This is a genomic window from Klebsiella quasipneumoniae subsp. quasipneumoniae, from assembly GCF_020525925.1.
Classification (GTDB): domain Bacteria; phylum Pseudomonadota; class Gammaproteobacteria; order Enterobacterales; family Enterobacteriaceae; genus Klebsiella; species Klebsiella quasipneumoniae.
Map to the genome: position 1 here is coordinate 5,118,825 of NZ_CP084876.1, position 57,506 is coordinate 5,176,330.

At 57.8% G+C, this 57,506-nt stretch carries 53 protein-coding genes and 4 tRNA genes (2 of these 57 cut by a window edge); 15 read left to right on the forward strand and 42 right to left on the reverse strand.

Annotation, left to right across the window (positions count from 1 at the left end):
- Together yigL and pldB are read right to left on the reverse strand one after the other, a co-directional pair.
- Positions 1 to 686, reverse strand: partial view of a sugar/pyridoxal phosphate phosphatase YigL gene (yigL, locus tag LGM20_RS24485; RefSeq protein ID WP_044521765.1) — the 5' portion only. 115 nt of this gene lie to the left of the window's left edge; only the first 686 of its 801 coding nucleotides appear in the window; its start codon is at positions 684 to 686; its stop codon lies beyond the left edge, outside the window.
- Positions 687 to 730: 44 nt separating this feature from the next.
- Positions 731 to 1,723, reverse strand: coding sequence for a lysophospholipase L2 (pldB, locus tag LGM20_RS24490; protein WP_008807942.1), 993 nt, complete (start codon positions 1,721 to 1,723; stop codon positions 731 to 733).
- A gap of 109 nt (positions 1,724 to 1,832) precedes the next feature.
- Between pldB and rhtB the strand changes: the two genes are divergently transcribed.
- Positions 1,833 to 2,453, forward strand: coding sequence for a homoserine/homoserine lactone efflux protein (gene rhtB, locus LGM20_RS24495; RefSeq protein ID WP_002883411.1), 621 nt, complete (start codon positions 1,833 to 1,835; stop codon positions 2,451 to 2,453).
- A 162-nt stretch (positions 2,454 to 2,615) separates the two neighbouring features.
- Entirely contained in the window at positions 2,616 to 3,548 is a 933-nt protein-coding gene (locus LGM20_RS24500; protein ID WP_023291573.1) for an Rpn family recombination-promoting nuclease/putative transposase, read from the forward strand.
- 44 nt (positions 3,549 to 3,592) lie between these two features.
- Here the strand turns inward: LGM20_RS24500 and rhtC are convergent, their stop codons facing one another.
- The 3 genes from rhtC to pldA form a co-directional block, all read right to left on the reverse strand.
- Positions 3,593 to 4,213 (reverse strand): threonine export protein RhtC, encoded by a 621-nt coding sequence (gene rhtC, locus LGM20_RS24505; RefSeq protein WP_023291572.1) that lies wholly within the window; start codon positions 4,211 to 4,213, stop codon positions 3,593 to 3,595.
- Between the two features lie 61 nt (positions 4,214 to 4,274).
- The gene (gene recQ / locus LGM20_RS24510) at positions 4,275 to 6,101 is read right to left on the reverse strand and encodes an ATP-dependent DNA helicase RecQ (protein ID WP_044521762.1); all 1,827 of its coding nucleotides are present in this window, start codon (positions 6,099 to 6,101) and stop codon (positions 4,275 to 4,277) included.
- A gap of 67 nt (positions 6,102 to 6,168) precedes the next feature.
- Positions 6,169 to 7,029 (reverse strand): phospholipase A, encoded by an 861-nt coding sequence (pldA, locus tag LGM20_RS24515; protein ID WP_044521760.1) that lies wholly within the window; start codon positions 7,027 to 7,029, stop codon positions 6,169 to 6,171.
- A 152-nt stretch (positions 7,030 to 7,181) separates the two neighbouring features.
- Between pldA and yigI the strand changes: the two genes are divergently transcribed.
- Together yigI and rarD are read left to right on the forward strand one after the other, a co-directional pair.
- Complete coding sequence (yigI, locus tag LGM20_RS24520; RefSeq protein WP_002883404.1) at positions 7,182 to 7,646, forward strand: acyl-CoA thioesterase YigI; 465 nt, start codon at positions 7,182 to 7,184, stop codon at positions 7,644 to 7,646.
- A 48-nt stretch (positions 7,647 to 7,694) separates the two neighbouring features.
- Positions 7,695 to 8,591 carry an EamA family transporter RarD gene (rarD, locus tag LGM20_RS24525; protein ID WP_023291570.1) on the forward strand — a complete coding sequence of 299 codons (897 nt, stop codon included), beginning with the start codon at positions 7,695 to 7,697 and terminating at the stop codon, positions 8,589 to 8,591.
- Between the two features lie 84 nt (positions 8,592 to 8,675).
- On the opposite strand, the gene corA is transcribed toward rarD, so the two are convergent.
- From corA to lptM, 8 genes are all read right to left on the reverse strand, one after another.
- Positions 8,676 to 9,626, reverse strand: a complete 951-nt coding sequence (gene corA, locus LGM20_RS24530; RefSeq protein WP_002883400.1) for a magnesium/cobalt transporter CorA — start codon at positions 9,624 to 9,626, stop codon at positions 8,676 to 8,678.
- A gap of 150 nt (positions 9,627 to 9,776) precedes the next feature.
- Complete coding sequence (gene ysgD / locus LGM20_RS26665; RefSeq protein WP_349815745.1) at positions 9,777 to 9,833, reverse strand: YsgD/CorL family protein; 57 nt, start codon at positions 9,831 to 9,833, stop codon at positions 9,777 to 9,779.
- A 148-nt stretch (positions 9,834 to 9,981) separates the two neighbouring features.
- The gene (gene uvrD / locus LGM20_RS24535) at positions 9,982 to 12,144 is read right to left on the reverse strand and encodes a DNA helicase II (protein WP_004886784.1); all 2,163 of its coding nucleotides are present in this window, start codon (positions 12,142 to 12,144) and stop codon (positions 9,982 to 9,984) included.
- A gap of 63 nt (positions 12,145 to 12,207) precedes the next feature.
- Positions 12,208 to 12,924 carry a 5-amino-6-(5-phospho-D-ribitylamino)uracil phosphatase YigB gene (gene yigB / locus LGM20_RS24540; RefSeq protein WP_023291569.1) on the reverse strand — a complete coding sequence of 239 codons (717 nt, stop codon included), beginning with the start codon at positions 12,922 to 12,924 and terminating at the stop codon, positions 12,208 to 12,210.
- Complete coding sequence (gene xerC, locus LGM20_RS24545; RefSeq protein ID WP_044521758.1) at positions 12,924 to 13,826, reverse strand: tyrosine recombinase XerC; 903 nt, start codon at positions 13,824 to 13,826, stop codon at positions 12,924 to 12,926. Before xerC ends, yigB begins: the two co-directional genes overlap by 1 nt.
- Complete coding sequence (locus LGM20_RS24550; RefSeq protein WP_044521756.1) at positions 13,823 to 14,530, reverse strand: DUF484 domain-containing protein; 708 nt, start codon at positions 14,528 to 14,530, stop codon at positions 13,823 to 13,825. Before LGM20_RS24550 ends, xerC begins: the two co-directional genes overlap by 4 nt.
- Entirely contained in the window at positions 14,527 to 15,351 is an 825-nt protein-coding gene (dapF, locus tag LGM20_RS24555) for a diaminopimelate epimerase (RefSeq protein WP_002883394.1), read from the reverse strand. The genes LGM20_RS24550 and dapF overlap by 4 nt, the downstream gene beginning before the upstream one ends.
- Positions 15,352 to 15,386: 35 nt before the next feature.
- Positions 15,387 to 15,590: an LPS translocon maturation chaperone LptM gene (gene lptM, locus LGM20_RS24560; protein WP_004886794.1), complete on the reverse strand. Its 204-nt coding sequence runs from the start codon at positions 15,588 to 15,590 to the stop codon at positions 15,387 to 15,389.
- A gap of 138 nt (positions 15,591 to 15,728) precedes the next feature.
- Here lptM and cyaY point away from each other — a divergent pair, with 138 nt between their 5' ends.
- A complete protein-coding gene (cyaY, locus tag LGM20_RS24565) occupies positions 15,729 to 16,049 on the forward strand; it encodes an iron donor protein CyaY (protein ID WP_004886799.1) in 321 nt (106 codons plus the stop codon).
- 148 nt (positions 16,050 to 16,197) lie between these two features.
- Here the strand turns inward: cyaY and cyaA are convergent, their stop codons facing one another.
- A complete protein-coding gene (gene cyaA / locus LGM20_RS24570; RefSeq protein ID WP_002883383.1) occupies positions 16,198 to 18,750 on the reverse strand; it encodes a class I adenylate cyclase in 2,553 nt (850 codons plus the stop codon).
- 357 nt (positions 18,751 to 19,107) lie between these two features.
- Here cyaA and hemC point away from each other — a divergent pair, with 357 nt between their 5' ends.
- The 4 genes from hemC to hemY are packed head-to-tail and all read left to right on the forward strand — an operon-like array spanning position 19,108 to position 23,189.
- Entirely contained in the window at positions 19,108 to 20,049 is a 942-nt protein-coding gene (gene hemC, locus LGM20_RS24575; protein ID WP_032454513.1) for a hydroxymethylbilane synthase, read from the forward strand.
- Entirely contained in the window at positions 20,046 to 20,786 is a 741-nt protein-coding gene (gene hemD, locus LGM20_RS24580) for a uroporphyrinogen-III synthase (protein ID WP_023291564.1), read from the forward strand. Before hemC ends, hemD begins: the two co-directional genes overlap by 4 nt.
- Positions 20,787 to 20,807: 21 nt before the next feature.
- On the forward strand, positions 20,808 to 21,989 hold the full coding sequence (hemX, locus tag LGM20_RS24585) for a uroporphyrinogen-III C-methyltransferase (protein ID WP_023291563.1): 1,182 nt from the start codon (positions 20,808 to 20,810) through the stop codon (positions 21,987 to 21,989).
- Positions 21,990 to 21,992: 3 nt separating this feature from the next.
- Complete coding sequence (gene hemY, locus LGM20_RS24590) at positions 21,993 to 23,189, forward strand: protoheme IX biogenesis protein HemY (RefSeq protein WP_023291562.1); 1,197 nt, start codon at positions 21,993 to 21,995, stop codon at positions 23,187 to 23,189.
- A 462-nt stretch (positions 23,190 to 23,651) separates the two neighbouring features.
- Here the strand turns inward: hemY and LGM20_RS24595 are convergent.
- From LGM20_RS24595 to trxA, 19 genes are all read right to left on the reverse strand, one after another.
- Positions 23,652 to 23,728 (reverse strand) — tRNA-Pro (locus LGM20_RS24595).
- 42 nt (positions 23,729 to 23,770) lie between these two features.
- Positions 23,771 to 23,857, reverse strand: a tRNA-Leu gene (locus LGM20_RS24600).
- Positions 23,858 to 23,880: 23 nt separating this feature from the next.
- A tRNA-His gene (locus LGM20_RS24605) sits at positions 23,881 to 23,956 on the reverse strand.
- Positions 23,957 to 24,011: 55 nt separating this feature from the next.
- Positions 24,012 to 24,088: transfer RNA gene (locus LGM20_RS24610), tRNA-Arg, on the reverse strand.
- Between the two features lie 102 nt (positions 24,089 to 24,190).
- Positions 24,191 to 25,576: a bifunctional threonine/serine APC transporter ThrP gene (gene thrP, locus LGM20_RS24615; protein WP_044521754.1), complete on the reverse strand. Its 1,386-nt coding sequence runs from the start codon at positions 25,574 to 25,576 to the stop codon at positions 24,191 to 24,193.
- Between the two features lie 206 nt (positions 25,577 to 25,782).
- Positions 25,783 to 26,523, reverse strand: coding sequence for a lipopolysaccharide N-acetylmannosaminouronosyltransferase (gene wecG / locus LGM20_RS24620; protein ID WP_023291561.1), 741 nt, complete (start codon positions 26,521 to 26,523; stop codon positions 25,783 to 25,785).
- Between the two features lie 11 nt (positions 26,524 to 26,534).
- The gene (gene wzyE / locus LGM20_RS24625) at positions 26,535 to 27,881 is read right to left on the reverse strand and encodes an ECA oligosaccharide polymerase (protein WP_044521753.1); all 1,347 of its coding nucleotides are present in this window, start codon (positions 27,879 to 27,881) and stop codon (positions 26,535 to 26,537) included.
- Positions 27,878 to 28,954, reverse strand: coding sequence for a TDP-N-acetylfucosamine:lipid II N-acetylfucosaminyltransferase (locus LGM20_RS24630; RefSeq protein ID WP_044521752.1), 1,077 nt, complete (start codon positions 28,952 to 28,954; stop codon positions 27,878 to 27,880). Before LGM20_RS24630 ends, wzyE begins: the two co-directional genes overlap by 4 nt.
- Complete coding sequence (gene wzxE / locus LGM20_RS24635) at positions 28,951 to 30,201, reverse strand: lipid III flippase WzxE (protein ID WP_032454508.1); 1,251 nt, start codon at positions 30,199 to 30,201, stop codon at positions 28,951 to 28,953. Before wzxE ends, LGM20_RS24630 begins: the two co-directional genes overlap by 4 nt.
- A 1-nt stretch (position 30,202) precedes the next feature.
- The gene (gene rffA, locus LGM20_RS24640; protein ID WP_044521751.1) at positions 30,203 to 31,333 is read right to left on the reverse strand and encodes a dTDP-4-amino-4,6-dideoxygalactose transaminase; all 1,131 of its coding nucleotides are present in this window, start codon (positions 31,331 to 31,333) and stop codon (positions 30,203 to 30,205) included.
- Between the two features lie 4 nt (positions 31,334 to 31,337).
- Positions 31,338 to 32,012: a dTDP-4-amino-4,6-dideoxy-D-galactose acyltransferase gene (gene rffC / locus LGM20_RS24645; protein ID WP_023291556.1), complete on the reverse strand. Its 675-nt coding sequence runs from the start codon at positions 32,010 to 32,012 to the stop codon at positions 31,338 to 31,340.
- Positions 31,990 to 32,871, reverse strand: a complete 882-nt coding sequence (gene rfbA, locus LGM20_RS24650) for a glucose-1-phosphate thymidylyltransferase RfbA (RefSeq protein WP_023291555.1) — start codon at positions 32,869 to 32,871, stop codon at positions 31,990 to 31,992. The genes rffC and rfbA overlap by 23 nt, the downstream gene beginning before the upstream one ends.
- An 18-nt stretch (positions 32,872 to 32,889) precedes the next feature.
- Positions 32,890 to 33,957, reverse strand: a complete 1,068-nt coding sequence (gene rffG, locus LGM20_RS24655) for a dTDP-glucose 4,6-dehydratase (RefSeq protein WP_044521750.1) — start codon at positions 33,955 to 33,957, stop codon at positions 32,890 to 32,892.
- Complete coding sequence (gene wecC, locus LGM20_RS24660) at positions 33,954 to 35,216, reverse strand: UDP-N-acetyl-D-mannosamine dehydrogenase (protein WP_023291553.1); 1,263 nt, start codon at positions 35,214 to 35,216, stop codon at positions 33,954 to 33,956. Before wecC ends, rffG begins: the two co-directional genes overlap by 4 nt.
- Positions 35,213 to 36,343 carry a non-hydrolyzing UDP-N-acetylglucosamine 2-epimerase gene (gene wecB, locus LGM20_RS24665; protein ID WP_072013405.1) on the reverse strand — a complete coding sequence of 377 codons (1,131 nt, stop codon included), beginning with the start codon at positions 36,341 to 36,343 and terminating at the stop codon, positions 35,213 to 35,215. The genes wecC and wecB overlap by 4 nt, the downstream gene beginning before the upstream one ends.
- A 56-nt stretch (positions 36,344 to 36,399) precedes the next feature.
- Positions 36,400 to 37,446 (reverse strand): ECA polysaccharide chain length modulation protein, encoded by a 1,047-nt coding sequence (wzzE, locus tag LGM20_RS24670; RefSeq protein ID WP_032429045.1) that lies wholly within the window; start codon positions 37,444 to 37,446, stop codon positions 36,400 to 36,402.
- A 13-nt stretch (positions 37,447 to 37,459) separates the two neighbouring features.
- Complete coding sequence (wecA, locus tag LGM20_RS24675) at positions 37,460 to 38,563, reverse strand: UDP-N-acetylglucosamine--undecaprenyl-phosphate N-acetylglucosaminephosphotransferase (protein ID WP_004886849.1); 1,104 nt, start codon at positions 38,561 to 38,563, stop codon at positions 37,460 to 37,462.
- A 240-nt stretch (positions 38,564 to 38,803) separates the two neighbouring features.
- Positions 38,804 to 40,063 (reverse strand): transcription termination factor Rho, encoded by a 1,260-nt coding sequence (rho, locus tag LGM20_RS24680; protein WP_002883293.1) that lies wholly within the window; start codon positions 40,061 to 40,063, stop codon positions 38,804 to 38,806.
- Positions 40,064 to 40,394: 331 nt separating this feature from the next.
- Positions 40,395 to 40,724, reverse strand: a complete 330-nt coding sequence (gene trxA, locus LGM20_RS24685; RefSeq protein ID WP_002883224.1) for a thioredoxin TrxA — start codon at positions 40,722 to 40,724, stop codon at positions 40,395 to 40,397.
- Positions 40,725 to 41,066: 342 nt separating this feature from the next.
- Here trxA and rhlB point away from each other — a divergent pair, with 342 nt between their 5' ends.
- Positions 41,067 to 42,332, forward strand: a complete 1,266-nt coding sequence (gene rhlB / locus LGM20_RS24690; protein WP_023291550.1) for an ATP-dependent RNA helicase RhlB — start codon at positions 41,067 to 41,069, stop codon at positions 42,330 to 42,332.
- Between the two features lie 117 nt (positions 42,333 to 42,449).
- A complete protein-coding gene (gene gppA / locus LGM20_RS24695) occupies positions 42,450 to 43,940 on the forward strand; it encodes a guanosine-5'-triphosphate,3'-diphosphate diphosphatase (protein ID WP_023291549.1) in 1,491 nt (496 codons plus the stop codon).
- 51 nt (positions 43,941 to 43,991) lie between these two features.
- Here the strand turns inward: gppA and rep are convergent, their stop codons facing one another.
- On the reverse strand, positions 43,992 to 46,016 hold the full coding sequence (gene rep, locus LGM20_RS24700) for a DNA helicase Rep (protein WP_044521744.1): 2,025 nt from the start codon (positions 46,014 to 46,016) through the stop codon (positions 43,992 to 43,994).
- Between the two features lie 112 nt (positions 46,017 to 46,128).
- Between rep and ppiC (LGM20_RS24705) the strand changes: the two genes are divergently transcribed.
- Both ppiC (LGM20_RS24705) and ppiC (LGM20_RS24710) read left to right on the forward strand, forming a co-directional pair.
- The gene (ppiC, locus tag LGM20_RS24705; RefSeq protein ID WP_032454495.1) at positions 46,129 to 46,410 is read left to right on the forward strand and encodes a peptidylprolyl isomerase PpiC; all 282 of its coding nucleotides are present in this window, start codon (positions 46,129 to 46,131) and stop codon (positions 46,408 to 46,410) included.
- Positions 46,411 to 46,460: 50 nt separating this feature from the next.
- Positions 46,461 to 46,742 (forward strand): peptidylprolyl isomerase PpiC, encoded by a 282-nt coding sequence (gene ppiC / locus LGM20_RS24710; protein ID WP_004886861.1) that lies wholly within the window; start codon positions 46,461 to 46,463, stop codon positions 46,740 to 46,742.
- Between the two features lie 203 nt (positions 46,743 to 46,945).
- Here ppiC (LGM20_RS24710) and ilvC read toward each other — a convergent pair whose 3' ends face one another.
- Positions 46,946 to 48,421 carry a ketol-acid reductoisomerase gene (gene ilvC, locus LGM20_RS24715; RefSeq protein ID WP_023291546.1) on the reverse strand — a complete coding sequence of 492 codons (1,476 nt, stop codon included), beginning with the start codon at positions 48,419 to 48,421 and terminating at the stop codon, positions 46,946 to 46,948.
- A 152-nt stretch (positions 48,422 to 48,573) separates the two neighbouring features.
- On the opposite strand from ilvC, the gene ilvY reads away from it, so the two are divergent.
- Positions 48,574 to 49,464: an HTH-type transcriptional activator IlvY gene (gene ilvY, locus LGM20_RS24720; RefSeq protein WP_012543253.1), complete on the forward strand. Its 891-nt coding sequence runs from the start codon at positions 48,574 to 48,576 to the stop codon at positions 49,462 to 49,464.
- On the opposite strand, the gene ilvA is transcribed toward ilvY, so the two are convergent.
- The 7 genes from ilvA to ilvL form a co-directional block, all read right to left on the reverse strand.
- Complete coding sequence (gene ilvA, locus LGM20_RS24725; RefSeq protein WP_017899412.1) at positions 49,461 to 51,005, reverse strand: threonine ammonia-lyase, biosynthetic; 1,545 nt, start codon at positions 51,003 to 51,005, stop codon at positions 49,461 to 49,463. The two genes, ilvY and ilvA, sit on opposite strands and share 4 nt — an antisense overlap.
- A 2-nt stretch (positions 51,006 to 51,007) precedes the next feature.
- A complete protein-coding gene (gene ilvD / locus LGM20_RS24730) occupies positions 51,008 to 52,858 on the reverse strand; it encodes a dihydroxy-acid dehydratase (protein WP_044521741.1) in 1,851 nt (616 codons plus the stop codon).
- A gap of 60 nt (positions 52,859 to 52,918) precedes the next feature.
- Positions 52,919 to 53,848, reverse strand: a complete 930-nt coding sequence (gene ilvE, locus LGM20_RS24735) for a branched-chain-amino-acid transaminase (RefSeq protein WP_002883171.1) — start codon at positions 53,846 to 53,848, stop codon at positions 52,919 to 52,921.
- 16 nt (positions 53,849 to 53,864) lie between these two features.
- The gene (gene ilvM, locus LGM20_RS24740) at positions 53,865 to 54,122 is read right to left on the reverse strand and encodes an acetolactate synthase 2 small subunit (RefSeq protein WP_004886870.1); all 258 of its coding nucleotides are present in this window, start codon (positions 54,120 to 54,122) and stop codon (positions 53,865 to 53,867) included.
- Positions 54,119 to 55,765: an acetolactate synthase 2 catalytic subunit gene (ilvG, locus tag LGM20_RS24745; RefSeq protein ID WP_023291544.1), complete on the reverse strand. Its 1,647-nt coding sequence runs from the start codon at positions 55,763 to 55,765 to the stop codon at positions 54,119 to 54,121. The genes ilvM and ilvG overlap by 4 nt, the downstream gene beginning before the upstream one ends.
- A gap of 2 nt (positions 55,766 to 55,767) precedes the next feature.
- A complete protein-coding gene (gene ilvX / locus LGM20_RS26670) occupies positions 55,768 to 55,821 on the reverse strand; it encodes a peptide IlvX (protein ID WP_201281575.1) in 54 nt (17 codons plus the stop codon).
- A gap of 84 nt (positions 55,822 to 55,905) precedes the next feature.
- A complete protein-coding gene (gene ilvL / locus LGM20_RS24755) occupies positions 55,906 to 56,004 on the reverse strand; it encodes an ilv operon leader peptide (RefSeq protein ID WP_001311244.1) in 99 nt (32 codons plus the stop codon).
- 354 nt (positions 56,005 to 56,358) lie between these two features.
- Here ilvL and LGM20_RS24760 point away from each other — a divergent pair, with 354 nt between their 5' ends.
- Positions 56,359 to 57,506: the 5' portion of a YifB family Mg chelatase-like AAA ATPase gene (locus tag LGM20_RS24760; RefSeq protein WP_023319436.1), read on the forward strand. The gene runs 373 nt beyond the window's last position; only the first 1,148 of its 1,521 coding nucleotides appear in the window; the start codon lies at positions 56,359 to 56,361; its stop codon lies beyond the right edge, outside the window.

Consider the following 57,506-nt stretch of genomic DNA (forward strand, 5'->3'; position numbering starts at 1 on the left):
CAGCCTTTACCGGCCATCGACAGCATCTCGGCGTCGTTCATGCCGTCGCCGAAAGCGATGCAATCGGACAGACTGTAGCCGAGCATTTTCGCCACCGCCTCCAGCGCATGCCCCTTCGATACCCCGCCCGCCATCACCTCCAGGCAGGTTAAGGTGGAGAAGCTGACGTTCACGCGATCGCCCCAGCGGGCGTTCATCGCCTGCTCAAGCGGCAGTAGATGTTCGTGATCCTCACAGGTAAAGAACACCTTGCTGATCCCCTGCGGATCCAGTACGCCCGGCTCATACAGCTTGTAGTTAAACACCGCCTCTTTGAAAAAGCGCATCTCTTCCGGGCGATGGCGGTTCATATACCACTCATCTTCCCGATAGACGTTAGTGACAATTTTCGGGTCGTTGCGCACGATTTCAAACAGGTCGGCGGCAATATCGCGGTCGAGGTTATGGGCGAAAATTTGCTGGCCATCGCTATCGTGAACGCGGGCGCCATTAGAGGTGATCATGTACGACCGGATGCCGAGATTATCGCGGATCTGCCCGACGTCGATGTAGTGTCGGCCAGTGGCGAAGACGAAATTGATCCCACGAGCGGTAAGCAGCTTCAGCGTCTCTTTGGCATACGGGGTCAGGAAATGATCGGGGGAAAGCAGCGTGCCGTCTAAATCAGACGCAACAACCTGGTACATAAAAAAGTTAACCTCTAAGCAGGGCGACGAGCGTTATCGTCGGATTAAGTATGTCGATTGAAAAACTCGACGATGGCATTGAGCGCGACTGAGCGCATAGCGTCCTTTTCAAAAAGGATCTCATGGTATGCCCCTTCAATGACGAGCGGCTTTCCGCCCTCACAGGGATGGCCGGCGGCGGCCCGTAATTCACAATAGCGGTCGTGCATCAGATTATCGACCACCCGCTCCTCTTCCGCCTGCAGCAGCAGCGTCGGGGCCGTATCTTTCTCCACATTCGCCAGCACTTCATCACCGGCCAGCATGCCTTCGCGCACCCAGTGCCAGGTCGGGCCGCCGACCTGCAGTCGCGGCTCGTCGGCATAGAAGCGCAGGTTACGACGATAGCGTTGTCGACTGTGCGTCAGCACGTTAACGGCAAAAGGCAGCGCCCGCCAGCGTCCGGTGCCGATGGCATACTCTTCGCGAATGCGCTGATGGCCCTCAGCCCAGTCGAGAATATGCCGCACCATCCAGTCCGGCAGCCGAATGATAATCCCGAACATCGGCGCGCAGAGCGCAATGGCATCGCAATGCGCCTGGTAGCGTTGCAGAAAAAGCGTGGCAATCGCCCCGCCCATAGAGTGAGCGAGGATAAACCGTTTTCGCCAGTGGCCCGGGACCACCTGCTGCTGCCAGAGCGCAGCCAGGTCATCAACATAATCGCTGAAGTTAACCACGTGCCCGCGGTGGGTATCAGAGAGCAGACGACCCGAGCGTCCCTGGCCGCGATGATCAATGATCATTACGTCAAAGCCGCTGTGAAAGAGATCGTAGGCCACTTCAGCATACTTCACGTAGCTTTCAATGCGCCCGGGGCAAATCAGCACCAGCCGATCGTTATTTTGCGCGCAAAAGCGAACAAAGCGTACCGGTACATCATCGACGCCTTTAAATTCAGCCTCTTCGCGCTGTCGCCAGAAATCCGTCAGCGGCCCCATGCTAAAGGCCGCAAACGCGTTTTCTCGTGTTTCCCAGTCCTTTTTCTGCCCAAACATCGGGTTTACACCCCTGTTAACCGCTGAAAATCGTTTTTTTGCCGTGTATCACACAATGCTGACACAATAGCGTATTGTGGCATAAAAACAGACAATCAGGGAGTTTCTCATGACCATTGAGTGGTGGTTCGCCTACCTGCTGACATCAATCATTCTCAGCCTGTCCCCGGGTTCCGGAGCGATTAATACCATGACCACCTCCATTAACCACGGTTACCGCGGCGCGGCGGCGTCGATTGCCGGTTTGCAGACCGGGCTGGCCATTCATATCGTGCTGGTCGGCGTCGGCCTCGGCACTCTCTTCTCCCGCTCGGTGCTGGCCTTTGAGGTGCTGAAATGGGCCGGCGCAGCCTACCTAATCTGGCTGGGTATCCAGCAATGGCGCGCGGCAGGGGCCATCGACCTGAATACGCTGGCGAAGGCGCAGACCCGCGGCAAACTGTTCCAGCGGGCGGTGTTCGTGAATCTCACCAATCCTAAAAGCATCGTTTTTCTGGCCGCCCTGTTTCCACAGTTTATCCTGCCCCACCAGCCCCAGGTGATGCAGTATCTCGTTCTGGGCGTCACCACCATCGTCGTCGATATCATTGTGATGATTGGCTATGCAACCCTCGCACAGCGCATTTCAGCATGGATTAAGGGGCCAAAGCAGATGAAGGCGCTGAACAAAGTCTTTGGTTCACTGTTTATGCTGGTTGGGGCGCTGCTTGCCTCCGCCCGTCACGCCTGAATGATGGAATCTCGCTCGCAAAGAGAGGTTCGCCTGGCTGGCGAAGCCATCTCTCTGCGCGAGCCGGCGCGCAAAGCGGGAAATTAATCTTTTTGCCCGCTGTCGACGCTGAGCCCGCCGTGCCAGGATGCCGTCAGAGACGTGATTCACGGATGAACGGCGATGGCAGAAACGGCGACCCCACATGATGCGGTATTTAAAACTTTTCTGTCGCGGGCAGAGACAGCGCGCGATTTTATCGAGATCCACCTGCCACCGTCGTTAACAGCGATCTGCAAACTGGATACCCTGCGTCTGGAATCCGGCAGCTTTCTTGAAGACGATCTCAGGCCCTACTACAGCGATATTCTCTATTCGCTGGAAACCACCCGCGGTAAAGGGTATGTCCATGTTCTGATCGAGCACCAGAGCGCCCCCGATAAACTGATGGCCTTTCGCTTAATGCGCTATGCCGTCGCCGCCATGCAGCGCCATCTGGAGAGCGGCCATAAAACGCTGCCTCTGGTTATTCCGGTCCTCTTCTATCAGGGACGACGCAGCCCCTATCCCTGGTCTATGAGCTGGCTGGATAATTTCGCCGATCCCGAGACCGCCCGCCAGCTCTATAGCGGGGCGTTTCCGCTGGTCGATATCACGGTGATCCCCGACGACGACATTATGCAGCACCGCAGCATGGCGGCCCTGACGCTGGTGCAAAAACACATCCGCCAGCGCGATATGGCGCAATTGCTGGATAAGTTGACCCAACTCTTAATGCTGGAGCAGATGAGCGGACAACAAATCACCGTATTGGTAAACTATATGGCTCAGGCAGGGGATGCCGAGGATACTCGGGCACTCTTATACGGGCTGGCACAGCGCGTGCCGCAGCATGGAGGATTACTGATGACGCTGGCGGAAACATGGCTCGCAGAAGGTATGGAAAAAGGCATCAGGAAAGGCGTACAGCAAGGCATAAAGGAAGGTATAAAGGAAGGCAAACATCAGGCCTTGCTGCAGGTTGCCGAAGCGATGCGCAAACGCGGGATCGATGACGAAGCGATTATGGAAATGACCGGTCTGTCTGAAGACGAGCTGCAGCGGCTTCGCTATTGACACTTTCTCCACCCGGATATAGCCGGGTGGAGCATCGCGCCAGGTTAACGCGAGATAATCAGATGGATGCCGAAGCCCGCAAACAGCGTGCCGGCGATACCGTCGATCCACTTCGCCATCCGCTGATAGCCGCGGCGCATCCCCGGCAGGGCGAACAGGCTGGCAACCACCAAAAACCAGGCCAGCGTCTCCATGATAATCAGCAGAAAAATGCCCCAGCGCGCGCCGGCGCCAACGCTGTCACCGACGAACAGCGAGAACACCGAGCCGAAGTAGATAATCGCTTTCGGGTTCGCCAGATTGGTCAGCAATCCCTTCAGGAAGCTGCGTCCGCTGCGGGCCAGTTCAACCTGCGGTTCTGCCGGGGACACCGCCTCTTTTTTCAACGCGCCGCGCAACATCTGATAGCCCATCCAGCACAGGTACAAGCCACCGCCGATCATAATGATGTTGTGCAACCATGCCATTCTGGCGAGGATCAGGTTCAGGCCGAGCAGCGCAACCCCCGCCCAGATCATCACGCCGCAGGTGATCCCCAGTACGCCCATCACCGCCTCTCTGCGCGAGCGGCTGATGGCCGTTTGTGAGACAAAGAAAAAATCCGGCCCCGGGCTCATTAGCGCAATGATATGCACCAGCGCCACGGTGAGGAAAAGCATCAGCATAGTTAACTCGCAGGAAAATAATGAAGAGGATAACTATTCTGGCACTTTTATAGCCAGCTGACTACTCATCGTCGCCATCGACATGCGACCGGATCAGCGCCATAAACGGCTTGCCGAAACGCTCGAGTTTACGTGTCCCTACGCCGTTGACGCTGAGCATTTCGCCAGCGGTTAGCGGCGACTGCTCCGCCATCTCAATCAGCGTCGCGTCGTTGAAGACCACGTACGGGGGAATGTTTTCTTCATCGGCAATCGCTTTACGTAACTTGCGCAGCTTGGCAAACAGCTTACGATCGTAATTACCGCCGAAGGATTTCTGCATCGCCTTCGGCTTCAGCGCCACGATACGCGGTACGGCAAGCTGCAGCGGAACGTCGCCGCGCAGCACCGGGCGTGCGGCTTCGGTCAGCTGCAGCGCGGAGTGCTGGGCGATATTCTGCGTCACCAGCCCAAGGTGAATCAGTTGGCGGATCACGCTCACCCAGTGCTCGTGACTCTGTTCCCGGCCGATGCCGTATACCGGGAGCTTATCGTGGCCCATCTCGCGGATGCGCTGATTGTTGGCGCCACGCAGGACTTCCACCACGTAACCCATCCCGAAGCGCTGGTTAACCCGATAAATAGTGGAGAGCGCCTTGCGGGCGTCCATTAAGCCATCGTACTGCTTCGGCGGATCAAGACAGATATCGCAGTTACCGCACGGCTCCTGGCGTCCTTCGCCAAAGTAGTTCAGCAGCACCAGACGACGACAGGTCTGGGCTTCAGCAAACGCCCCCATCGCGTTCAGCTTATGCCGTTCGATATCCTGCAGCGGTCCGGCGGGCTTCTCTTCCAGACAGCGGCGCAGCCACGCCATGTCCGCCGGATCGTAAAACAGCATCGCTTCCGCCGGCAGGCCGTCACGCCCGGCGCGGCCGGTCTCCTGATAGTAGGATTCAATATTGCGCGGGATATCAAAATGCACCACAAAGCGGACGTTCGGCTTGTTGATGCCCATCCCAAAGGCCACTGTCGCCACCACAATCTGCAGATCGTCGCGCTGGAATTTCTCCTGCACGTCGGCGCGCACGTCGTTTTCCAGGCCGGCATGGTAAGCCGCCGCGCTGATGCCGCGGCTCTGCAGGCGCGCGGCGGTATCTTCCACTTTCGAACGGCTGTTGCAGTAGATAATGCCCGATTTGCCTCGCTGATCCTGGACGTAGCGCATCAGCTGGTCGAGCGGCTTGAATTTCTCCATCAGCATATAGCGGATGTTCGGCCGGTCGAAGCTGCTGACCTGAATCAGCGGATCGTTAAGTCCCAGCAGACGGACGATATCGCGGCGGGTGGTGTCATCGGCGGTGGCGGTCAACGCCATAAACGGGATCTGCGGCATCCGCTGACGCAGCTGGCCCAGCGCGGCATATTCCGGGCGGAAGTCATGGCCCCACTGAGAGATGCAGTGCGCTTCGTCCACCGCCAGCATCGCCAGATTCCAGTTCGCCAGATGCTCAAGGAAGTTGTCGAGCATCAACCGTTCCGGGGCGATATACAGCAGACGAACCTGCCCGTTGCGGCAGCCGGCCATCACGTCCTGCTGCTGTTCGCGGCTCTGCGTCGAGTTCAGACAGGCCGCCGCCACGCCGTTGGCCAGCAGCTGATCGACCTGATCTTTCATCAGCGAGATCAGCGGCGAGACCACGACCGTCAGGCCGCCCATGACCAGCGCCGGTACCTGATAACACAGCGACTTGCCGCCACCGGTCGGCATAACCACCAGGCAGTCACGGCCCTCGAGCGCCGTCTCGATAATCGTCTCCTGGCCAGGACGGAACTGCTGGTAGCCGAAGGTCTCTTGTAAAACCTGCTTAGCCAGCGATTCCTGATTTAATACTTCCGCCTGTGCCACGTTGACCCCATTTGCCTGAAAAGAAAACAGGCGCTATTTTCAGCGCCTGCGAGCCAGAGTGCAACGATTAAAACAGATCGTTAAGCATTAGCCCGACGCCGACGCGCGTTTGATTAAAGTTGTAGTCGATAAGCGATTCGCCGTAGCCGCTGTAGATCTGGGTGTAAGCGCGAACATGTTTGGTGATGGGATAGCTCACCCCAAGTTCCGCCCCGCCGTAGCCAGTATTCCAGTTGTATTGCCCCTGCGCGCTGAGGATCGCCTCGCCCAGCTGGTAACCCACCTTCAGGCGGTAATAGCCCATATATTTGGTGATATCCGGGTTATCATCGGTGCTGCCCACCACATACCAGGGTTTCACTTCCACCAGCCAGTTGCCATTTTGCGCCATCAGGCGGGCATAAAGCCGGTTCCAGCTGCGTGAGGTGGGATCGGAACGGCCATTCGAGTCGTGGTTATATCCCATTTCGATATCGCGCAACGTCCAGCCGGCAAACTGATAGTCGGTCGCAAAGCCAAGAAACAGCTGGGGTTCGTAGTTGGTTTCGCGAAACGGCGCCGACTCTTTGCTGTTGGAGAGCTGCCACCAGGATTTCTGGGTATAGGACGCGCCGAGCAGCGAATTATCCCCCAGGATGCCGCGCCACAGCGGGAAGGCGAGGCTCAGCTGAAACTTCACTTCATCTTTACGGGCATTTTCGGCCCAGTCATAGCTGCGAATCGCCTCTTTATTGAGATCGCTGGTCCACGTGTAGAGCAGATAGTTGCTTTCATAAGGGTAGAGCAGAAAAGGATTATCATGATCCTGTAGCAGGTTGGCGATAATACTGCCGCGCACTGCTGGTTTGTCGTGTACCGACGCATCCTGCGCCATAGCACCAGCCGGTAGCGCGCACAGCGCCGCCAGGCAGGCCAAAGAGATACGCATGCTGGTCTCCTGATAAATAGTTTTTATTTTTGTTTAACCTGAAGACATTCTACCTGTTTATTAATCCCCTGCCCCCTAATCCACTCCGAAAGTGGAAATCAATATTTTAGAAGCATAAAATCAACATTTTATTAACGAATGGAACCGGTGTTATGTCCGAACTTACTGCCGAAGCAGCTCTGAAACTGGTGGGGGAGATTTTCGTCTATCACATGCCGTTTAACCGCGCCCTCGGCCTCGAACTGGAGCGCTATGAAAAAGCGTTTGCCCAGCTCAGCTTTAATAATCAGCCGATGATGGTCGGCAACTGGGCGCAAAGCATTCTGCATGGCGGAGTGATCGCCTCCGCGCTGGACGTCGCCGCAGGGCTGGTCTGCGTTGGCAGCACCCTTACCCGCCATGACACTATCAACGAAGAAGAGCTGCGCCAGCGGCTTTCCCGCATGGGAACCATCGACCTGCGCGTGGACTACCTGCGTCCGGGCCGCGGCGAACGTTTTACCGCGACCAGCACCCTGCTGCGCGCCGGCAATAAAGTGGCGGTAGCCCGTGTGGAACTGCATAACGAAGCGCAGGTATATATTGCCAGCGCAACAGCGACCTATATGGTGGGTTGATTGGCCAAAATCGAGTAACATCACTCTCTTTGGCAATGGATTTTACCGATGGATGCGAAACAGACGCGGTTGGGGATTATTCTGGCCCTCGCCGCCTACTTTATCTGGGGTATCGCGCCGGCGTACTTCAAACTTATCTACTATGTTCCCGCCGATGAAATTCTGACCCATCGCGTGATCTGGTCTTTCTTCTTCATGGTGGCGCTCATCAGCGTCAGCCGCCAATGGCCGCAGGTGAAAAAGCTGCTGAAGACGCCGCGCAAGATCTTCCTGCTGGCGCTCTCTGCGGTGCTGGTCGGCGGCAACTGGCTGCTGTTCATCTGGGCGGTGAATAACCACCATATGCTGGAAGCCAGTCTCGGCTACTTTATCAACCCGCTGGTGAACATTCTGTTAGGGATGATTTTCCTTGGCGAACGTTTCCGTCGCCTGCAGTGGCTGGCGATGATCCTCGCCTTTTGCGGCGTGCTGGTGCAGCTCTGGACCTTTGGTTCGCTGCCGATTATCGGCCTTGGGCTGGCCTTCAGCTTTGCCTTTTATGGTCTGGTGCGCAAGAAAATCGCTGTCGATGCGCAGACCGGCATGCTGGTGGAAACGCTGTGGCTGTTGCCGGTGGCGGCGATTTGGCTGTTCGGCATCACCGACAGCCCCACCAGCCATATGGGGCAGAACCCCTGGTCGCTCAATCTGCTGCTGATGGCGGCGGGCGTGGTGACCACCATCCCTCTGCTGTGCTTCACCGGGGCGGCAACGCGTCTGCGGCTCTCCACGCTGGGCTTTTTCCAGTACATCGGCCCAACGCTGATGTTCCTGCTGGCGGTGACGTTCTACGGCGAAGTGCCGGGCAAGGATAAAATGGTCACCTTTGGCTTTATCTGGGTGGCGCTGGCGATATTCGTGATGGATGCGGTGTATACGCAAAGACGGGGGCGTCGGAGCCAGTAAATTGCCGGATAGCGTCTATGCCCTATCCGGCTTACAAAAGTCCAGCACCCAGGCCGGATAAGCGAAGCGCATCCGGCACAACAACTACAGCCAGTTTTTACGCTTGAAGTAGAGATACGGCGCCAGGCCGGCCAGCATCATAAAGACGATCGCCCCCGGGTAGCCGAAGCTCCAGTGCAGCTCCGGCATAAATTCAAAGTTCATTCCGTAGCTGGAGGCCACCAGAGTTGGCGGCAGGAACACCACCGACACCACCGAGAAGATCTTAATGATGCGGTTCTGTTCGATATTGATAAAGCCCATCGCCGCCTGCATCAGGAAGTTCACCTTCTGGAACAGCGATTCGTTGTGCGGCAGCAGGGATTCGATATCGCGCAGGATCTCCCGCGCCTGCTCCAGCTGGCCCGCCGGCAGGCGCGCCTTACGCACGAGGAAGTTCAGCGCGCGCTGGGTATCCATCAAACAGAGGCGGACCTTCCAGCCGATATCTTCCAGTTCCGCCAGCGTCGACAGCGCTTCGTCGTACTCATCGCCCTGGTGGCCTTCCATAATCACGCGGCTCAGCTTTTCCAGGTCGCTGTAGATGTTTTCTATCTCATCCGCCAGCTGTTCGATTTTGGTCTCGAACAGATCTAACAACAGCTCGTAAGCGTTGCCGTCCACCAGCGTCTGGTTACGCACGCGCATGCGGTAGAGGCGAAAAGCCGGCAGTTCACGCTCGCGCAGCGTAAACAGGCGCCCTTCGCGGATAGTAAACGCCACGGTAGAGTTACCCGCGTGATCGTCGGCATCTTCGAAAAAGAAGAAGGAGTGGATATGTAACCCGTCTTCATCTTCAAAGAAACGTGCGGAGGCTTCGATATCTTCCAGTTCCGGGCGCGTCGCCAGGTTCTGACCCAGTTCCGTCTGCACGCGGCTTCGCTCGTCATCGTCAGGCTCGACCAGATCGACCCACACCGAGCTGGCGAGGTGCTTGATCTCATCGGCTTCCAGGCGCGTTAAACGATTGTTTTCCAGTTGAAATGCGCTCAGCATGACCGGGACTCCCAATGCAAAAAAATTATCGGACAGTTCGGTGGGCACACAGAAACAAATTGGGTTTCAGACCATTAAGCCTGACTCAGCGCGACGGGAATGGGGCAGGTCGCTGACAACCGCTAAGGCTATCAGCATAAGAGGATAGCCTTAGGAGTTGTTCCTGAATGACAGGAAGTTGAGCCAGCATCTACTGGGTGTGTCCAAGGCGAATGTCCTCTTAGCGTAATCGTGCGCGCATGTTACGCCAGCGCAAAATCGGCGTCAACACGCAACGGAACGCGAAAGCGCAAATCAGGCGCCTTAACGTATAAAGGTAGCAGAATATTACAAAATAATGATATTTTTCTTAAAGTTACACTTCCTCGAGCCGGGCGTAAGCCGCTACCAGCCATTTGATCCCCTGACCCTGAAAAGCCACCTGCAGCCGGCTGTGCTCGCCGCTGCCTTCGAGGTTGACGATGGTGCCTTCGCCAAACTTCGGATGTCGTACGCGCTGGCCTAATTTGTAGCCGGTATCGCTCTCGGCAATCGGCGCGCCCAGTCGCTGATGGTTTACCGGGCGGCTTACCGTGGCCCGCAGACGCACCTCTTCTACGCACTCCTGCGGCAGTTCTCCAATAAAGCGCGACGGGCGATGGTAAACCTCTTTGCCGTACAGACGGCGGGTTTCCGCGTAGGTCAGCGTCAGCTTCTGCATGGCGCGCGTCACGCCAACGTAGGCCAGACGACGCTCTTCTTCCAGGCGGCCGCCTTCATCAAGGGCCATCTGGCTCGGGAACATCCCCTCTTCGACGCCGACGATGAACACCTGCGGGAACTCCAGCCCTTTCGCCGAGTGCAGGGTCATCAACTGAACCGCGTCCTGCCAGGTGTCCGCCTGCCCTTCGCCCGCTTCCAGCGCGGCGTGGGAGAGGAACGCCTGCAGCGGCATCAGATCTTCATCTTCTTCGTTGTAGCTGAACTGGCGCGTCGCCGTCACCAGCTCCTCTAAGTTTTCAATACGGGTCTGGCCCTTCTCGCCTTTCTCCTGCTCGTACATCGCGCGCAGCCCGGAGTCTTTAATCACCCGATCGGTCTGGACGTGCAGCGGCATATCGGTGGTCTCCTGCGCCAGCGCGTCAATCAGCTCCATAAAGCGCTGCAAGGCGCTGGCGGCGCGACCGGCCAGCGCTTTATCTTTCAGCAGCTCGCGGCTGGCCTGCCACAGCGTCAGCTGACGATCGCGCGACGTCTGGCGCACCACGTCCAGCGTGCGGTCGCCGATGCCGCGGGTCGGCGTATTGACTACGCGCTCAAACGCCGCATCGTCGTTACGGTTGGCGATCAGACGCAGGTACGAGAGCGCATCTTTGATTTCCTGGCGCTCGAAGAAGCGCATGCCGCCATAGATGCGGTACGGCATGCTGGCCTGCAGAAGCGCCTCTTCCAGCACGCGCGACTGGGCGTTGCTGCGATAGAGGATGGCGCACTGCTCCAGCGCCCCGCCGTTCTCCTGCCAGGTTTTTATCCGGTTCACCACGAAGCGTGCTTCGTCGAGATCGTTGAAAGCGCAGTACAGCGAGATCGGCTCGCCGTCGGCGCCGTCGGTCCAAAGCTTCTTGCCCAGGCGACCGTTGTTGTTTTCAATCAGGGCGTTGGCGGCGCTGAGGATGTTGCTGGTCGAGCGATAGTTCTGCTCAAGGCGGATGGTTTCCGCACCGGGAAAATCGTTAAGGAAGCGCTGAATGTTCTCGACCTGCGCGCCGCGCCAGCCGTAAATCGACTGATCGTCATCGCCGACGATCATCACCTTGCCGGTATCGCCCGCCAGCAGGCGGATCCAGGCGTATTGAATGTTGTTGGTATCCTGGAATTCGTCGACGAGGATATTGGTGAAACGCTCGCGGTAGTGCTGGAGGATATGCGGCTTATTCAGCCACAGCTCGTGGGCGCGCAGCAGCAGTTCGGCGAAGTCCACCAGCCCGGCGCGATCGCAGGCTTCCTGATAGGCCTGATAGACCTTCTGCCAGGTCTGCTCGACCGGGTTGCCGTAGCTCTGAATATGATGCGGACGCAGCCCTTCATCTTTCTGGCTGTTGATGTACCACATCGCCTGACGCGGCGGCCACTGCTTCTCATCGAGGTTCATCGCCTTAATCAGACGCTTCAGCAGGCGCAACTGGTCTTCGCTATCAAGGATTTGGAAATCCTGCGGCAGGTTGGCGTCCAGATGGTGCGCGCGCAGCAGGCGGTGGGCCAGGCCGTGGAAGGTGCCCACCCACATGCCGCCCTGGGTGGTGCCCATCAGCTGGCCGATACGATGGCGCATCTCTGCCGCCGCTTTGTTGGTAAAGGTCACCGCCATAATAGAATACGGCGAGCAGTTCTCTACGCTCAGCAGCCAGGCGATACGGTGCACCAGAACGCGCGTCTTACCACTGCCCGCCCCTGCCAGCACCAGCATGTTGGTGCGCGAGGCCGCTACGGCTTCACGCTGTTTGTCATTGAGGCTGTCGAGCAGGTAAGAAACGTCCATTGGCACCGCCGGAAGAGAAGGGGTTCCACGAACCCCTGTTAATATATACAGAGTGACTGGTGATTATATCAGCGAGGTCAGAGATGCCAACCGTGAAATTTCAATATGCGGCAGCAGGCGGCTGTCCGCGGTGTGCATCAGGTCCGCGCCTTGCGGTTTGATCCAGCATGCCTGCATGCCACAGCGCAGCGATCCGGCGACGTCAGTGGTCAGGTCATCGCCGACGTGCAGAATATGCCCGAGCGGTAAGTTCAGGCGCTCCGCCGCCAGATGGTACATGTCGGCAAACGGCTTGGAGCGGCCATCCGGCCCGGCGCGCAGCACAAAGCGGAAATAGTCGCTCAGGCCGAACAGCTCTGGTCGGGCGTTGCCGTTGGTAATCGCCACCAGAGGCCACTTCTCCGCCAGCTTCGCCAGCGTATCGTGGGTCTCCTGCGGGACATCGACGCGGCTGCGCCAGTGGGCGAAGTGTTCCATCGCCGCATCGGCCCCCGCTTTCGCCGCGTCGGCGGAGAGGCCGGCGTTACGCATGCCTAACTCCAGCGCACGGTGGCGCCAGACGGTCACGTCGTGATAGATCTCAGGCTCGGATGCCAGCAGCGTCTGGCGCAGCTGATTAAGCTCATGGGCGTCGAACTGGCTGAGCGACGGATGGTAGCTGCGCACAAAAGCCAGCGACTCGTGCATCGTCCGGTCAATTACCGGGCGGTTATCATAAAGGGTATCGTCCAGGTCAAACGTCAGCGCGGAAATCTGGCCCAGAGGTCGGTAAAAACGCATTATTTCCCCCGTTTTGCGCGCGGATGCGCGGCATCGTACACCGAGGCAAGGTGTTGAAAGTCGAGATGGGTATAAATTTGGGTGGTGGAGAGGTTAGCATGACCCAACAGCTCCTGCACACCGCGCAGATCGCCGCTGGACTCCAGCATATGAGTGGCAAAGGAGTGGCGAAGCTTGTGCGGATGCACATGGCTGTTCAGCCCCTGCTTAATGCCCCACTCGGCGAACCGCTTCTGTACGTTGCGCGCCGAAATGCGCTTGCCCAGTTTCGACAAAAACAGCGCGTCGTCGTCGGTACCGAACAGGCCGCGTAAATCCAGCCAGTGCTCAATCCACATCACGGCGTTGCGACCGATCGGCAAACGGCGCTCTTTGCTGCCTTTGCCCATCACCCAGACCTCGCCGCTTTCGAGATCGAGATGTTTGATATCAAGGTTGACCAGCTCGGATAAACGCAGCCCCGCGCCGTACATCACCTCCAGCATCGCCCGGTCGCGCACCGCCAGCGGATCGTTGAGATCGATATCCAGCAGCCGATTGACGTCATCGACATCGATATTTTTCGGCAGGTGACGGGGAATTTTCGGCGCGGCGATCCCTTTCGCCGGGTTGGCGCTGAGCTCGCCCTGGCCGACCAGCCAGTCGAAGAAACTGCGCAGCGCCGACAGGCGAAGCGCCAGGCTCGCCGGGCCTAACCCCGCGCGGCGACTGCGCACCGCAAAGCTTCGCACCTGAGCGGCATCGCACTGTGACCAGCTTTTCAGACCCGCCTCATCCGCCAGGGCGATCAGCGCGTCCAGCTGTCGCTGGTAATTCAGTAACGTGATCGGGCTGAGCTGGCGTTCAACGCCCAGGTGGCGCAGAAAGCGGGAGACGGCGGAGAAGAGAGGAGAATCGGTCATGCGCGTTCAATCCAGCGCTCCAGCAGGCCGGGCAGCATCTGGGCAATCTCCTGCAGCAGCTGCGTCCCCTGTCCTGGCTGATAATGCTGCGCATCGCGGCTGCTAAAGAGCATCACGCCGGGGGCATTATCGCCGCCCAGCAGCGACATCGCCACTGACCCAATGGCTTTCGCCTCCGGCAGCACCACCAACAGCTCCGGACCGTTGAGCGGCCCAAGGTAGTGGCGCGCCTGGCCCAGACGTTGAATACGGATCGGCTCAAACGCCTGCCGGCTTAACGCCAGATGGGTAAACTTCGAAGGCGCGCCGAGGCGCCAGCTGTCAGGGAACAGGCGCACCGTGGCGCCCGCCAGCCCCAGCTCGCGCGCCCAGCGGTGAAGGCGGTTGAGCATATCGTCGAGGCTCTCCGCCGCCGCCAGCCGCGTTTGCAGCTGCAGCAGGCGCTGGAACAGGCTTTCATTGGCGACCGCCTGCTCCATCAGCAGCGACATATTCTCTTCCAGCACATGAATATGGTTACGCGCCCGCATCATATGCCACTCCACCAGCGAAATCGTACCGCGTACCGGATGCGGGACGCGGAGGTGTTCGACCTGGGCGGCATTACGAATAAAAAATTCAGGATGTTGCAACAGATAGTCCACCACGGCGCGATCGTTCAATGCGCTGGCGACCTCCTGTTGTTCTTCCCCGATTGGTTTCATAAATGAATAAATCCATCATAGACATGGGCCGCCGGGCCGGTCATAAACAGCGGCTGGCCCGGGCCTTTCCAGGCGATATCAAGACGACCGCCGGGTAATTCCACACGTACCGTTTCAGCGAGCAGCCCCTGCTGGATCCCCACCGCCACCGCGGCGCAGGCGCCGCTGCCGCAGGCCTGAGTTTCCCCGGCGCCGCGTTCGTAGACGCGCAGACGGATATGGGACCGGCCGACCACCTGCATAAAGCCGATATTGGCGCGCTCCGGAAAACGCTCATGGCTTTCCATTACCGGGCCGAGGGTTTCCACCGCCGCCGTATCCACATCATCCACCTGGATAACGCAGTGCGGGTTCCCCATGGATACCACGCCGCACAATACTGTCTGCTCGGCGGCACGCATGATATAGGTCTTTTCCGCTTTGTTGGCGCGGAACGGCACCTGGGAGGGCTCGAAGTTGGGCTCGCCCATGTTCACCCGCACCAGATCGTCTTCCGTTACGCTTAATACCATACGGCCGTTGGCCGTACTCACGCGGATGTCACGTTTATTGGTCAGGCCTTTCAGCCGGACGAAGCGTGCGAAACAGCGCGCACCGTTGCCGCACTGCGACACTTCGCTGCCGTCGGCATTAAAGATCCGGTAATGGAAATCCAGATCCGGATCGTAGGGCGGCTCCACCACTAACAGCTGATCGAACCCGACGCCAAGGTGGCGATCCGCCAGGCGGCGAATCAGCTCCGGCGAGAAAAAAACATTCTGCGTTACCGCGTCAACGACCATAAAATCGTTGCCAAGGCCATGCATTTTAGAGAACTGCATCATCTACTCCAGTTGCGCGGAACAGAACGTTATCGTTAGTAATTGACCTGGCTCGGACCACCGGTATCGCCACGATCGTTACGATCCGGCGTTGAGCTCTGAATGCCCGGGTTAACCGGTTTGGTCGGCGGCGGCGCAGTTTTGTCAGCCGGCGGGAAATAGAGAGGCCCTTTCAAACCGCAGCCGGTCAGGCTGAAGATCGCAAACAAAACGGCAAGCGTAGGAAAAACGTTTTTCATTGATAGTTGCCCGTGATTCATTCTTTCTGCTTTCTATCATCGCAGGAGAAGGCGTAAAAGCAAGCCTTTAGCATCTGACTGCGCGCGCTTTTGTTTCGCGCTATACTGCCGCCAATCTCAAAAATGCGGGACAGAATCATGAATGACAGTGAATTTCATCGCCTTGCCGACAGCCTGTGGATGACCATCGAAGAACGCCTGGACGACTGGGACGGCGATAGCGACATCGACTGCGAAATCAACGGCGGCGTGTTGACCATCAGCTTTGAAAACGGCAGCAAAATCATTATTAACCGTCAGGAGCCGCTGCACCAGGTATGGCTGGCCACCAAACAGGGCGGCTACCATTTCGATCTCAAAGGCGACGAGTGGATCTGCGATCGCAGCGGCGAGACCTTCTGGGATCTGCTGGAGCAGGCGGCAAGTCAGCAGGCCGGTGAGACGGTGAGATTCCGTTAATGACGCGTTTCCCGGATGGCGGCGCATCGCGCCTTATCCGGGCTACCCGACGGCTCAGGTAGTCCCCAGGCCCGTACCGCCGGACGACGAACGCAGGCACGGAGCCGCGACGCCTGACCCGGCCTGGGAAAGCGCGCCCCGATAAGCGTTACGAGTAGCGCTGCTGCAGCACCGGCGAGGCGGTAACGTCCTGGCTGGTGGGTATCGCGGCGGCAATCGCCTGAGTGCGGAAAGGGATCACCTGGGTGCGCCCGTCCACCTCGACAATCTGATAGAACTGCGGCAGGTTGAAGTTGATAAAGCTGGAGCCGTAGGTAAAACGATCGTGCGATGACGAATAGAAGCGGCTGACGTCGCGCACCAGCTCCTCTTTGCTGCCCTCGCAGTGGTGATACACCTCAGCGCGGTTGCTCTCATCGAGAATATAGATGTTAAAGCCGCTGTCGTTGTTATCCGCGTCTTCAAAGAAGAACTGAATAATCCCTTCGCTGGCGAAGCCGTCCACCACCGCCGGCAGCTTAACGTGATTGGTTTCCACCTGCACCGACAGGCCGTGGAGCTTGTTGTGCGAGATAGCGCCGTAGAATTCAATGGCGTTTTCCAGCTTCTGCACCGAAACATTGAGACGCTCGAAGAACAGCCCCCAGGTCTGGCCGGAGACGCGCAGCGCTTTAAAGCGCCCGGTATCCTGGCGGGTACTGGAGAGACGCAGTTCGATGCACTCGGAGATCATCTGCTGTACGCGGGTACGGATCAGGCCGCGCAGATGTTGGCTATAGCAGAACACCTCCACGCTGTCCGGCGGCGCGGCGTCCTGATGCATTTTACCGAGGATCGTTTTCAGCGCTTCGATCATCGCCTGCTCGCCGTTGAAATGCAGGGTACGCACTTCGTTCCACGAGTTGCGATACAGCAGGTCGACGCTGCCGATCAGGCATTTTTGCTCTTCGCCGAAGCTGAAAACATCAAGCTTACGGAAATCAAAGTGCACCACCTGATTGCGGAAGGCCGCCGTCGGGTCATATTCGAGGTTGACGATAATCGCCAGGTGGCGAATTTCGCATGGGCTGTATAGCGCTTTTGGCGTCGGCGCCGGCAGGCGCAGCGGGAAGTGGTGCGACACGTCGGCCACCATCTCCTGCAGCTTCGCCAGATCGACGATGCCGTTGCCCTTAATAAACAGGCGGGTGCGTGAGGTCAGCAGGCCGTTAAACCAGGCCCAGGCCACCAGCTTATTAAGATAACGGTTATATTCCAGCGGCTGATGGCTGATGATCGATTCCATATCCGGCGCGCGGTTGTACAGATACCAACCGGTACGGTTGGCGCGACCCGGCGGCACGTGGATAAAGGTCAGATTCGGTTCCGACAGGTCCGGCGAAATTTGCGGGTTCACCAGCGTCACTTTGCCCGGCAGCGCTTCAAAAGCCGCATACAGCTTACGCGTCAGCACGCCAATATCCTGCGGACTGGCGGAGACGCTGAGGTTATTGCGCCGCGCGAAGCGGATCAGATTACGATAGCTCTGCATCATCGCATCGAGCAGTTCGTTGTGCGCCTTGCGCACTTCATCAATTTTCCAGTTCGCGCGGTTGTCGAGCATCATCAGACGCTTTTCATCCCAGCCCCACGCGTTGACCAGCTGGCTGACGACTTCGCGACGCCAGCCGACGCAGGCGCGTTCGCGGCTGAGTTTTTCACACACTTTCAGATAGAAGCAGCGGCGCACCAGGTCGAGACGGGTTTCATCTTCGATGGCCTGCAGGTAGGTGGTGACGCGCTCCAGCATCATGCAGTACGGGTCGAGGCCGAAGGAGACGATCTCGCCATCGTGCAGGCGCTGTTTGATATCTTTCGCCAGCAGGCGGTTATTGGGGTATTCCCAGGAATAGGCTTCCAGCAGCAGCGTTTTCAGCACCGCTTTATAGGGGGAGTCGATACTCTTATACAGCTGCCACAGGCTGGCGCCGAAGTACTCTTCAGCCGACAGCGAACTGAGGCCGCCGAGATCGAGCCACTCGTTTGGCGTCAGCACGCCCTGGGCATACAGCCCCATGACGTAATCGTCGTAATGCTCTTCTTCATCGCACGGCACCATATTCCACAGAATACGCTTGCCGGCGAGACGGACCGCGGTGCGGTAGAACTCATCGAGCAGTAAAATATGCTGGGTCGAACCGCAGTCTTCGCCGCCGAGGCTGCCGCTTTCGTTATGGCGGAAACGGTTTTCGTCGATCAGGAAGAAGCTGACTTCCACACCGAGCGAGGCCGCCCAGCTCTCAAGCAGGCTGCATTTTCGCTGCAGCAGCTGGCGCTCTTCGCTATCCAGCCAGGCCTGGTGACATACCCAGATGTCCAGATCGGAAGAACAGCTCTGGCCGACGGAGGAGGTACTGCCCATCGAGTAGACGCCGGTGATCGGCAGCTCGCCTTTCGGCGGCTCCTGGGTCTGCATGCCGCGATGCAGTTCCAGTTCTTCAAGATAGTGGCGTTGGGTTTCATCAGGCGTGTAGAGGCAAATGCCACGGGGAACGTTACCGTCAAGGTAACCCGGCATCAGCGGGTGATGATAATGTAATAACGTTGGCAGTAGACTGTAAACCTGCTGGAAAGCGGGTCCCATGGCAGCAAGCGCGCGATCCACGCGCAGTTGGTTGATGGCATCCAGTCTCTGTTTCAGTGTCTCAATATAGAGGTACAAGACATATCGCCTGATGTTCAAAAACCCGAGGTACAATAGTACGGAGGATTTCAGTATTTCAACAAAAACCGTCACCATTCGTCGTCGGTGTGGTTGTGAAGAGCAGCGGACAGACAAATGGTTTAAAACGTGATCAATTTAACACCTTGCTCATTGACCGTAAAGAAAGATGCGCTACATACAAGTGTAGCACCGTTTATTACCTGTAAATTCCTCACTACGCCTCCGGCAACCGCCACGCGCATGAAAGGTTAAAAAAGAGTGGGCCGGAGCTATCTCCCACATAAACCGTGAAAACTAACATCCGTAAGACAACAATGTTAGGATGGTTAGTGGTCGACAATGACGGTAACAAGCATGTTAGACAAAGTTTTGAAAATTGCCACACGGCAAAGCCCGCTTGCGCTATGGCAGGCGCAATATGTTAAAGCGCGCCTGGAACAAGCGCATCCCGGACTGAAGGTCGAGCTGGTGCCGATGGTCACTCGCGGGGATGTCATCCTTGATACTCCCCTGGCAAAGGTGGGTGGCAAGGGCTTATTTGTGAAAGAGTTAGAGCTTGCCATGCTCGAAGGGCGCGCCGATATCGCCGTTCATTCGATGAAAGATGTGCCGGTGGAATTCCCGGAGGGGCTGGGGCTGGTGACAATCTGCGAGCGCGACGATCCGCGCGACGCGTTTGTCTCCAATCGCTATGCCTCGATTGATGAACTCCCGGCCGGCAGCGTCGTTGGCACGTCAAGTTTACGCCGTCAGTGCCAGCTGGCCGCCACCCGTCCGGATCTGGTGATCCGCTCTCTGCGCGGTAATGTCGGTACCCGACTGAGTAAGCTGGATAACGGCGAGTATGACGCCATCATCCTCGCCGCCGCCGGCCTGAAGCGCCTGCAGCTCGAGGCGCGAATTCGCCAGCCGCTGTCGCCTGAGCAATCTCTGCCGGCGGTCGGCCAGGGCGCGGTGGGCATCGAATGCCGTCTCGACGATGCATGGACCCAGGGGCTGTTAGCGCCTCTCAACCATACGGAAACGGCAGTGCGCGTGCGCGCCGAGCGGGCGATGAACACGCGTCTCGAAGGCGGCTGTCAGGTGCCGATTGGTAGCTATGCGGAACTGAAAGACGGTGAACTGTGGCTGCGGGCGCTGGTTGGCGCCCCGGATGGTTCGCAGATGGTACGCGGCGAACGGCGCGGGCCAGCAGAGCAGGCCGAAGCGCTTGGCATCTCGCTGGCGGAAGAGCTCCTGGATAACGGCGCCCGCGATATTCTCGCGGCAGTTTATGATGGAGAAGCCCCACGATGAGCATCCTGGTCACTCGTCCACTACCGCAAGGAGAAGCGCTGGTCAGCCGTCTGCGGGCCATGGGACGCGTGGCCTGGAGCTTTCCGCTGATAGAATTTACGCCCGGTCGGGAGCTTCCCGCGCTGGGCGACGCGCTTGCCCGCCTGGGGCCTGACGATCTGCTGTTCGCGCTGTCCCAGCATGCGGTGGAGTTCGCCCATGCCCGTCTGCAGCAACAGGGTATGCCCTGGCCCACTTCCCCGCGTTATTTTGCCATTGGCCGCACGACGGCGCTGGCCCTGCATACTGTCAGCGGGCAGCACATCCATTACCCGTTAGATCGGGAAATTAGCGAAGTCTTGCTACAATTACCTGAATTACAAAACATTGCCGGGAAGAATGCGCTGATCTTACGCGGCAATGGTGGGCGGGAACTCTTAGGCGCGACGCTGACCGAGCGCGGCGCCAGGGTCACATTTTGTGAATGTTATCAACGTAGTGCAAAGCATTACGATGGCGCAGAAGAAGCGATGCGCTGGCAATCTCGCGGGGTCACCACGCTGGTGGTCACCAGCGGCGAGATGCTGCAGCAGCTATGGTCGTTAATACCGCAATGGTATCGCGAACGGTGGCTCCTGCACTGCCGCGTTGTCGTTGTCAGCGAACGTCTGGCCCTTCAGGCCCGGGAGCTGGGCTGGCAGGAGATTCAGGTTGCCGATAGCGCCGACAACGATGCGCTGCTACGCGCATTACAATAACTCTCAACATTGGAAGCCATAATGACGGAACAACAAAATCAATCCGCCGTGGTTGAAGAGACCAGGGAGGCCGTGGAGACCACACCACAGCCAGAGAACACTGATAAGAAGAAGGCTGGCAACAAAACCAGCCTGGCGCTCAGCGCGATCGCTATCGCCATTGCGATAGCCGCCGGTATCGGCCTGTATGGCCTGAACAAACAGCAGGCCTCGCGTCAAAACGAAACCACCTCTGAATTATCAAGCCAGGTCGCGGCGCTGCAAAAAGCGCAGGAAAGCCAAAAAAGCGAACTGGAAGGCATTATCAAACAGCAGGCCGAGCAGCTAAACGAAGCCAAACATCAGCAGGAGACGCTGGCCAAACAGCTGGACGAAGTCCAGCAAAAAGTGGCGGTCATTTCCGGTAGCGACGCCAAAACCTGGCTGCTGGCCCAGGCCGACTTCCTCGTCAAGCTGGCGGGACGTAAGCTGTGGAGCGATCAGGATGTCACCACCGCCGCCGCGCTGCTGAAAAGCGCCGACGCCAGCCTCGCCGACATGAATGACCCAAGCCTGATCGGCGCCCGCCGGGCGATCACCGACGATATCGCCACCCTCTCCGCGGTGAACCAGGTCGACTACGACGGCATGATCCTCAAGGTTAATCAGCTGGCGAACCAAATCGATAACCTGCGGCTGGCGGATAATAACGATGACGATTCGCCGATGGATTCTGATAGCGATGAGCTCTCCAGCTCCATCAGCGAATGGCGCGTCAATCTGCAGAAAAGCTGGCAGAATTTTATGGACAGTTTTATCACCGTGCGCCGCCGCGATGAAACGGCGGTCCCGCTGCTGGCGCCGAATCAGGATATCTATCTGCGGGAAAATATTCGCTCTCGCCTGCTGGTCGCCGCGCAGGCAGTGCCGCGCCATCAGGAAGAGACCTGGAAACAGTCGCTGGATAACGTCTCGACCTGGGTACGCGCCTATTACGATACCGATGACGCCACCACTAAAGCCTTCCTTGAAGAGGTGGATAAGCTCAGTCAGCAAAGCATTACCATGACGGTGCCGGAAACGCTGCAGAGCCAGGCGTTGCTGGAAAAACTGATGCAGACCCGGGTGCGTAATCTGATGGCGCAGCCTGCCGTTTCCGCAGGCGGCGCGCCCTCGCCTGCACCTGCAGCACCGGCCGCCCCCGCTGCGCCGCAAGGAGAGTAACGCATGCTGAAAATTCTTTTACTCTTCGCACTGTTGATCGCCGGGATCGTGCTTGGCCCGATGATCGCCGGGCATCAGGGCTACGTCCTGATCCAGACTGATAATTACAATATTGAGACCAGCGTGACCGGGCTGGTGATCATCCTGATCCTCGCCATGGTGGTGCTGTTCGCCATTGAATGGCTGCTGCGCCGTATTTTCCGCACCGGGGCGCATACGCGCGGCTGGTTTGTCGGCCGTAAACGCCGTCGCGCGCGTAAGCAAACCGAGCAGGCGCTGCTTAAGCTGGCGGAAGGTGATTACCAGCAGGTTGAGAAGCTGATGGCGAAAAACGCCGATCACGCCGAACAGCCGGTGGTGAACTATCTGCTGGCGGCGGAAGCGGCCCAGCAGCGCGGCGATGAAGCGCGGGCTAACCAGCATCTGGAGCGCGCCACCGACCTGGCGGGCGATGACCTGATCCCGGTGGAAATCACCCGCGTTCGCCTGCAGCTGGCGCGCAATGAAAATCACGCCGCGCGCCATGGCATCGATAAGCTACTGGAAATCACCCCGCGTCATCCGGAAGTGCTGCGCCTCGCCGAACAGGCTTATACCCGTACCGGCGCCTGGCAGTCGCTGCTGGATATCATTCCGTCGATGGCGAAAGCTAACGTCGGCGATGAAGAGCACCGCGCCGCGCTGGAACAGCTGGCATGGGTTGGCCTGATGGACAAAGCGCTGGCCGACGGCGGCAGCGAGGGGCTGCGCGAATGGTGGCGCAACCAGAGCCGTAAAACGCGGGCGCTGGTGCCGCTGCAGGTGGCGATGGCCGAGCGCCTCATCGAGAGCGACGATCACGATACCGCGCAGCAAATTATTATTGATGGTCTGAAGAAACAGTATGACGACCGTCTGGTGATGCCGATCCCGCGCCTGAAGACCAATAACCCGGAACAGCTGGAGAAAGTACTGCGCCAGCAGATCAAAGCCGTTGGCGATCGTCCGCTGCTGTGGAGCACCCTGGGCCAGTCGCTGATGCGGCACGGCGAATGGCAGGAGGCCAGCATCGCCTTCCGCGCCGCGCTTAAGCAGCGTCCGGATGCCTTTGATTACGCCTGGCTGGCGGATGCTCTGGATCGCCTCCATCAACCGGAGGAAGCGGCCACCATGCGCCGCGATGGTCTGCTGCTGACGCTGCAGAATAACCCTCAGCAATAACCTCACCTGGCTGTCGCCTCCTGCGGGGCGATAGCCCTTCTCCCCCGCCTTCCCGTTGACGATCCCCCTGAAAGAAAAAAACGCCTGCGCTGAAATCAGGGCAGGCGTTAAAACAGGTCTGTTTGACAACAAATTGGGTGCTTCACTCAACGTAATGTCCATGGTGTTTGATGAGGCATAAATGCGACATCTGTCAGTGGACGATAAGCACCGTAAGAACGGCTCTGCATCATTCCGGAGTTTATGAGGCACAAAGGCGAACATAAGAGATGGAATGAGCATCTACCCGATTATTATCGCACAGGATCCAGGGAAATTGCATCTACCACAGTGATGAATTGAGAGTTTTCCTGACGCGTATTCTTAAGCAAAGAGAAGATTTTTTATCAGCAAGATCAGGGGAATAAGTCATGGCAGGAAGTCACAGAAAACAAAAAACCCCGCCGAAGCGGGGTTCAAAATTGGTCGGCGAGAGAGGATTCGAACCTCCGACCCACTGGTCCCAAACCAGTTGCGCTACCAAGCTGCGCTACTCGCCGAAATACTGCTTTTTGAATTTTTAGTTCAATTCGTTAAAGTCGTGGTGCGAGGGGGGGGACTTGAACCCCCACGTCCGTAAGAACACTAACACCTGAAGCTAGCGCGTCTACCAATTCCGCCACCTTCGCAAATTCACAACTCTATCAAATAATGGGGTGGCTAATGGGATTCGAACCCACGACAACTGGAATCACAATCCAGGGCTCTACCAACTGAGCTATAGCCACCACTGCAAACCTTTTACGCGGTATTAAAACCACCGCAGCTCCAGCACCGGGTTAATGGTGCGCCCGACAGGATTCGAACCTGAGACCTCTGCCTCCGGAGGGCAGCGCTCTATCCAGCTGAGCTACGGGCGCTTAGCGCCGTTGCGGGGTCGGATAATACGGACTTCCTCCCCCGCTGTCTAGTGCCTTTTAAAAGAAAATTATCGTTTGCTCATGCTTTGTTCGTTTTGGCGCTTATTCAGCCGTATTATTGACTTGCCCCTGCCTTCCAAGGCCAAACACCTTATAAATCAGGGTAACGGCAGCAAGGAAAATAATGCCGACAAAGAGCGACATCCGGGTTTCATCATTCAGCCCCATCCCGATCAGCACGCAGATCAGGAAAGCCATGGTGAAATAGTTGGCCCACGGAAACAGCAGCGAACGGAACGGATGGCTGGCTATCGCTGCCTGATGTACGCGACGGAAACGCAGCTGACTAATCAGGATCACAAACCAGGGCACCATCCCCGGCAGGACGCTGGCGCTATAGACATAGACAAACACCCGCTGCGGATTAGGAATGATGTAATTCAGGCAGGAGCCTACCAGCAGGATCAGAATAGACAGCGCCACGCCGACGGCCGGAACGCCGTTGCGCGATACCTTACCGATCGCCGCCGGCAGCTGACGGTTCTTCGCCAGGGCGTACAGCATACGTCCGCAGCTGTACATCCCGCTGTTGCAGCCGGAAAGCGCCGCCGTCAGCACCACAAAGTTGATAATCCCCGCCGCGGCGGTAATACCGATTTTGGCAAACGTCAGTACGAACGGGCTGCCGTTGGAGCCGATTTGATCCCATGGGAAGATGGTGACGATAACGAAAATCGCGCCGACGTAGAAAATCAGGATCCGCCACAGCACTTTGCCCACCGCGCTGCGCAGTGTGACCTGCGGATTTTTCGCTTCACCAGCGGTAATGCCGATGAGCTCCACCCCCTGATAGGACGCGACCACGATACACAGCGCCGTCAGGAAGCCCTTCCAGCCGCCGGCAAAGAAGCCGCCATGTTCGGTCAGGTTGCCAAAACCGATGGAGTGGCCGCCGTTGCCAAAGCCGAAGAAAATGACGCCCAGGCCCACGACGATCATCACGATAATGGTGGTCACTTTAATCATGGCGAACCAGAACTCGATTTCACCGTACAGCCGGACCGCCGCGAGGTTAGCCAGCGCCACCAGCCCCACGGCAATTAACGCCGGGATCCACTGCGCCATCTCCGGGAACCAGAACTGCACATAGACGCCGATGGCGGTAATCTCAGAGATGCCCACCGCCATCCACATAAACCAGTACGACCAGGCGGTCAGGTAGCCGAAGAAGGGGCTCATATAGCGATGCGCATACACCGCGAAGGAGCCGGTGACGGGCTCAAGGAACAGCATTTCGCCCATTGAGCGCATAATGAAAAAGACGAACAGGCCAGCGATAATGTACGCCAGCAGCACGGAAGGCCCAGCCCACTTCAGGGTACTGGCCGCCCCCATAAACAACCCCACGCCAATCGTCCCCCCAAGGGCGATCAGTTCAATATGCCGGGCCTCCAGTCCACGCTGGAGCTCCGCTTTTTTCTCAGTCATATATCCTCTTGTGTTTGCCGTATTCCGGGTACTCCCGGTTATTGTTATTAACTGAACTCATAGCCTTGCCGACGCGCAGGTCTCCCCCCGCGCGTATGAAGCCTGCGAATGGTTAATGAATTTTATGGAAATGGCAAATAAAGTATCAGGCGAGTAAAGACATTAAACAGAAAATGGACACAAACTCGCCAGAATGCAGAGGAATATTAGAGTTTATTGGTGTAATGCCAACGTAAATATCGTAGCAGCCGGGCCTGCCTTTTAATCCGGCTCGGCTGGGAAACCAGGCGGTAAAACCACTCCAGCCCCAGATCCTGCCAGAACTTCGGCGCCCGATGAACGTGCCCGGTGAAAACATCGTAAGTGCCGCCGACGCCCATATACAGCGCGTGCGGGTACAGGCGCCGACAGTCGCGCATAAAGATCTCCTGACGCGGGGACCCCATGGCGACGGTGACGATTTTCGCCCCGCTGTCGCGAATGCGTTCGAACAATGCCTGCCGTTGCTCAGGCGCAAAATAGCCGTCCTGGCTGCCGACGATATTCACCTGCCAGCGCTGGCGCAGGCTGGACGCCGTCTGCGCCAGGACTTCAGGTTTACCGCCGACCAAAAACACCGGAGTGCCTTCAGCGCCGGCGCGCTGCATTAACGCTTCCCAGAGATCGGCTCCCGCCACGCGGGACACCTGGGCCTGCGGATATTTTTTACGCAGCGAACGTACCACGCTGATGCCATCCGCATATTTAAACTCCGCCGCCTCAATCAGCGCCCGCACCTCGGGGTTATCCTCTACGGCCAGCATTTTCTCGGCATTAATCGCCACCAGCGTCCCCTCCCGGAGAACGCCATCGGCATATAAATAATCCAGAGCGTGCTGCATATCGCGCCAGCCTATGAGCTGCAGCCCTCTTAACAGGTACAACGGCGCGGAAATGGTCCCAGTCATGTCCATCCTTCTCAGACTTGCGGTTGCGAAAGCGGTTTTACGCGCTTATGAATCAGTCCCACGCTATCCAGGAACCAGTACAGCAGTTTCGCCGCCAGCAAGCAGATACCAAAGATCACGAGGAAAAACACCACGCGGGAGCCGAACGAATCCAGCCCCTCGCGCGCCAGCACTATCATGTTGAAGATAGCGCCGAAACAGAAACTATGCAGGATTGCCGCTTTATAGCGATTGCTCTCCCGGTTGCCGAGCTCATACAGCCAGTCGAACCATTTAATAATCAACCCGACCGCCACAGCGCCCAGCGGCACAAACCAGACGCCGCCCATCACCACCAGCGAGCCAATCAGCGTCGGCGAAATCGCCAGCCCCGAATGGTTGTTTAACACTTCCCAGGTGAAGTAGTTGGCGGTATTGAGCACCATCGTCGGACGACCGTGCCACATCCAGCTGGGGATAAAGACGTAGAAGTCGCGGATCATCGGCGCCAGCCCCTGGAAATCGATCTTGTCATAGTTTTGCAGCAGCAGCGCCAGGTTCTCCCACGGCGAGAAGGTATCGCGTGTGAGATAGAGGAAGGTATAAAACGCTTCGTCGCCGCTGACGTTCATCCCGTAGCGCTTCAGCGCCAGCCAGAACATGCCGACGATGCCCAGCACGCCCGCCGCAGCCAGCATCCACAAGCTGATCCAGCCGCGAATAATGCCGATAAACAGGAAGATGGCAAAGGCGATGATGATATTGGCGCGAGTCCCGCCGACGATAGCGTAGGTCAGCAGACCAAAGGCCACGGTGCTGACGAGGAAGAAAATCCACGCCTTATAATCCTGGCGCAGGAAATAGACCACCAGCATCGCCGGAATAAAGAAGTAGAAGAAGCGTTTCAACGCCACGCCGGAGACTTCAGCAGAGAAAATCTGGCTGTAAGAGTTGAGCTTAAACAGCAGGAAACCGTTGTGGGCGAAGAAGATGCCGACGCACAGCAGCGCCAGCCCCATCAGTATGCCCCACGCCAGATGGGTTTCCACCCGGTTCATGGTAAACAGCGGCCGACGCGTAATCTCACGCGATGCCGGACGCAGCCGCGTTTTATAGGTCACGTAGTAAATCGCGTAGAAGCACACCGCAATCAGCAGCGTCTGCAGCAAAATCTCCGGCGGCGCCACGCTGACGTCAAAGCGGAACACCAGAATACTGGTCAGCGGGAAACCGAAGAAAAAGGTCAGCAGAAACAGCAACGAGAAAAAGACGTTGAAGTTGAAGCGTACCCGACGGAACTCAAACCAGGTGGCGGTGGCGATAAACAGCGTCGACAGCAGCCAGACCACCAGCAGCCCGCTAAATTGCATTAACGTCATGCCTGCCCCTCCGCCGCTAACCGTAGCGCTCGCTGCCAGCCCGTCAGATAGTTCGGCCGGAAGAAAGCGATACCCGACTTATCCACGCTCGCCAGCTGGCGCTGCGCTTCGCGAACCACGCTGACTTCCAGCGCATCGCTGGTGAACAGCACCGGCACATGCTGCTCGGTCATATCCTGCCAGAACGGGTTTTCGCGGTTGAGCACGCAGGGAATGCCCGCCTGAATCAACAGGCACAAGGTGCCGATCCCCTGCTGACGCGCAAACAGGAAATAGCCCAGATCGCAGCGGCGCAGCAGCGCCAGATAATCATGAAACTCAAGCTTCTCGCTGAGGATCTGCAGATGCTCGCGACTAAACAGCGCCGCCCCCGCCTCACGAACCTCATTGATATAGGCCTCGTTATTCGCCGGATAGCCCATCGGCACGATGACGTTTACCGTATCGCCAAACTGCTGATGGATAGCCTTCAGCGCGGCAATATGTTCATTGCTGCGATCCCCGGAGTTGCCCACCAGAATGGTCAGCGTGTCGCCGCGCGGCGCGTTTTCGGCCAGGGTATTCAGCGCCGGATCCATACGGGTCGGGAAGTAGAGTAGTTCGCCCGGAACGCGCGGATGGCGGTTAGCGAACCAGCTAAGATCGCCGCGGGTGGCGAAAACGCGCCCCACCCGCCCCTGCGCCAGGCGGCGCAGCGGATAGAACAGGCGGAACTTCAGGCTGGTCGCGTTTTCATACAGATCCGCCCCCCAGATATGCCAGTTAAACTGCGATGGGCGGATACCGCCGCTCAACAGCGCCAGCCACAGGCCGGTATTGAACTGGCCGTGGAAGAAAAAGCGCTGCTGACGGTTGGCTTTGGCTTGCGCAATCACCGCCTGCGCCAGCGACTTCTTCCCCGGATAGCAGGTGATGTCCAGCGCCGGATACCCATCACGCACGCTGGCCTCATCACCGACGACCATAAATCTCCTGGCCTGCGGATCGGCGGCCAGTTCGTCGTTAAAGAACCGCAGTACGGTCTGGTTATGATGCGGGATATCCGATCCCAGTACATGTATCAGTGCTGTCATGCCCGTTTACGCCAGAGTAAAAACACGCCACTACAAAGGGCGAAATAAACAATATAAGTGGCCATATACGCCTGCGCCGCGCCAACCGCGCCGTGCGCCGGTATAAGCCAGTGTGAGAATGCGGTCAGCAGCGTGAACTGGCTGATTTCCGTCAGAATATAAAAACGCAGCGACGCTTTAGCGATCACCAGATAGCCATAGACGTAGGCGCCTACTTTTAAAACGTCGCCCACCAGCTGCCAGGCGAACAGGTCACGCATCGCGGTAAAGCGATCGGAAAACAGCAGCCAGATGGCAAAATCGCGCAGCAGCCAGACCGTCAGGCTCGCCGCCGCCACTGCCGGCAGGACGAATTTCAGCGACTTGACTATCTCGCGGGTGATATCCGTTTTGGCGCTCAGCCGCGACAGCGTCGGCAAGAGATAGACGCTGAACGAGGCGGTAATAAACTGCAGATAGGCATCGGAGATACTGCTCACCCCCTGCCAGATACCGACCGCCTCCCAGCCATAATGCGCCGCCAGCAGATTACGCATCATCACATAAGCCACCGGCAGGGTCACTGAGGTTATCAGCGCCATCAGGGTAAATTTCGATAGCTGTCCCGCCAGACCGTTATCCCAGCGCGGACGCAGGGCGCTCAGCGGAATATTACCCCGCCGCCAGAGCATGATGCCCGCCGGGATCACCACCAGCGCCGGCACTAACGCCAGCCCCAGCAGCGCCCCCTGGTAACCACCGAAGTAGTAACAGGCATAATAGGCCGCCACGCCAATCAGGCTGCCGGCAATCAGCGAGAAGGCGTTTCCCGCCGCATCGCGAAAGCCTTTCATCAGCGCCAGCAGGAAGTTCGCCCAGGCGATCCCCATCTGCACCAACGCCACCAGCCGTACCAGATTCTGATAATGAGTATGACCGAACAGCCCCTGGCTTATCGGCGCCGCCGCCAGTAAAAACACCAGCGCCAGCAGCGTGGAAAAGCCAAGCACCATCGCCGACGAGGTGCCCACCACCTGCTTCAGGCGCGGGGGATCGTCGTGATGCTGAGCCACCAGCTTCGTGACGCCGTTAAATATCCCGGCCCCGGCCAGCACGCCGAGCACGGTGACCAGTTGCCGGAAGTTACCGGCCTGGCCAACGCCCGCGGGCCCAAACGAGACGGCCAGCAGCTTGACGACCAACAGCCCGGCGCCGATTTTGACCAGCGTCGAGGCCGCCGTCCACAATGAGGCTTTTGCTAACGACATATCAGGAGAAGTAGCTCAGCAGCGAGTTAATCACCGTCCGCTGGTTCACCACAGACAGATTGTAAAACAGCGGCAGGCGTACCAGGCGCTCGCTCTCCTGGGTGGTATAGCGGTCTTCACCGTGGAATTCGCCGAAGTGTTCGCCTGCCGGACAGCTGTGCAGGGGAATGTAATGGAATACCGCGAGGATCTCCGCCTCTTTCAGCCAGGCGATAAGCCTGCTGCGATCCTCGATATCGCGCAGCTTAATGTAGAACATGTGCGCGTTTTGCCCGCAGTCAGCCGGGACCGTCGGCAGTTCAATACGTCCCGCGCGGGCCAGCGGCAGCAGCGCGTCATAGTAATTCTGCCACAGCGCCAGACGCTGCTGGTTGATGCGCTCCGCCGCTTCCAGCTGCGCCCACAGATAGGCGGCCTGCAGGTCGGACATCAGATAGCTGGAGCCAATGTCCCGCCAGGTATATTTATCCACCAGGCCACGAAAGAACTGGCTGCGGTTGGTGCCTTTTTCGCGAATGATCTCCGCACGTTCCACCAGCGTGCGATCGTTGATCAGCGTCGCCCCGCCCTCACCGCCGGCGGTGTAGTTTTTAGTTTCATGGAAGCTGAAGCAGCCGATATGGCCGATGGTGCCCAGCGCGCGCCCCTTGTAGGTGGACATCACCCCCTGCGCGGCGTCTTCCACCACGAACAGGTTGTACTTGTCGGCGATGGCCATGATGGTATCCATCTCGCAGGCTACGCCGGCATAGTGCACCGGGACGATCGCCCGGGTTTTATCGGTGATAGCGGCTTCGATTAACGTTTCATCGATATTCATCGTATCGCGACGGATATCGACGAAGACGATTTTCGCCCCGCGCAGCACAAAGGCATTGGCGGTGGATACAAAGGTATAGCTGGGCATAATCACTTCGTCGCCCGGCTGGATATCCAGCAGCAGCGCGGCCATCTCCAGCGAAGCCGTGCAGGAAGGGGTTAGCAGGGCTTTTGCCGTGCCAAAACGCTGCTCCATCCACTGCTGGCAGCGGCGCGTAAAGCCGCCGTCGCCGCACAGCTTGCCGCTGTTCATCGCAGACTGCATGTAATCAAGCTCGGTTCCAACCACCGGCGGCGCGTTAAATGGGATCATGGGGTCACCTGTATAGCCAGTAGGCGGTGCTTTCCACATTAGCACCGCTGAGAATATAACGTTTAAGCGCGGCGGTGTTGCCCATCTGGGTCGCCACCCGCAGTGTAGAAAGTCCGCGCGAAGCGGCCCAGTACCGCGCCGCCTGCATCAGCTGCGCCCCGGCGCCGCGTCCGGCCAGCAGGCCGATACGCGCCTCGGTGGCATTGAGCTGGCGCAGGGAGACAAAGGCGCGAATATCGCCCTCTGGATGGCGGTAAATCAGGCACTGATGATCGAAGGTGCCGCGCACCGCATTTTCAATCCACTGGGCATAGAAACGGCCGCTGGCGTCGGCAGCATACCAGGGCGCGCGAAAGCGGCTCATCGCAAAGGCCTGCGCCGCCTGCTCGCGCAGTGGCGCAATATCCGCCTCCACGGCGACGTCGGCGCCCGCATCCGCAGGGTTGCCCACCGGTAGCGCCAGATCGACCTCGCCTTCCACCAGCTGAAAACCCAGCTGCTGCAGCGCGTCGAGCCGGACGGTGTCGCTGGCGGCTACCTTCGCCTGCACTCGCGACCACCCCGCCAGCGCCTCAGGCGTCAGCCGCGGCGCATGCTCGTCAAAGTGAACGACGGCGCTGTTAACGGCAAAGAAGCGGTTCTCCCACTCCAGGGGATCAATACTGGCGCGGACGGGCACGGAGCAGATCCAGCAGATATTGGCCGTAGCCGGTTTTTTCCAACCGCTTCGCCGCGTGTTTGACGCCGTCGTCGTCCAGCCAGCCGTTGCGCCAGCCGATCTCTTCCAGACAGGCGATTTTGAAGCCCTGACGCTTCTCGACGGTCTGCACGAACATGCTGGCCTCGATCAGGCTATCGTGGGTGCCGGTATCCAGCCACGCAAAGCCGCGTCCAAGCAGTTCGACGGTCAATGCGCCATCTTCAAGGTACATCTGGTTGATAGAGGTGATTTCCAGTTCGCCGCGCTCGGATGGCTTGACCCGTTTGGCGTACTCCGCCACCTTGCCATCGTAGAAATAGAGACCGGTGACCGCCCAGTTCGACTTCGGCTGCTTCGGCTTCTCTTCCAGCGACAGCGCGCGAAAGTTGTCATCAAACTCCACCACGCCAAAGCGCTCAGGATCCATCACCTGATAGCCAAAAATCGTCGCCCCTTCCGTGCGGGCAGCCACGCTGCGCAGCTTGGGGCTGAAGCTCTGGCCGAAGAAAATATTGTCGCCTAACACCAGGCACGCCGGTTCGCCGTTAAGAAAGGCTTCGCCGATGATAAACGCCTGGGCTAAACCATCCGGCGTCGGCTGTACGGCATAGTGCAGCGCAATGCCAAATTCTGAGCCATCGCCGAGCAGGCGCTGGAAATCGCGCAGATCGTCCGGCGTGGTGATGATCAGGATCTCACGGATCCCGGCCAGCATTAATACCGACAGCGGGTAGTAGATCATCGGCTTATCGTAGATCGGCAACAGCTGCTTCGACACGCCGCGGGTGATGGGATGCAGTCGCGTTCCGGAACCCCCCGCCAGAATAATACCTTTCATCATTCCCCCCAGAGATGATTAGCCTTGCAGTCCAAGACGCTCGCCCTGATAGCTTCCGTCCTGAACCTGGCGCCACCATGTCTCGTTCGCCAGATACCACGCCACGGTCTTACGCATACCGGAAGTGAAGGTCTCAGCCGGCGTCCAGCCCAGCTCACGGGCGATCTTCGAGGCATCAATGGCATAGCGCAGATCGTGGCCCGGGCGATCGGCAACAAAGGCGATCAGGTCGCGATAGTGCGCCACGCCCTGCGGCTTATGCGGTGCCAGCGCTTCGAGCAATTCGCAAATGGTTTCCACCACCTCGATGTTTTTACGCTCGTTATGACCGCCGATATTGTAAGTCTCGCCCGGTTCGCCGCGGGTCGCCACCAGATACAGCGCTCTGGCATGATCTTCCACGTACAGCCAGTCGCGGATCTGCTGTCCATTGCCATACACTGGCAGCGGCTTGCCTGCCAGCGCGTTGAGGATGGTCAGCGGGATCAGCTTCTCGGGGAAGTGATATGGGCCGTAGTTATTCGAGCAGTTGGTGATAAGCGTCGGCAGGCCATAGGTACGCAGCCAGGCACGCACCAGGTGGTCGCTGCTGGCTTTCGAGGCCGAATAGGGGCTGCTTGGCGCATAGGGCGTGGTCTCGGTAAAGAAATCATCGCTGCCGTGCAGATCGCCATACACTTCATCGGTGGAGATGTGATGGAAGCGAAACGCCGATTTTTGCGCCGTAGCCAGCGTATTCCACCAGCTACGGGCCGCCTCCAGCAGCGTATAGGTGCCCACGATATTGGTTTCAATAAATGCCGCCGGGCCGTCAATCGACCGATCGACATGGCTTTCCGCCGCCAGGTGCATCACTGTATCCGGTTGATACTGCACGAAAATACGGTCCAGCTCGCCGCGGTCGCAGATATCCACCTGTTCAAAGGCGAAACGCGCATCCTGCGCCACCGGCGCCAGCGACATTAAATTGCCGGCGTAGGTCAGTTTATCCACCACCACCACGCGATCGGCGGTGTGCTGGATAATCTCCCGCACTACCGCCGAACCAATGAAGCCCGCGCCGCCGGTGACCAGAATGGTTCTCACCGCCACACTCCTTTGGTGTCGATGATATACGCCTGGGTGACGCTGTCGCCGCTAACGGCTTTAAATTCATGGTGATCGACCAGCATCACCAGCACGTCGGCGCTGGCCAGCGCCGCATCGAGGGTCGCCAGCGTACACAGACCGTCGAGTTTCTTCGGCAGCGCGTGAATGTTGGGCTCAACTACCTGCGTCGTGCCGCTGTGCCAGCGGGCAATCTGCGCGGCAATTTCCATTGCCGGGCTTTCGCGCAGGTCGTCAATATTCGGCTTAAAGGCGAGGCCAAAACAGGCAATGGTCAGTTCGCTGGCCCGTTTGTTGGTGGCATTCAGGCAGTCAGCTACCTGCGCCTTCACCTGTTCGATAACCCATTCCGGCTTGTGGTCGTTGACCTCACGGGCCGTGCGGATCAGACGCGCCTGCTGCGGGTTTTGCGCCACGATAAACCACGGGTCGACGGCGATACAGTGGCCGCCGACGCCCGGTCCCGGCTGCAGGATATTCACTCGCGGATGGCGGTTCGCCAGGCGGATCAGTTCCCAGACGTTAATGGCCTGATCGGCGCAAATCAGCGACAGCTCGTTGGCAAAAGCGATGTTGACGTCGCGGAAGCTGTTTTCCGTCAGCTTGCACATCTCGGCGGTACGCGAGTTGGTCACCACACATTCGCCTTCGAGGAAGATTTTATACAGCTCGCTGGCGCGAGCGGAGCAGACCGGCGACATGCCGCCGATAACGCGGTCGTTTTTAATCAGCTCGACCATCACCTGGCCGGGCAATACCCGCTCCGGGCAGTAGGCGATATTCACGTCCGCCGCTTCACCCACCTGCTGGGGAAAGCTGAGGTCCGGGCGCATCTCCGCCAGCCACTCAGCCATCTGTTCGGTCGACCCGACCGGCGAGGTGGACTCGAGGATCACCAGCGAGCCTTTCTTTAACGTCGGCGCAATGGATTTAGCCGCCGACTCGACAAACACCATATCCGGCTCGTGGCGATCTTTAAACGGCGTCGGCACGGCAATCAGGTAGGCATCCGCTGCCACCGGGGTGGTGGTGGCGCTTAAATATCCCTGCTCGACCGCGGTCTTCACCACGCTCGCCAGGTCCGGCTCCACGATATGAATCTCTCCACGGTTAATGGTCTCCACGGCATGTTGATTGACATCAACGCCGACCACCCGCTTCTGCCGGGAGGCGAACGCGGCAGCGGTTGGCAGCCCGATATAGCCAAGGCCAATCACTGAAATGGTAGAAAAACTCATAGCATTACCTGATTATTTTTAAGTGCAGACAAAATTCGACGACATGCTTCGCCATCGCCATAAGGATTATGCGCGCGGCTCATCGCCTGGTATGCGGCATCATCCTCCAGCAGTCGCGTGACTTCCGCCACGATGCGCTGGCTGTCGGTGCCCACCAGACAGACGGTACCGGCGGCCACCGCTTCCGGACGTTCGGTCATATCGCGCATGACCAGCACCGGTTTCCCCAGGGAAGGCGCCTCTTCCTGAATACCACCGGAATCGGTCAGGATGAGCCAGGCCCGATCCATCAACCAGACGAACGGCAGGTAGTCCTGCGGTTCAATCAACATCACGTTGTCGATATGGCCGAGAATACGGTTCACCGGTTCGCTGACGTTAGGATTCAGGTGAACCGGATAGACAATCTGCACCTCAGGGTGGGTATGGGCTATCTCCGCCAGCGCCTGGCAGATCTGCTCAAAGCCGAGCCCAAAGCTTTCCCGCCGATGGCCGGTAACCAGAATCATTTTTTTACCGTGGCTAATGAAAGGATAGCGCTGCAGCAGGGTCTCCCGTAGCGCTTCATCGCCCAGAACGCGATCGCGCACCCAGAATAGGGCATCGATGACCGTATTCCCGGTCACCGTGATGCGACTGTCGGCAATGTTCTCCCGCAACAGATTCTGCCGCGAGGTTTCCGTAGGGGCGAAATGGTACGTCGCCAGATGCCCGGTCAGCGTACGGTTGCCCTCTTCCGGCCACGGCGAACTTAAATCGCCGGTCCGCAGACCCGCCTCTACATGGCCCACCGGTATACGCTGGTAAAACGCCGCCAGGCTCGCCGCCATCGTGGTGGTGGTATCGCCATGCACCAGCACCACGTCGGGTTTAAACGACTCCAGAACCGGCTTCAGCCCCTCAAGAATACGGCAGGTGATCTCGGTGAGCCCCTGCCCCGGCTTCATGATGTTAAGATCGTAGTCCGGGGTGATGGAGAATAGTTTCAACACCTGATCGAGCATCTCCCGATGCTGCGCAGTCACGCATACTTTCGCCTCAAAATGAGGATCCTTTGCCAGCGCATGGACCAGAGGAGCCATTTTGATGGCTTCCGGCCTCGTGCCAAATACAGTTAGTACTTTCACATCGATTCTCTTCGATTAGGCGATGAAGGTCATTTGCCCTTCACCACAGGCCGCAATCACAGGACACGACGACGCGATAACGCCACGCCTGCGCCGATGAGCGCACCCACAATCCCCCACATCACCATCAGAAATACACGGCGCGGGCTATCGCGTTTTACAGGTTCTTCCGGCGTTCGCAAATACCGGTAAGTCTGAAAACGCGGATCCAACGTTGGACCGACGTTCAACGTGCTCAGCATGGCGCGATTCTGGTCGTAATCGAGGTCATATTCCGGTCCGACGGCCTGCAGGTTTTCCAGTCTGGCCTGCAGCATCGGCCTGCCCAATAAAAATAGCTCTGAATCCGGCAACTGATCGGCAGGAACATCCGTTTCGCTGCGCGAGATATTATGCTGCTGAGCGACCTTCAGCGCTTGCTCCACGCTGTGGGTCCGGCGGTTGAAAATAGCCTCGGCCACTTCTTCCTGACGCTTCACCTGCGCCTTCATTTGTACCGTCCGCGCCGCCCAGGCGCCTTTGAGCTCGTCGTTAAGATGGCCAGCCGCCCGCTGGCTGGCGAAAGCCACATACTGGCGCAGCAAATTATTGGCATCCTGCCCGGTCTCGGCGGTCAGTTTGACGCTGTCGTTGACGCTCTTGGCCGCATCGCCTGGCATAAACTGGATATTGTTAATTAAATCATCCAGCATCGCCGCATCGGCGCGAGCATTACCCGACTGTCGCTGCTTGTAGTAGTCCGTTTGCAGCCAGAAATCACGCCGGGTATCCCAGGAGGCCAACTGCATGATGAACTCTTTATACGCTTCATCCATGGCGGAAGGCTGATCTACCGAGGCCAGGTCGGCTTTGATATCCAGATTGCGTAAGAACTGCTGCTGGGAATAGTACCCCCCCAACATGTTGACAGTAGGCCGATCGGTGATCGCCGTGGCGCTCCACTCCTGGCGAGCAAAGAAGGTGTACACCAACACGATAGCGGCGAAGAGTACAGCACCGCCGACTATCCAGCCTTTTCCTGCCCATAAAGCGCGAAACAGCCCGCGAATATCCAGCTCGTTCTCAACGTTCACTGATTGTGCTCCCGGTAATGGTTGAGTCATCACATCCCCAGCTTTACTTGGTTAGTTTCGGATTATTGCCGCTGTGTCGCCGAATTCTGCGTCTGATGCGCTTAACCAGACGCGCCACTTTCCAGGCGCGCTTAATACAGTAGCCATAAAGGAAGAAGGCCACCAAAAAGAGAATTAACATCACCCATTCCGGCACAATGCGGGTATATTCCGCCGCGACGCCAACCAGCGCCAGCAGGGCAGCGGCCAGGGTGATCAGGACGAACGCCTGGCGGGAAGTAAACCCGGCGCGCATGATCAAATGATGAATATGCTGCCGGTCCGGTGAGAAAGGACTCATGCCTTTACGCAGGCGGCGATACATAATCGCCACCATATCCATCAACGGGATAGCGATAATCCACAGCGCGGTGACCGGGCTGATGGGATGCGTTTTACCTTGTGTGGTTTCCAGCAGGATCCAGATGATGGTGAAGCCAATCATGGTGCTGCCGGCGTCACCCATAAAAACTTTATAGCGGCGGCCGAGGGCGCCAAGATTAAGAAGAATATAGGGCAGAATGGCGGCGATCATCGCAAAACACCACATCGCCAGACTGTACTGACCGTCAAACCAGAGGATGATCCCAGTCGCCGCAAAGGAGACGGATGACAGGCCGCCGAGCAGGCCGTCAATCCCATCGACCATATTAAACGCGTTGATGGCGGCCCAGACGGCAAACAGAGTGAGGAAGAAGCCGAAAGGCCCCAGCACCAGCTCCCACGAGCCAAAAATAAAGCCCAGACTACTCAGATGCAGATTCCCTGCCATCATCATAATCACGGCGATCGCGGCCTGAATGACCGCGCGAATTTTCACGCTGATGTCGAAGCGATCGTCCAGCGCGCCAACCAGCACCAATACCCCCGCACAGGCCAGATACAGCGAGGCGTGAGGAATATAATAATCGGCGATGGCGAAGGTGAAACAGATGCCTGCATAAACTGAGATACCACCGACCAACGGAATCAACCCCTGATGCCGTTTGCGATAGTTTGGTTTATCCACTAACCCAATCTTTTTTGCCACTTTCCGCGCGACAAAAATAAAGAGGGTCGTGAATAAGAAAATACTGATTAATTCAGTAATAGCAGTGAGTAAATTCACAACGCATGTGCTCTCAGCATAGTTAATCCGGGAAGTATAGCGATGATGCCCCAACTCCAGAAGGGGAAAAGCAGAACATTACAAATTTATTGTATAGATTTTAGTCTGTTAAAGCTGTCTCCGCCTGCTGTCCGGCGCCATTATACGACAATTTTCGTCCCGCTTTCTCTGTCTCTGGATCATACAAATCCCAAAATGAAAACGCCACGCAAAGGCGTGGCGTTTTTGGCTTTTTTTACCTTACGAGCGCTTCATCATATCGAAGAAGTCATCATTCGTCTTAGTCATTGCCAGTTTATTAATGAGGAACTCCATCGCGTCGATCTCACCCATCGGATGGATAATTTTGCGCAGGATCCACATTTTCTGCAGCTCTTCCTGAGTGGTGAGCAGCTCTTCTTTACGCGTACCGGAACGGTTGTAATCGATAGCCGGGAAGACGCGTTTTTCGGCAATCTTACGAGAGAGGTGCAGCTCCATGTTACCGGTGCCTTTAAACTCTTCGTAGATAACTTCATCCATTTTGGAGCCGGTGTCGATCAGCGCCGTGGCGATGATGGTCAGGCTGCCGCCCTCTTCGACGTTGCGCGCCGCACCGAAGAAACGCTTCGGACGGTGCAGGGCGTTGGCGTCCACACCACCGGTCAGCACTTTACCGGAAGCCGGGACCACGGTGTTGTAGGCGCGCGCCAGACGGGTAATGGAGTCAAGCAGGATGATAACGTCTTTCTTGTGTTCAACCAGACGTTTCGCTTTCTCGATAACCATCTCAGCAACCTGAACGTGACGGGATGCCGGTTCGTCGAAGGTGGAAGCAACCACTTCACCTTTCACCAGACGCTGCATCTCGGTCACTTCTTCCGGACGTTCGTCGATCAGCAGCACCATCAGCACGCAGTCCGGATGGTTATAAGCGATGCTCTGCGCGATGTTCTGCAGCAGCATGGTTTTACCGGCTTTCGGCGGCGCGACGATCAGACCACGCTGGCCGCGGCCAATCGGGGAAGCCAGATCCAGTACGCGAGCGGTTAAGTCTTCGGTAGAACCGTTACCACGCTCCATACGCAGACGAGAATTCGCGTGCAGCGGCGTTAAGTTCTCGAACAGGATCTTGTTACGGGCGTTTTCCGGCTTGTCGTAGTTAACTTCGTTAACTTTCAGCAGCGCAAAGTAACGCTCACCCTCTTTCGGAGGACGAATCTTACCGGAAATGGTGTCACCAGTGCGGAGGTTGAAACGGCGGATTTGGCTGGGGGATACGTAGATGTCGTCAGGGCCGGCGAGGTAGGAGCTGTCTGCGGAGCGGAGGAATCCAAATCCATCCTGCAGTATCTCCAGTACGCCGTCGCCAAAGATATCTTCGCCACTCTTCGAATGCTGCTTGAGGATGGCAAAAATAATATCCTGCTTACGCATACGAGCCAGGTTTTCCAGCCCCATATTTTCGCCGAGAGTAATCAGCTCAGAAACCGGCGTATTCTTTAATTCGGTAAGATTCATAGTGGTGTGGGTTCTTAAACTCGGGGTAAATCTCGAACTTAATGTTGTGAATGGTATGGCAGGAACTTCCATGCCTGTTAACGGCCTTCATCTCGTGTCTGTACGTCGCCTGGTCACAGGAAAGAACGCAGAACTGAAACGACTAGACGGAATGAGTGAAAAGCCCGGAATTAATAGCTTCACGCGCGTTTTTTGCGGGATGCTTCGGGTAAAACAAGATTCAAACAAGGTATGTTTAAAACGAAGTCTGTGGATTAACTTAGCACGACTCCAGCCGGGCGTCCAGAGTTCCGCAAAAAATAGGAATCTGGACGCCGGAACAGCAATTCGCTTACGCCAGGTTGGCGTCGAGGAACTCTTTCAGCTGACCCTTGGACAGTGCGCCGACTTTGGTGGCCGCCACTTCGCCGTTTTTGAACAGCAGCAGGGTTGGGATGCCGCGAATGCCGTACTTCGGCGCGGTGCCCGGGTTCTGGTCGATGTTCAGCTTAGCTACGGTCAGTTTGCCCTGATACTCTTCAGCGATCTCATCCAGAATCGGGGCGATCATTTTGCACGGACCACACCACTCTGCCCAGAAATCGACGAGGGTCAGCCCGTCAGCCTTGAGTACGTCCGTGTCAAAACTGTCGTCAGTCAGGTGAATAATTTTATCGCTCATATTTAACTCCACAGGAATAAGCCTGGTGTGTTGGTGTCGTAGCCATCAACGACGCGCTGCGGCTACGTTATGCACGCTATTCTTCAGGATACCTCAATTCTCTGGTCTGCCAACTGGCGCGATCCCTCATGGACCCACCCTTTGACGCCAGGGTCACCTGAACGCGCACTGCATATTGCAGATTTATCGCTCCCGGCTCGCTTAGTGGTCTAAGCTATCCTGGATTCGTTCAGTTACCGTAGACGTACCTTGAATAATTTCGTACACCGCCAACGAAAGGTTGACGTTATTTCACCGGATACGCTTTCTTAATGCAATAGTTAGCTGATATTCTACCACACTATGAGCAAAACACATTTAACAGAACAGAAGTTTTCCGACTTCGCCCTGCACCCGGCAGTCATTGAAGCCCTTGAAAAGAAAGGGTTTCATAATTGCACACCTATTCAGGCCCTCGCCCTTCCGCTGACGCTGGAAGGCCGCGATGTCGCCGGGCAGGCGCAAACCGGTACCGGTAAAACGATGGCGTTCCTGACGTCGACGTTTCATTATCTTCTCTCTCACCCGGCTATCGCCGATCGCCAGGTTAACCAGCCGCGCGCGCTGATTATGGCGCCGACGCGTGAACTGGCGGTACAGATCCACGCGGACGCTGAACCGCTGGCGCAGGCCACCGGTCTGAAGCTGGGTCTGGCTTACGGCGGCGACGGCTACGATAAGCAGCTGAAAGTGCTGGAAAGCGGCGTCGATATTCTGATCGGTACCACCGGTCGTCTGATCGATTACGCGAAGCAAAACCACATTAACCTCGGCGCCATTCAGGTCGTCGTGCTGGACGAAGCCGATCGCATGTACGATCTCGGCTTTATTAAAGATATCCGCTGGCTGTTCCGCCGCATGCCGCCGGCCACTCAGCGTCTGAACATGCTGTTCTCCGCGACGCTTTCTTATCGCGTACGCGAACTGGCGTTCGAACAAATGAACAACGCCGAGTACGTTGAAGTCGAGCCGGAACAGAAAACGGGCCACCGTATTAAAGAAGAGCTCTTCTACCCGTCCAACGAAGAAAAAATGCGCCTGCTGCAGACGCTGCTGGAAGAAGAGTGGCCCGATCGCGCCATCGTCTTCGCCAATACCAAGCATCGTTGTGAAGATATCTGGGGCCATCTCGCCGCCGACGGCCATCGCGTAGGTCTGCTGACCGGCGACGTGGCGCAGAAAAAACGTCTGCGGATTCTCGAAGAATTTACCCGCGGCGACCTTGATATTCTGGTCGCGACTGACGTTGCCGCTCGTGGCTTGCACATTCCGGCCGTGACCCACGTCTTTAACTACGATCTGCCGGACGACTGCGAAGATTACGTTCACCGCATTGGCCGTACCGGTCGCGCTGGCGCCAGCGGTCACTCCATCAGCCTCGCCTGCGAAGAGTATGCGCTGAACCTGCCGGCTATCGAAACCTATATTGGTCACTCAATTCCGGTCAGCAAGTACAACCCGGACGCGCTGATGACCGACCTGCCTAAGCCGCTGCGACTGACCCGTGCGCGTCCAGGCAACGGCCCGCGCCGCAGCGGTCCACCGCGCAATCGTCGTCGTTCAGGTTAAGAACTCTATGCTATACGCTCAATCATTCAGAATCTGCCAGGGCGCGTTTCCCCGGCAACCCGCTCAGTTACACGGATTGGGCACAAGCGCCCCGTCGACCAGGGAGCCTTCTGAACGATGAAGAGCATGAGCTCCACCTCGCTGTATGCCGCCATTGATTTGGGCTCCAACAGTTTCCATATGTTGGTGGTGCGCGAGGTGGCTGGCAGTATCCAGACGCTGAGCCGCATTAAGCGCAAAGTTCGTCTGGCCGCCGGCCTGAATAGCGACAACACGCTCTCCGCAGAAGCGATGGAGCGCGGCTGGCAGTGCTTACGCCTGTTTGCCGAACGCCTGCAGGATATTCCGCCGGCGCAAATCCGCGTCGTGGCCACCGCCACGCTGCGTCTTGCCGTCAATGCCGGCGAATTTCTGGCGAAAGCGCAGGAGATCCTCGGCAGTCCGGTACAGGTCATTAGCGGTGAAGAAGAAGCGCGCCTGATTTATCAGGGTGTCGCCCACACCACCGGCGGCGCCGATCAGCGTCTGGTGGTCGATATCGGCGGCGCCAGCACCGAACTGGTGACCGGCACCGGCGCGCAAACGACCTCGCTATTTAGCCTGTCGATGGGCTGTGTGACCTGGCTTGAACGCTATTTCGCCGACCGCAGCCTGACGAAAGAGAATTTCGATCTTGCCGAGGCGGCCGCGCGTGAGGTGCTACTGCCCATCGCCGATGTGCTGCGCTATCACGGATGGAAAGTGTGCGTTGGCGCCTCCGGCACCGTTCAGGCTCTGCAGGAAATTATGATGGCGCAGGGGATGGATGAGCGGATCACCCTGACCAAACTCCAGCAGCTTAAACAGCGCGCCATCCAGTGCGGACGCCTGGAAGAGCTGGAGATCGAAGGCTTAACCCTTGAGCGAGCGCTGGTGTTTCCGAGCGGGCTGGCGATCCTTATCGCTATCTTCAGCGAACTGAATATTCAGTGTATGACCCTCGCGGGCGGCGCATTACGGGAAGGGCTGGTGTATGGCATGCTGCATCTCTCCGTTGAACAGGACATCCGCAGCCGCACTCTGCGTAATATTCAGCGTCGTTTTATGATCGACACCGAACAGGCCCAGCGCGTCGCTGGTCTTGCCAGCCACCTGCTCAGCCAGCTGGACGGCTGCTGGGAACTGGATCCGCTGAGCCGCGATTTGCTCCTCAGCGCCTGTGCGTTGCATGAGATTGGCCTGAGCGTGGATTTTAAGCGCGCGCCGCAGCACGCGGCCTATCTGGTCAATAATCTCGACCTGCCCGGCTTTACCCCAGCGCAGAAGAAGCTGATTGCGACGCTGTTGCTTAACCAGACTAACGCCATCGACCTCTCATCGCTTCATCAGCAGAACGCCGTCCCGCCGCGGGTTGCCGAACATCTTTGTCGCCTGCTGCGACTGGCGATACTCTTTGCCAGCCGGCGGCGTGACGATTTGCTGCCCGCCATCAATCTGGTGGCCGATGATGAAAAACTGTCCCTGACGCTGCCGGAAAACTGGCTGGATAATCACCCGCTTGGGGCTGAGCTGATCGAACAGGAATGCCAGTGGCAAAGCTATGTGCACTGGATGCTTGAGGTGAAGTAATACGCTGAACATTGCCGGGCGGCGGCTTCGCCTTACCCGGCCTGCTTATCGCTATCCTTTCTCTTTAGCTTTTGCCAGCATGGCGCGAATGTTCGCCACGTTAGCCTGTCCTTTATGCATTCGCTCTTCAGCGGTAATCACTTTGCGCGCCTGCTCCCAAATCAGATCGTCCTGGGGTAGCTCGAGCAGGAAACGGCTCGGTTCCGGGCGCACCACCTCACCATACTGCCGGCGCTCCTTACAGAGCGTAAAGGTCAGCTCTTTCTGCGCACGGGTGATGCCCACGTAGGCTAACCGGCGCTCTTCATCGACGTTATCTTCATCAATGCTGCTCTGGTGCGGGAGCAATCCCTCCTCCATGCCCACCAGGTAAACATACGGGAACTCCAGCCCTTTTGAGGCATGGAGGGTCATCAGCTGCACCTGATCCAGCTCTTCATCCGATTCGCCGCGCTCCATCATGTCGCGCAGCGTAAAGCGGGTGACCACCTGCGTCAGGGTCATCGGCTCATCGATTTCGCTGCCTTCCAGCATCTCGGTCATCCAGGTGAACAGCTGGTTGACGTTTTTCATGCGCATTTCCGCGGCTTTCGGGCTGGGCGAGGTTTCATACAACCAGGATTCGTAATCAATCCCGCGGATCAAGTCGCGCACGGCGTTGACCGGCTCGCGTTCGGCCAGTTGCTGGATCTCGCGCAGCCAGTGGGTGAAGCGGGTGAGTGATTCATAGCCGCGCCCGGTCAGCATCTGGCTAAGACCCATATCAAAGCTGGCGGTGAACAATCCTTTGTTGCGGCCCATCGCCCACTCACCGAGCTTTTGCAGCGTCGCCGGGCCGATCTCGCGCTTCGGCGTGTTGACGATACGCAGAAAGGCGCTGTCGTCGTCCGGGTTGGTCAGCACGCGCAGATAGGCCAGCAGATCTTTAATTTCCGGGCGCGAGAAGAACGACGTGCCGCCGGAGATTTTGTACGGGATGCGGTTCTGCATCAGCATCTTTTCAAAGACCCGCGACTGGTGATTGCCGCGATAAAGGATCGCGTAGTCTTTGTAATTGGTTTTATTGATAAAGTGGTGGGCGATCAGTTCCCCGGCCACGCGCTCCGCTTCATGATCTTCATTGTTGGCGGAGAGCACTTTCAGCTCAGCGCCGTATCCCAGTTCGGAGAACAGACGCTTTTCAAAAACGTGCGGGTTGTTGGCGATCAGAATGTTAGCGGCTTTCAGAATACGCCCGGAGGAGCGATAGTTCTGCTCAAGCTTGATAACCTGCAGCGCCGGGAAGTCCTGGCTGAGCAGCACCAGGTTCTGTGGCCGCGCGCCGCGCCACGAGTAGATCGACTGGTCATCGTCGCCTACCACGGTAAAACGCGCCCGCTGGCCCACCAGCAGCTTCACCAGCTCATACTGGCTGGTGTTGGTATCCTGATACTCATCCACCAGCAGGTAGCGGATCTTATTCTGCCAGCGTTCGCGCACCTCCTCGTTGCGCTGCAGCAGCAGCGTCGGCAGCAGGATCAGATCGTCAAAATCGAGGACATTGCAGGCCTTCATATGCGCATCGTACAGCCCATAGCAGTGGGCGAAGATGCGGTCCCGTTCGCCTTTCGCACCCGCGGCGGCCTGGGCCGGGGTTTTCAGATCGTTTTTCCAGTTGGAGATCGTCGAGATCAACTGCTGGAGCACCACTTTGTCATCTTCGATCAACCCTTCGGTCAGCTCTTTGAGCAACGCCACCTGGTCGGTATCGTCGAATAAGGAGAAGTTAGACTTCATGCCCAGCGCGGCGTATTCCCGCTTGATGATATCCAGCCCCAGGGTGTGGAAGGTGGAAATCATCAGCCCGCGCGCCTCTTTGCGCCCCAGCGTTTGCCCAACGCGCTCTTTCATCTCGCGCGCGGCTTTGTTGGTAAAGGTCACGGCCGCGATATGGCGCGCCTGATAGCCGCAGCCGCGGATCAGGTGGGCGATTTTATTGGTGATCACGCGGGTCTTACCGGAGCCGGCGCCCGCCAGCACCAGGCACGGTCCGGTTACAAATTCGACGGCTTGTTGTTGGCCAGGGTTTAAACGCATGGGAGTCTTGCTCAATCTTCGAACGGGGTGGGGATTGTAGCAGAAAGCGGAGCCGAGATTTACCGACTGATGGTAAAGTGAAGAAATCGCGATTAACCCATAGAGCAGAACCATGAAAAAGACCGCAGCAGCCCTGCATATCCTGGTCAAAGAAGAAAAACTGGCCCAGGAGATCCTCGCCAAACTGGAGCGGGGCGTCAGCTTCGATCATCTGGCGAAGCGCTATTCCCAATGTCCCTCGGGGCGCAACGGCGGCGACCTGGGCGAGTTTCAGCAAGGCGCGATGGTCGGCCCATTCGATCAGGCGGTCTTTAGCTGCCCGCTTCTCAAGCCCTACGGTCCGGTAAAAACCAAGTTTGGCTACCATATCATTAAGGTGCTTTATCGCCGCTGACGCGTGGTATATTGCGCCCCGATTTATCTCAACCTATTCAAGGCACGATCATGGCAAAAACAGCAGCAGCACTGCATATTCTTGTTAAAGAAGAGAAACTGGCTCTGGATCTTCTGGAGCAGATTAAAAACGGCGCCGACTTCGGTAAGCTGGCAAAGAAACACTCTATTTGCCCATCAGGTAAACGCGGCGGTGATTTAGGTGAATTCCGCCAGGGCCAGATGGTCCCGGCGTTCGATAAAGTGGTCTTCTCCTGCCCGGTGCTGGAGCCAACCGGACCGCTGCATACCCAGTTCGGCTACCACATCATCAAAGTCCTGTACCGGAAATAATAAAAAAACCCGGGGATCTTAATCTCCGGGTTTTTGCCTGATGGCGCTTCGCTTATCAGGCCTACTAAACAAATTCATTCCTCTATGGATTTCAGCTTGCCGGAAGGCGGCCAGGAAGTACACCCCCAGGAACATAGATAACTATGTGACTGGGGTGTACGTACCGTAGCCAACGCATCGGCCAGTCGAAAGACGACGAGGAATTAGCCGGCAACCGCAATACGCTTCATATCGGTCATATAGCCACGCAGTTTGTGACCCACTTTCTCGATCTGGTGGCTGCGGATGGCTTCGTTGACATCACGCAGCTGGGCGTTGTCTACCGCGCCTTCGGCAATCGCCGTACCCAGGTCGCCAGTCTGCAGGGTGGTCATGAACTCTTTCAGCAGCGGTACGCAAGCGTAAGAGAACAGGTAGTTACCATATTCAGCGGTATCGGAGATAACCACGTTCATCTCGTACAGACGCTTACGGGCGATGGTGTTGGCGATCAGCGGCAGCTCGTGCAGTGATTCGTAGTAAGCGGACTCTTCGATGATGCCGGAATCGACCATGGTTTCGAACGCCAGCTCAACGCCTGCTTTCACCATCGCAATCATCAGAACGCCTTTATCGAAGTACTCCTGCTCGCCGATTTTACCTTCATACTGCGGCGCGGTTTCGAACGCGGTTTTACCCGTCTCTTCACGCCAGGTCAGCAGTTTCTTATCGTCGTTCGCCCAGTCCGCCATCATACCGGAGGAGAATTCGCCGGAAATGATGTCGTCCATGTGTTTCTGGAACAGCGGCGCCATAATCTCTTTCAGCTGCTCGGAGAGCGCATAAGCGCGCAGTTTCGCCGGGTTAGAGAGGCGATCCATCATCAGGGTGATGCCGCCCTGCTTCAGCGCTTCGGTGATGGTTTCCCAGCCGAACTGAATCAGTTTTTCTGCATACGCCGGGTCGGTACCTTCCGCCACCAGCTTGTCGAAGCACAGCAGAGAACCCGCCTGCAGCATGCCGCAGAGGATGGTCTGCTCGCCCATCAGGTCAGATTTCACTTCTGCCACGAAGGAAGACTCCAGGACGCCCGCACGGTGGCCGCCGGTCGCCGCTGCCCATGCTTTCGCAATGGCCATGCCTTCGCCTTTCGGGTCATTTTCCGGGTGTACCGCGATAAGCGTCGGTACGCCGAAACCGCGTTTGTACTCTTCACGCACTTCGGTACCCGGGCACTTCGGCGCCACCATCACCACGGTGATGTCTTTACGGATCTGCTCGCCCACTTCCACGATGTTGAAGCCGTGGGAGTAGCCCAGCGCCGCGCCGTCTTTCATCAGCGGCTGTACGGAGCGCACAACGTCAGAGTGCTGTTTGTCCGGGGTCAGGTTAACCACCAGGTCCGCCTGTGGGATCAGCTCTTCATAAGTGCCGACTTTAAAACCGTTTTCGGTCGCTTTACGCCAGGAGGCGCGCTTCTCGGCGATCGCTTCTTTGCGCAGCGCATAGGAGATATCCAGGCCGGAGTCACGCATGTTCAGACCCTGGTTCAGACCCTGCGCGCCGCAGCCGACGATGACCACTTTTTTACCCTGAAGGTAGCTGGCGCCATCGGCGAATTCGTCGCGCGCCATAAAGCGGCATTTGCCCAGCTGTGCCAGCTGCTGGCGCAGGTTCAGTGTATTAAAGTAGTTAGCCATGTCTGTAACTCCGTGATGTTGTGTCGTGCTTATTGTTCGGTTCGCTTTTGCGAGAATGAACTTACTATATGACAGGAATTTTATTGCGGAAATTGATATATTCACAACGTCACGTTGCATTTTATGAAATACAAAACCGGGGAGTACGCGCCGTGGATTTACGCGATCTGAAAACCTTTCTGCATCTGGCGGAAAGCCGCCATTTTGGCCGCAGCGCGCGGGCCATGCACGTCAGCCCGTCGACGCTTTCGCGCCAGATCCAGCGCCTGGAAGAGGACCTCGGCCAGCCGCTGTTCGTGCGAGATAATCGCACGGTGACCCTGACCGAAGCCGGGGAAGAGTTACGCACCTTTGCCCAGCAGACTTTACTGCAGTATCAGCAGCTTCGCCACGCCATCGATCAGCAGGGCCCTTCGCTCTCCGGCGAGCTGCACATCTTCTGCTCTGTCACCGCCGCCTATAGCCATCTGCCGCCGATCCTCGACCGCTTTCGCGCCGCGCATCCCTCGGTAGAGATCAAGCTGTCGACCGGCGATGCCGCCGACGCCATGGAGAAGGTGGTCACCGGCGAAGCCGACCTGGCGATTGCCGGTAAGCCGGAGACCCTGCCAGGGTCGGTGGCGTTTTCGATGCTGGAGAACCTCGCCGTGGTGTTAATTGCCCCGGCCCTTCCCTGCCCGGTGCGCAACCAGGTGACCGTCGAGCGTCCGGACTGGTCGACAGTGCCGTTTATCATGGCTGACCAGGGGCCGGTACGTCGGCGTATCGAGCTGTGGTTTCGACGGCATAAAATCAGCAATCCGTCGATCTACGCCACCGTCGGGGGCCACGAAGCGATGGTGTCGATGGTCGCCCTGGGATGCGGCGTGGCGCTGCTGCCGGAAGTGGTGCTGGAGAACAGCCCGGAGCCGGTACGCAACAGGGTGATGATTCTGGAGCGCAGCGATGAGCAAACCCCGTTCGAGCTCGGCGTTTGCGCACAAAAAAAGCGGCTGCATGAGCCGCTTATTGATGCTTTCTGGAAAATCCTGCCGAACCACTAGCCCGCGAGGAAAAAGCGGAATGCCGGGTTATGGGTCTCATCGTGACACTCATAGCCCAGCTCATTGAGACGAGTTTCAAAGTCCGGCTCGTGCTCGCCCAGCTCGAAGGCCGCCAAAACCCGACCATAGTCGGTACCGTGGCTACGGTAGTGGAACAGCGAAATATTCCAGTGGGTGCCAAGGGTGTGCAGGAACTTCAGCAGCGCCCCCGGGGACTCTGGAAATTCGAAGCTGAACAGCCGCTCCTGCAGCGCTTTGGACGGTCGGCCGCCAACCATATAGCGCACATGGAGCTTGGCCATTTCGTCATCGGAAAGGTCAACGACGCTGTAGCCGCCATCGTTCAGTAACTGGAGGATCTCTTTCCGCTCCTCCAGCCCACGACTCAGACGCACCCCCACAAAGATGCAGGCGTCTTTGGCATCGGCAAAGCGGTAGTTGAACTCGGTCACCGAACGCCCCCCCAGCAGCTGGCAAAACTTCAGAAAGCTGCCTTTCTCTTCCGGGATCGTCACCGCCAGCAGCGCTTCGCGCTGTTCCCCGAGCTCGCAGCGTTCAGACACGTAGCGCAGACCGTGGAAGTTGACGTTGGCCCCGGACAGAATGTGAGCCAGTCGCTCGCCGCGAATATTGTGCTGGGCGACATATTTCTTCATCCCCGCCAGCGCCAGGGCGCCGGAAGGCTCTGCCACCGCCCGCACATCTTCGAACAAATCCTTCATCGCCGCGCAAATAGCGTCGCTGTCGACGGTGATGATGTCGTCCAGATACTCCTGGCACAGACGGAAGGTTTCATCGCCGATGCGTTTGACCGCCACGCCTTCGGCAAACAAGCCGACGCGCGGCAGATCCACCGGATGACCGGCATCCAGCGCCGCCTTCAGGCAGGCCGAATCTTCCGCTTCCACCGCTATCACTTTAATCTGCGGCATCAGTTGCTTGATCAACACCGCCACGCCTGCCGCCAGGCCGCCGCCGCCCACCGGGACGAACACGCGGTCGATGTGGGCATCCTGCTGCAGCAGCTCCAGCGCCAGGGTTCCCTGACCGGCGATGACCATCGGGTGATCGAACGGCGGCACCCAGGTAAAGCCCTGCTGCTGCGCCAGCTCAATCGCTCTCGCCTTCGCTTCGTCAAAATTGGCGCCATGCAGCAGCACTTCGCCGCCAAAGCCGCGAACGGCATCCACTTTGATGTCGGCGGTCGCTACCGGCATCACGATCAGCGCCTTAACGCCCAGCCGCGATGCGGAGAACGCCACGCCCTGGGCATGATTGCCCGCCGAGGCGGTGATCACCCCGTGGGATTTCTGTTCCGCGGTCAGGCTGGACATCATCGCGTAGGCGCCGCGCAGCTTAAAGCTGTGTACCGGTTGGCGATCTTCGCGCTTCACCAGAATAACGTTATCCAGGCGAGAAGAGAGTTTGTCCATTTTTTGCAGCGGCGTTTTCTGCACCGCTTCATAAACCGGCGCGCGCAGCACTGCTCTCAGGTATTCGGCGCCCTCGGGGGCGCCGGAGAGGGGTTGTGAATCCGCCATGATTAGCCACCCAGTTTCGATTTATCGCGAACCGCGCCTTTGTCAGCGCTGGTCGCCAGGCTGGCGTAGGCGCGAAGGGCAAAGGAGACCTGACGCTGGCGATGCTTCGGCGTCCACGCCTGGTCGCCGCGCGCTTCCTGGGCTTCACGACGCGCCGCAATTTCCGCATCGCTCAGCTGCAGCTGGATACTGCGGTTTGGAATATCAATCGCGATCATGTCGCCATCTTCAATGAGCGCAATGTTGCCGCCGCTCGCCGCTTCCGGTGAGACGTGACCGATAGAGAGCCCTGAGGTGCCGCCGGAGAAACGGCCATCGGTGATCAGCGCGCAGGCTTTGCCCAGCCCCATCGACTTCAGGAAGCTGGTGGGGTAAAGCATCTCCTGCATCCCCGGCCCGCCTTTCGGCCCTTCGTAGCGGATCACCACGACGTCGCCTTCAACGACTTTACCGCCGAGGATGGCCTCAACCGCATCGTCCTGGCTCTCATATACTTTCGCCGGACCGGTAAATTTCAGGATGCTGTCGTCCACGCCGGCGGTTTTCACGATACAACCGTTTTCCGCGAAATTGCCGTACAGCACCGCCAGGCCGCCGTCCTTGCTGTAAGCATGTTCCAGAGAACGGATACAGCCTTCGGCGCGATCGTCATCCAGCGTATCCCAGCGGCAGTCTTGCGAGAACGCCTGGGTGGTACGGATGCCCGCCGGGCCGGCGCGGAACATCTTTTTCACCGCATTGTCCTGGGTCACCATCACATCGTACTGTTCCAGGGTCTGCGGCAGCGTCAGGCCGAGGACGTTTTTAACCTCGCGATTCAGCAGCCCGGCGCGGTCCAGCTCGCCCAGAATGCCCAGCACGCCGCCGGCGCGATGCACATCTTCCATATGGTACTTCTGCGTGCTCGGCGCCACCTTACACAGCTGCGGCACTTTGCGGGAGAGCTTATCGATATCGCTCATGGTGAAATCGATTTCAGCTTCCTGCGCCGCCGCCAGCAGGTGCAGAACGGTGTTGGTGGAACCGCCCATGGCGATATCCAGCGTCATGGCGTTCTCAAAGGCCGCCTTGCTGGCGATATTGCGCGGCAGCGCGGAAGCGTCATCCTGCTCGTAATAGCGTTTGGTCAGCTCAACGATACGTTTCCCGGCGTTAAGGAACAGCTCCTTACGATCGGCGTGGGTCGCCAGCAGAGAGCCGTTACCCGGCTGCGACAGGCCCAGCGCTTCGGTCAGGCAGTTCATGGAGTTGGCGGTAAACATCCCGGAACAGGAGCCGCAGGTCGGACAGGCGGAGCGTTCCACCTGATTACTCTGCTCGTCAGACACTTTCGGATCCGCCCCCTGGATCATCGCATCCACCAGGTCGAGCTTGATGATTTTATCTGACAGCTTGGTTTTCCCGGCTTCCATTGGGCCGCCGGACACAAAGATCACCGGAATGTTCAGGCGCAGGGAAGCCATCAACATCCCCGGGGTGATTTTGTCGCAGTTGGAGATACAGACCATCGCATCCGCACAATGGGCGTTAACCATGTACTCCACCGAGTCGGCGATCAGCTCGCGGGATGGCAGTGAATAGAGCATACCCCCGTGGCCCATGGCGATCCCATCATCCACTGCGATGGTGTTGAATTCTTTGGCCACGCCACCGGCGGCTTCAATCTGCTCGGCAACCAGTTTGCCAAGGTCGCGCAGGTGCACGTGCCCAGGAACAAACTGGGTAAAGGAGTTAACGACAGCGATAATCGGTTTGCCGAAATCGGCATCGGTCATCCCGGTTGCGCGCCACAACGCGCGGGCGCCCGCCATATTGCGGCCATGTGTGGTGGTGGCGGAACGGTACTTAGGCATGCTCTTTTTACTCCCATCTGTGTTTATTAAATGGGACGGTGCGTGCCGTCCCATTTTTAATTACTTACTTACCGGATCCAACCAGCCCCATTTATCTTCTGTTTCACCGGTGAAGAGGCCAAAGAAGGCTTCCTGAATGCGTTTGGTGACCGGACCGCGACGGCCTGCGCCGACCTGGATGCCATCCACGCTGCGTACCGGGGTGATTTCCGCCGCGGTGCCGGACATGAAGACTTCATCCGCCAGGTACAGGGATTCACGGGACAATACCTGCTCGCGGACTTCAATACCGAGATCTTTCGCCAGCTTGATGATGGCGTCGCGGGTAATGCCCGGCAGCGCGGAAGAGGTAAACGGCGGAGTGAACAGCACGCCGTCCTTCACTTCAAACAGGTTTTCGCCAGCGCCTTCAGAGATATAGCCGTTAACGTCGAGGGCGATACCTTCCTGGTAGCCATGGCGACGCGCTTCGCTGCCAACCAGCAGCGAGGAGAGATAGTTGCCGCCGGCTTTCGCCGCCGTCGGGATGGTGTTCGGCGCCGCGCGGTTCCAGGAAGAGACCATGGCATCGATCCCCTGCTCCAGCGCTTCTGCGCCGAGGTAGGCTCCCCACGGGAACGCCGCGATGATCACGTCAGTGTTGTAACCCGGAGGCGGGTTTACCCCCATGCCGACATCGCCAACAAACACCAGCGGGCGGATATAAGCGCTGGTCAGATTATTAGTGCGAATGACTTCGCGGCAGGCTTCCATCAGTTCGTCGACGCTCTGGGAGACCGGGAAACGATAAATTTTGGCTGAGTCATGCAGACGCTGCATATGTTCGCGATGACGGAACACCACCGGGCCTTTGTGCGAGTCGTAGCAACGGATGCCTTCGAATACCGAGGTGCCATAGTGCAGCGCATGGGACATCACATGAACTTTCGCTTCGCCCCACGGAACCATCTCGCCATTGAACCAGATGTAATCAGCTTTTTTCGTCGTCATTTTTCTTCCTTTGCGCTCAGGCGCGGATTTGTTGTGATGTGGGTTGCTGGATCTCGACGCAGGCAACGTCGACCAGCTTGCTTAATTGACTAAACAGTAATTCGACGGGCCGCGGGCTGGCAACGGTCAATTCGATATTTATGTTCTGTGCGTCCGCTGCGGTTTCCATGTTCATTGCGCAGATTTGAAAACCACGGTGACGGACAACGCGCAGCACGCGCTCTAAGGTTTCCGGGTTGAAACGTGCCTGTAAAGCGACCTGATGTTGCATCATGATAATTTCTCCAGCATTTCAGAGTTACTGGCGCCGGGCGGCACCAACGGCCAGACATTCTCAAGTTCGTCGATTGAGACATGAAGCAGGTATGGCCCCTGGCTCGAAAGCATGGTGTCGAGTGCCGCTTCAACCTGGTCTTTACGGGTGATGTGTTGGCCAGGAATACCGAAGGCGCTGGCCAGCGTGAGGAAATCAGGGTTATCAGTCAGAGTGGTTTCGCTATAACGTTCCTGGAAAAACAGCTGCTGCCATTGTCGAACCATCCCTAACCGCTGGTTGTCGAGTAATACGATCTTCAGCGGTAACTGCTTGCGTTTTACGGTGCCCAGCTCCTGCACATTCATCATGAAGGAGCCGTCACCAGAGATACAGATCACCGTATCGTTAGGGCGCGCCACCTGGGCGCCAACGGCGGCCGGCAGGCCAAAGCCCATGGTGCCTAAGCCGCTGGAGGTGATGAAGTTTTCCGGGCGGGTATAGGTCATATGCTGAGCCGACCACATCTGATGCTGACCAACGTCGGTTGTCACCACGCTGTCCGCCGGCTTGCGGTCGGAAAGCTGTTTCAGCAACAGCGGCGCGTAGATTGCCTCACCGGGATGATCGTAACGCCAGGCGTGATCGGCACGCAGCGCGGCACTCCGCTCGCGCCAGCCATCAATCGCTAACGGCTGCTGCAGCGCCGGCAGCAAGCGGTTCAGGTCGCCGGTCAGACCGATGTGCGCCTGGCGCAGCTTGTTCAGCTCCGCCGGATCGATGTCCATATGGATCACTTTGGCATGCGGCGCGAAGGTGTTGAGCTTGCCGGTCACGCGATCGTCAAAGCGCGCGCCGACGGCAATCAGCAGATCGCACTCCTGTACCGCCAGGTTGGCCGCCTTGGTGCCGTGCATTCCCAGCATGCCGAGATAATACGGGTAATCGGCGTCCACCACGCCCAGCCCTTTCAGAGTGCAGGTCGCCGGCATCCGGGTTACGGCGAGGAATTCACGCAGCGCCGGTACCGCCTGCGCCATGCCGACCCCGCCGCCAACATACAGCATCGGTTGCTGCGATTGAGCCAGCATCTGCAGAGCCTGAGCCACTTCCGCCTGCGGAAATGCCATCTCATCGGCGACCGTAGAGAAATGGGGATCGAGATCGCCCTGCGCCATCTGAATATCCTTAGGGATATCAACCAGCACCGGGCCTGGACGGCCTGAGTTTGCCACCTGGAAAGCTTCAGCAATGACCCGCGGCAGCTCGTCCAGAGACTGCACGAGGAAACTGTGCTTAGTACAGGCCAGTGACAAACCGAGAACGTCTACCTCCTGGAACGCATCCGTGCCGATGAAGGGTGCGGCCACCTGGCCGGTGATAGCGACAATGGGGATGGAGTCAAGCAAAGCGTCCGCCAGGCCGGTGATCAGGTTGGTTGCGCCCGGGCCGGAAGTCGCGATACATACCCCGGTTTTACCGGTTGCTCGCGCATAACCAATGGCCGCCATGGCTGCCCCTTGCTCATGCCGGCACAGCAGGTGCTCCACGCCGCCGTCATACAGTGCATCGTAAACCGGCATAATTGCGCCACCCGGATAGCCAAAAACGGTGTCGACCCCCTGTGTCCGCAAAGCATGTACCACCCACTGCGCGCCATTCATAGTTAGTTCCCCGTCATAAATCGGGAGAAACAGAATTTTATGCTAAAAGTCATCATCTGCTCCTCGCTTAGGTTATTTCAGTTATAAAAAAACCCCCGGACCTTTCGGTGCGGGGGTCTTAGTTCGTTAAGGCTTGATTATTAAGCCTTTCCTCGTCCAAGTGCAGCCCCGCACGGTGGGATAATAATCACCACCACGCTAATCACGACCAGGCTAATCACTCGTAGAAGGGCTGTCATTTTCTGTACTTTCTGGCTTCTTGTTCGAAGGAATACCTAAAGAGGTACCACAGACATCACATAAAACACAAGATTTTTTTATATCTCTGTTGCTGAGCAGCCTAACAGTTTCAGCAAAAATAATTGTTTTATATGAAAAAAATCAGAAATGAAAAAAATTCAGTTTTCTCTCGCCTGGCGCGCGCTTTTGCGCGTGCCTTGCCCACGCCACTCTCTTTTGCGAGCGAAATTCCATTTTCGGCTAAATGTAACGATATAGCGCGAAAAGTATGGATGTATGGTCCTAACTTCTGACTATTACCGATCCCGTTTTAACACAGGTCAGCCATAATCCTGCCTGGTCCAGGAGGTTTTATGTCGCTCGCCATCGTCTATACCCGCGCGGCGCTCGGTATCGAAGCGCCATTGATTACTGTCGAGGTTCATCTCAGCAACGGTCTGCCCGGCCTGACTATGGTCGGACTGCCGGAGACCACCGTGAAAGAGGCCCGTGACCGGGTTCGCAGCGCCCTGATCAACAGCGGCTACGCTTTCCCTGCGAAGAAAATAACCATTAACCTGGCGCCAGCGGATCTGCCTAAAGAGGGCGGGCGATACGATCTACCTATCGCTCTCGCGCTTCTCGTTGCCTCAGAGCAGCTCAACACGACGCGACTGAATCAATATGAGTTTGTGGGCGAACTCGCCCTCACAGGTGGGTTACGCGGCGTTCCAGGGGCGATCCCCAGCGCAATGGAAGCCATCAAAGCCGGCCGGCGCATCGTCGTCTCCTCTGATAATGCGGCTGAGGTCGGCCTGATCGGCGGCAGCGATTGCCTGGTCGCCGACCATCTGCAGGAGGTGTGTGCTTTTCTCGCGGGGCAGACATCGCTTTCGCCGCCTCTCGCCGAGGCACCCACCGTTGATGAACGCGGCGAAGATCTGCGCGATGTTATCGGCCAGCAGCAGGGCAAGCGAGCGCTGGAGATTGTGGCCGCCGGGGGTCACAACCTGCTCCTGATCGGCCCACCCGGCACCGGGAAAACCATGCTTGCCAGCCGGCTACCCGGTCTCCTGCCGCCATTAAGCAATCAGGAAGCCCTGGAGAGCACGGCCATTCAGAGCCTGGTCAATCTGCATACCGCGAAGACCCGGTGGCGTCAGAGGCCGTTTCGCGCACCTCATCATAGCGCTTCGCTGGCAGCGATGGTGGGCGGCGGCTCGATACCGGTCCCCGGTGAGATTTCCCTGGCCCATAATGGCGTGCTGTTTCTTGATGAGCTGCCGGAGTTTGAGCGGCGTGTACTGGATGCGCTGCGCGAACCCATTGAGTCAGGCAAGATCCATATATCACGCTCGCGCGCCAAAATTGACTATCCGGCGCGCTTTCAGCTTATCGCGGCAATGAACCCAAGCCCGACAGGGCATTATCAGGGCAAACATAATCGTACATCGCCTGAGCAGACATTACGTTATCTGGGACGTCTGTCAGGCCCCTTCCTTGACCGCTTCGATCTCTCCTT

Coding starts and splice junctions, on each gene's coding strand:
- trxA (WP_002883224.1), bottom strand. CDS start 40,724: ATGAGCGATAAAATTATTCACCTGACTGACGACAGTTTTGACACGGAC.
- ilvD (WP_044521741.1), bottom strand. CDS start 52,858: ATGCCTAAGTACCGTTCCGCCACCACCACACATGGCCGCAATATGGCG.
- ilvG (WP_023291544.1), bottom strand. CDS start 55,765: ATGAATGGCGCGCAGTGGGTGGTACATGCTTTGCGGACACAGGGGGTC.
- rfbA (WP_023291555.1), bottom strand. CDS start 32,871: ATGAAAGGTATTATTCTGGCGGGGGGTTCCGGAACGCGACTGCATCCC.
- lptM (WP_004886794.1), bottom strand. CDS start 15,590: ATGAAAAACGTTTTTCCTACGCTTGCCGTTTTGTTTGCGATCTTCAGC.
- wzyE (WP_044521753.1), bottom strand. CDS start 27,881: ATGACGTTAATGCAATTTAGCGGGCTGCTGGTGGTCTGGCTGCTGTCG.
- thrP (WP_044521754.1), bottom strand. CDS start 25,576: ATGACTGAGAAAAAAGCGGAGCTCCAGCGTGGACTGGAGGCCCGGCAT.
- gppA (WP_023291549.1), top strand. CDS start 42,450: ATGAAGAGCATGAGCTCCACCTCGCTGTATGCCGCCATTGATTTGGGC.
- dapF (WP_002883394.1), bottom strand. CDS start 15,351: ATGCAGTTCTCTAAAATGCATGGCCTTGGCAACGATTTTATGGTCGTT.
- rhtC (WP_023291572.1), bottom strand. CDS start 4,213: ATGCTGATGCTTTTCCTCACCGTGGCGCTGGTGCATATCATTGCGCTA.
- wzxE (WP_032454508.1), bottom strand. CDS start 30,201: ATGTCGTTAGCAAAAGCCTCATTGTGGACGGCGGCCTCGACGCTGGTC.
- corA (WP_002883400.1), bottom strand. CDS start 9,626: ATGCTGAGCGCATTTCAACTGGAAAACAATCGTTTAACGCGCCTGGAA.
- cyaY (WP_004886799.1), top strand. CDS start 15,729: ATGAATGACAGTGAATTTCATCGCCTTGCCGACAGCCTGTGGATGACC.
- rep (WP_044521744.1), bottom strand. CDS start 46,016: ATGCGTTTAAACCCTGGCCAACAACAAGCCGTCGAATTTGTAACCGGA.
- uvrD (WP_004886784.1), bottom strand. CDS start 12,144: ATGGACGTTTCTTACCTGCTCGACAGCCTCAATGACAAACAGCGTGAA.
- LGM20_RS24630 (WP_044521752.1), bottom strand. CDS start 28,954: ATGACAGCACTGATACATGTACTGGGATCGGATATCCCGCATCATAAC.
- hemX (WP_023291563.1), top strand. CDS start 20,808: ATGACGGAACAACAAAATCAATCCGCCGTGGTTGAAGAGACCAGGGAG.
- ppiC (WP_032454495.1), top strand. CDS start 46,129: ATGAAAAAGACCGCAGCAGCCCTGCATATCCTGGTCAAAGAAGAAAAA.
- hemD (WP_023291564.1), top strand. CDS start 20,046: ATGAGCATCCTGGTCACTCGTCCACTACCGCAAGGAGAAGCGCTGGTC.
- pldB (WP_008807942.1), bottom strand. CDS start 1,723: ATGTTTGGGCAGAAAAAGGACTGGGAAACACGAGAAAACGCGTTTGCG.
- yigI (WP_002883404.1), top strand. CDS start 7,182: ATGTCCGAACTTACTGCCGAAGCAGCTCTGAAACTGGTGGGGGAGATT.
- ilvC (WP_023291546.1), bottom strand. CDS start 48,421: ATGGCTAACTACTTTAATACACTGAACCTGCGCCAGCAGCTGGCACAG.
- rho (WP_002883293.1), bottom strand. CDS start 40,063: ATGAATCTTACCGAATTAAAGAATACGCCGGTTTCTGAGCTGATTACT.
- yigB (WP_023291569.1), bottom strand. CDS start 12,924: ATGCGTTTTTACCGACCTCTGGGCCAGATTTCCGCGCTGACGTTTGAC.
- LGM20_RS24550 (WP_044521756.1), bottom strand. CDS start 14,530: ATGAAACCAATCGGGGAAGAACAACAGGAGGTCGCCAGCGCATTGAAC.
- rffA (WP_044521751.1), bottom strand. CDS start 31,333: ATGATCCCATTTAACGCGCCGCCGGTGGTTGGAACCGAGCTTGATTAC.
- rhtB (WP_002883411.1), top strand. CDS start 1,833: ATGACCATTGAGTGGTGGTTCGCCTACCTGCTGACATCAATCATTCTC.
- LGM20_RS24500 (WP_023291573.1), top strand. CDS start 2,616: ATGGCAGAAACGGCGACCCCACATGATGCGGTATTTAAAACTTTTCTG.
- wzzE (WP_032429045.1), bottom strand. CDS start 37,446: ATGACTCAACCATTACCGGGAGCACAATCAGTGAACGTTGAGAACGAG.
- ilvA (WP_017899412.1), bottom strand. CDS start 51,005: ATGGCGGATTCACAACCCCTCTCCGGCGCCCCCGAGGGCGCCGAATAC.
- ilvL (WP_001311244.1), bottom strand. CDS start 56,004: ATGACAGCCCTTCTACGAGTGATTAGCCTGGTCGTGATTAGCGTGGTG.
- wecC (WP_023291553.1), bottom strand. CDS start 35,216: ATGAGTTTTTCTACCATTTCAGTGATTGGCCTTGGCTATATCGGGCTG.
- rhlB (WP_023291550.1), top strand. CDS start 41,067: ATGAGCAAAACACATTTAACAGAACAGAAGTTTTCCGACTTCGCCCTG.
- hemC (WP_032454513.1), top strand. CDS start 19,108: ATGTTAGACAAAGTTTTGAAAATTGCCACACGGCAAAGCCCGCTTGCG.
- ilvM (WP_004886870.1), bottom strand. CDS start 54,122: ATGATGCAACATCAGGTCGCTTTACAGGCACGTTTCAACCCGGAAACC.
- ilvE (WP_002883171.1), bottom strand. CDS start 53,848: ATGACGACGAAAAAAGCTGATTACATCTGGTTCAATGGCGAGATGGTT.
- xerC (WP_044521758.1), bottom strand. CDS start 13,826: ATGACCGATTCTCCTCTCTTCTCCGCCGTCTCCCGCTTTCTGCGCCAC.
- ppiC (WP_004886861.1), top strand. CDS start 46,461: ATGGCAAAAACAGCAGCAGCACTGCATATTCTTGTTAAAGAAGAGAAA.
- hemY (WP_023291562.1), top strand. CDS start 21,993: ATGCTGAAAATTCTTTTACTCTTCGCACTGTTGATCGCCGGGATCGTG.
- wecG (WP_023291561.1), bottom strand. CDS start 26,523: ATGACTGGGACCATTTCCGCGCCGTTGTACCTGTTAAGAGGGCTGCAG.
- rarD (WP_023291570.1), top strand. CDS start 7,695: ATGGATGCGAAACAGACGCGGTTGGGGATTATTCTGGCCCTCGCCGCC.
- pldA (WP_044521760.1), bottom strand. CDS start 7,029: ATGCGTATCTCTTTGGCCTGCCTGGCGGCGCTGTGCGCGCTACCGGCT.